Source organism: Planococcus sp. FY231025, assembly GCF_052078085.1.
In the GTDB taxonomy this organism is placed as follows: Bacteria; Bacillota; Bacilli; order Bacillales_A; family Planococcaceae; genus Planococcus.
Genome location: NZ_JBQJJG010000011.1, coordinates 1 through 47,399, shown reverse-complemented (window position 1 = coordinate 47,399; position 47,399 = coordinate 1). Strand labels below are relative to the sequence as shown.

The 47,399-nt window shown below is 50.5% G+C and carries 48 protein-coding genes, 1 pseudogene and 2 riboswitches; of the genes and pseudogenes, 29 read left to right on the top strand and 20 right to left on the bottom strand.

Annotated elements, in window-relative coordinates:
* The first annotated feature begins 151 nt into the window (after nucleotides 1-151).
* Together ACTL32_RS16405 and ACTL32_RS16400 are read left to right on the top strand one after the other, a co-directional pair.
* Nucleotides 152-2,278, top strand: coding sequence for an ATP-dependent helicase (locus ACTL32_RS16405; protein ID WP_441342475.1), 2,127 nt, complete (start codon nucleotides 152-154; stop codon nucleotides 2,276-2,278).
* A gap of 44 nt (nucleotides 2,279-2,322) precedes the next feature.
* On the top strand, nucleotides 2,323-3,591 hold the full coding sequence (locus ACTL32_RS16400) for an MDR family MFS transporter (protein ID WP_441342474.1): 1,269 nt from the start codon (nucleotides 2,323-2,325) through the stop codon (nucleotides 3,589-3,591).
* A gap of 17 nt (nucleotides 3,592-3,608) precedes the next feature.
* Here the strand turns inward: ACTL32_RS16400 and ACTL32_RS16395 are convergent, their stop codons facing one another.
* Nucleotides 3,609-3,920 (bottom strand): DUF3243 domain-containing protein, encoded by a 312-nt coding sequence (locus ACTL32_RS16395; RefSeq protein ID WP_204891183.1) that lies wholly within the window; start codon nucleotides 3,918-3,920, stop codon nucleotides 3,609-3,611.
* Between the two features lie 159 nt (nucleotides 3,921-4,079).
* Here ACTL32_RS16395 and ACTL32_RS16390 point away from each other — a divergent pair, with 159 nt between their 5' ends.
* Entirely contained in the window at nucleotides 4,080-4,952 is an 873-nt protein-coding gene (locus ACTL32_RS16390) for a VLRF1 family aeRF1-type release factor (protein ID WP_441342473.1), read from the top strand.
* 36 nt (nucleotides 4,953-4,988) lie between these two features.
* Here the strand turns inward: ACTL32_RS16390 and ACTL32_RS16385 are convergent, their stop codons facing one another.
* Nucleotides 4,989-5,669, bottom strand: coding sequence for a hypothetical protein (locus tag ACTL32_RS16385; RefSeq protein WP_441342472.1), 681 nt, complete (start codon nucleotides 5,667-5,669; stop codon nucleotides 4,989-4,991).
* A gap of 105 nt (nucleotides 5,670-5,774) precedes the next feature.
* On the opposite strand from ACTL32_RS16385, the gene ACTL32_RS16380 reads away from it, so the two are divergent.
* Nucleotides 5,775-6,155: a VOC family protein gene (locus ACTL32_RS16380; RefSeq protein ID WP_441342470.1), complete on the top strand. Its 381-nt coding sequence runs from the start codon at nucleotides 5,775-5,777 to the stop codon at nucleotides 6,153-6,155.
* A gap of 797 nt (nucleotides 6,156-6,952) precedes the next feature.
* On the opposite strand, the gene hmpA (ACTL32_RS16375) is transcribed toward ACTL32_RS16380, so the two are convergent.
* On the bottom strand, nucleotides 6,953-8,134 hold the full coding sequence (gene hmpA / locus ACTL32_RS16375; RefSeq protein ID WP_441342469.1) for an NO-inducible flavohemoprotein: 1,182 nt from the start codon (nucleotides 8,132-8,134) through the stop codon (nucleotides 6,953-6,955).
* A 234-nt stretch (nucleotides 8,135-8,368) separates the two neighbouring features.
* Nucleotides 8,369-9,543, bottom strand: a pseudogene (gene hmpA / locus ACTL32_RS16370) (NO-inducible flavohemoprotein).
* Nucleotides 9,544-9,644: 101 nt separating this feature from the next.
* Here hmpA (ACTL32_RS16370) and ACTL32_RS16365 point away from each other — a divergent pair.
* On the top strand, nucleotides 9,645-10,079 hold the full coding sequence (locus ACTL32_RS16365) for an RrF2 family transcriptional regulator (protein WP_441342468.1): 435 nt from the start codon (nucleotides 9,645-9,647) through the stop codon (nucleotides 10,077-10,079).
* 32 nt (nucleotides 10,080-10,111) lie between these two features.
* On the opposite strand, the gene ACTL32_RS16360 is transcribed toward ACTL32_RS16365, so the two are convergent.
* From ACTL32_RS16360 to ACTL32_RS16350, 3 genes are all read right to left on the bottom strand, one after another.
* A complete protein-coding gene (locus ACTL32_RS16360; RefSeq protein WP_204893548.1) occupies nucleotides 10,112-10,534 on the bottom strand; it encodes a pyridoxamine 5'-phosphate oxidase family protein in 423 nt (140 codons plus the stop codon).
* A gap of 89 nt (nucleotides 10,535-10,623) precedes the next feature.
* The gene (locus ACTL32_RS16355; protein ID WP_441342467.1) at nucleotides 10,624-11,517 is read right to left on the bottom strand and encodes an EamA family transporter; all 894 of its coding nucleotides are present in this window, start codon (nucleotides 11,515-11,517) and stop codon (nucleotides 10,624-10,626) included.
* 96 nt (nucleotides 11,518-11,613) lie between these two features.
* Nucleotides 11,614-11,841: a hypothetical protein gene (locus ACTL32_RS16350; RefSeq protein WP_441342466.1), complete on the bottom strand. Its 228-nt coding sequence runs from the start codon at nucleotides 11,839-11,841 to the stop codon at nucleotides 11,614-11,616.
* A gap of 178 nt (nucleotides 11,842-12,019) precedes the next feature.
* On the opposite strand from ACTL32_RS16350, the gene ACTL32_RS16345 reads away from it, so the two are divergent.
* Nucleotides 12,020-13,039, top strand: coding sequence for an STAS domain-containing protein (locus ACTL32_RS16345; protein WP_441342465.1), 1,020 nt, complete (start codon nucleotides 12,020-12,022; stop codon nucleotides 13,037-13,039).
* Between the two features lie 471 nt (nucleotides 13,040-13,510).
* Here ACTL32_RS16345 and pepT read toward each other — a convergent pair whose 3' ends face one another.
* From pepT to ACTL32_RS16315, 6 genes are all read right to left on the bottom strand, one after another.
* Nucleotides 13,511-14,734: a peptidase T gene (pepT, locus tag ACTL32_RS16340; RefSeq protein ID WP_441342464.1), complete on the bottom strand. Its 1,224-nt coding sequence runs from the start codon at nucleotides 14,732-14,734 to the stop codon at nucleotides 13,511-13,513.
* A gap of 243 nt (nucleotides 14,735-14,977) precedes the next feature.
* Entirely contained in the window at nucleotides 14,978-16,177 is a 1,200-nt protein-coding gene (locus ACTL32_RS16335) for a M20 family metallopeptidase (protein ID WP_441342463.1), read from the bottom strand.
* Between the two features lie 19 nt (nucleotides 16,178-16,196).
* The gene (locus ACTL32_RS16330) at nucleotides 16,197-17,039 is read right to left on the bottom strand and encodes a MetQ/NlpA family ABC transporter substrate-binding protein (protein ID WP_204893542.1); all 843 of its coding nucleotides are present in this window, start codon (nucleotides 17,037-17,039) and stop codon (nucleotides 16,197-16,199) included.
* Nucleotides 17,040-17,086: 47 nt separating this feature from the next.
* Nucleotides 17,087-17,737, bottom strand: a complete 651-nt coding sequence (locus tag ACTL32_RS16325) for a methionine ABC transporter permease (protein WP_441342462.1) — start codon at nucleotides 17,735-17,737, stop codon at nucleotides 17,087-17,089.
* Complete coding sequence (locus ACTL32_RS16320) at nucleotides 17,727-18,758, bottom strand: methionine ABC transporter ATP-binding protein (protein WP_441342461.1); 1,032 nt, start codon at nucleotides 18,756-18,758, stop codon at nucleotides 17,727-17,729. Before ACTL32_RS16320 ends, ACTL32_RS16325 begins: the two co-directional genes overlap by 11 nt.
* A gap of 135 nt (nucleotides 18,759-18,893) precedes the next feature.
* Nucleotides 18,894-19,007: riboswitch (SAM riboswitch) on the bottom strand.
* Between the two features lie 79 nt (nucleotides 19,008-19,086).
* Nucleotides 19,087-19,728 (bottom strand): glycerol-3-phosphate acyltransferase, encoded by a 642-nt coding sequence (locus ACTL32_RS16315; protein ID WP_441342460.1) that lies wholly within the window; start codon nucleotides 19,726-19,728, stop codon nucleotides 19,087-19,089.
* Nucleotides 19,729-19,862: 134 nt separating this feature from the next.
* Nucleotides 19,863-19,981: riboswitch (SAM riboswitch) on the top strand.
* Nucleotides 19,982-20,085: 104 nt separating this feature from the next.
* On the opposite strand from ACTL32_RS16315, the gene ACTL32_RS16310 reads away from it, so the two are divergent.
* The 15 genes from ACTL32_RS16310 (at nucleotide 20,086) to ACTL32_RS16240 (ending at nucleotide 34,080) form a co-directional block, all read left to right on the top strand.
* Nucleotides 20,086-21,375, top strand: coding sequence for an O-acetylhomoserine aminocarboxypropyltransferase/cysteine synthase family protein (locus ACTL32_RS16310; RefSeq protein WP_441342459.1), 1,290 nt, complete (start codon nucleotides 20,086-20,088; stop codon nucleotides 21,373-21,375).
* Nucleotides 21,376-21,390: 15 nt separating this feature from the next.
* The gene (gene metX / locus ACTL32_RS16305) at nucleotides 21,391-22,404 is read left to right on the top strand and encodes a homoserine O-acetyltransferase MetX (RefSeq protein WP_441342458.1); all 1,014 of its coding nucleotides are present in this window, start codon (nucleotides 21,391-21,393) and stop codon (nucleotides 22,402-22,404) included.
* A gap of 459 nt (nucleotides 22,405-22,863) precedes the next feature.
* Nucleotides 22,864-23,655: a Flp pilus assembly protein CpaB gene (cpaB, locus tag ACTL32_RS16300; protein WP_441342457.1), complete on the top strand. Its 792-nt coding sequence runs from the start codon at nucleotides 22,864-22,866 to the stop codon at nucleotides 23,653-23,655.
* Nucleotides 23,656-23,669: 14 nt separating this feature from the next.
* On the top strand, nucleotides 23,670-24,809 hold the full coding sequence (locus ACTL32_RS16295) for an AAA family ATPase (protein WP_441342456.1): 1,140 nt from the start codon (nucleotides 23,670-23,672) through the stop codon (nucleotides 24,807-24,809).
* A gap of 25 nt (nucleotides 24,810-24,834) precedes the next feature.
* Nucleotides 24,835-26,199, top strand: a complete 1,365-nt coding sequence (locus ACTL32_RS16290) for a CpaF family protein (RefSeq protein WP_441342455.1) — start codon at nucleotides 24,835-24,837, stop codon at nucleotides 26,197-26,199.
* Complete coding sequence (locus ACTL32_RS16285; RefSeq protein ID WP_441342454.1) at nucleotides 26,190-27,119, top strand: type II secretion system F family protein; 930 nt, start codon at nucleotides 26,190-26,192, stop codon at nucleotides 27,117-27,119. Before ACTL32_RS16290 ends, ACTL32_RS16285 begins: the two co-directional genes overlap by 10 nt.
* 9 nt (nucleotides 27,120-27,128) lie before the next feature.
* Nucleotides 27,129-28,067, top strand: coding sequence for a type II secretion system F family protein (locus ACTL32_RS16280; RefSeq protein WP_441342453.1), 939 nt, complete (start codon nucleotides 27,129-27,131; stop codon nucleotides 28,065-28,067).
* 18 nt (nucleotides 28,068-28,085) lie between these two features.
* The gene (locus ACTL32_RS16275) at nucleotides 28,086-28,307 is read left to right on the top strand and encodes a hypothetical protein (RefSeq protein WP_377340169.1); all 222 of its coding nucleotides are present in this window, start codon (nucleotides 28,086-28,088) and stop codon (nucleotides 28,305-28,307) included.
* Between the two features lie 42 nt (nucleotides 28,308-28,349).
* Nucleotides 28,350-29,759, top strand: a complete 1,410-nt coding sequence (locus tag ACTL32_RS16270) for a VWA domain-containing protein (RefSeq protein WP_441342452.1) — start codon at nucleotides 28,350-28,352, stop codon at nucleotides 29,757-29,759.
* Nucleotides 29,760-29,848: 89 nt separating this feature from the next.
* The gene (locus ACTL32_RS16265; protein ID WP_204893530.1) at nucleotides 29,849-30,232 is read left to right on the top strand and encodes a TadE/TadG family type IV pilus assembly protein; all 384 of its coding nucleotides are present in this window, start codon (nucleotides 29,849-29,851) and stop codon (nucleotides 30,230-30,232) included.
* Nucleotides 30,229-30,987: a pilus assembly protein TadG-related protein gene (locus ACTL32_RS16260; protein WP_441342451.1), complete on the top strand. Its 759-nt coding sequence runs from the start codon at nucleotides 30,229-30,231 to the stop codon at nucleotides 30,985-30,987. Before ACTL32_RS16265 ends, ACTL32_RS16260 begins: the two co-directional genes overlap by 4 nt.
* A 9-nt stretch (nucleotides 30,988-30,996) precedes the next feature.
* On the top strand, nucleotides 30,997-31,185 hold the full coding sequence (locus ACTL32_RS16255) for a hypothetical protein (RefSeq protein WP_441342450.1): 189 nt from the start codon (nucleotides 30,997-30,999) through the stop codon (nucleotides 31,183-31,185).
* An 18-nt stretch (nucleotides 31,186-31,203) separates the two neighbouring features.
* Nucleotides 31,204-31,926, top strand: coding sequence for a hypothetical protein (locus ACTL32_RS16250; protein ID WP_441342449.1), 723 nt, complete (start codon nucleotides 31,204-31,206; stop codon nucleotides 31,924-31,926).
* A 22-nt stretch (nucleotides 31,927-31,948) separates the two neighbouring features.
* Nucleotides 31,949-33,253 (top strand): hypothetical protein, encoded by a 1,305-nt coding sequence (locus ACTL32_RS16245; protein ID WP_441342448.1) that lies wholly within the window; start codon nucleotides 31,949-31,951, stop codon nucleotides 33,251-33,253.
* A gap of 41 nt (nucleotides 33,254-33,294) precedes the next feature.
* Nucleotides 33,295-34,080 (top strand): hypothetical protein, encoded by a 786-nt coding sequence (locus ACTL32_RS16240; protein WP_441342446.1) that lies wholly within the window; start codon nucleotides 33,295-33,297, stop codon nucleotides 34,078-34,080.
* Nucleotides 34,081-34,134: 54 nt separating this feature from the next.
* Here ACTL32_RS16240 and ACTL32_RS16235 read toward each other — a convergent pair whose 3' ends face one another.
* Nucleotides 34,135-34,365, bottom strand: coding sequence for a helix-turn-helix domain-containing protein (locus ACTL32_RS16235; protein ID WP_441342445.1), 231 nt, complete (start codon nucleotides 34,363-34,365; stop codon nucleotides 34,135-34,137).
* A 109-nt stretch (nucleotides 34,366-34,474) separates the two neighbouring features.
* On the opposite strand from ACTL32_RS16235, the gene ACTL32_RS16230 reads away from it, so the two are divergent.
* The 3 genes from ACTL32_RS16230 to ACTL32_RS16220 all read left to right on the top strand — a co-directional run bounded on the left by ACTL32_RS16230 (nucleotide 34,475) and on the right by ACTL32_RS16220 (nucleotide 38,560).
* On the top strand, nucleotides 34,475-35,341 hold the full coding sequence (locus ACTL32_RS16230) for an EamA family transporter (RefSeq protein WP_441342444.1): 867 nt from the start codon (nucleotides 34,475-34,477) through the stop codon (nucleotides 35,339-35,341).
* 249 nt (nucleotides 35,342-35,590) lie between these two features.
* Nucleotides 35,591-36,283 (top strand): response regulator transcription factor, encoded by a 693-nt coding sequence (locus ACTL32_RS16225; RefSeq protein WP_204893522.1) that lies wholly within the window; start codon nucleotides 35,591-35,593, stop codon nucleotides 36,281-36,283.
* A gap of 138 nt (nucleotides 36,284-36,421) precedes the next feature.
* Nucleotides 36,422-38,560, top strand: a complete 2,139-nt coding sequence (locus ACTL32_RS16220) for a sensor histidine kinase (RefSeq protein WP_441342443.1) — start codon at nucleotides 36,422-36,424, stop codon at nucleotides 38,558-38,560.
* A gap of 267 nt (nucleotides 38,561-38,827) precedes the next feature.
* Here ACTL32_RS16220 and ACTL32_RS16215 read toward each other — a convergent pair whose 3' ends face one another.
* From ACTL32_RS16215 to ACTL32_RS16190, 6 genes are all read right to left on the bottom strand, one after another.
* A complete protein-coding gene (locus tag ACTL32_RS16215) occupies nucleotides 38,828-39,202 on the bottom strand; it encodes a VOC family protein (RefSeq protein WP_441342442.1) in 375 nt (124 codons plus the stop codon).
* A 139-nt stretch (nucleotides 39,203-39,341) separates the two neighbouring features.
* Nucleotides 39,342-39,977, bottom strand: coding sequence for a response regulator (locus ACTL32_RS16210; RefSeq protein WP_441342441.1), 636 nt, complete (start codon nucleotides 39,975-39,977; stop codon nucleotides 39,342-39,344).
* Nucleotides 39,952-40,998, bottom strand: a complete 1,047-nt coding sequence (locus ACTL32_RS16205) for a sensor histidine kinase (RefSeq protein ID WP_441342440.1) — start codon at nucleotides 40,996-40,998, stop codon at nucleotides 39,952-39,954. Before ACTL32_RS16205 ends, ACTL32_RS16210 begins: the two co-directional genes overlap by 26 nt.
* The gene (liaF, locus tag ACTL32_RS16200) at nucleotides 40,995-41,687 is read right to left on the bottom strand and encodes a cell wall-active antibiotics response protein LiaF (RefSeq protein WP_204893517.1); all 693 of its coding nucleotides are present in this window, start codon (nucleotides 41,685-41,687) and stop codon (nucleotides 40,995-40,997) included. Before liaF ends, ACTL32_RS16205 begins: the two co-directional genes overlap by 4 nt.
* Nucleotides 41,688-41,752: 65 nt before the next feature.
* Nucleotides 41,753-42,391 (bottom strand): PspA/IM30 family protein, encoded by a 639-nt coding sequence (locus ACTL32_RS16195; RefSeq protein ID WP_441342439.1) that lies wholly within the window; start codon nucleotides 42,389-42,391, stop codon nucleotides 41,753-41,755.
* A gap of 15 nt (nucleotides 42,392-42,406) precedes the next feature.
* Nucleotides 42,407-42,748 (bottom strand): lmo0954 family membrane protein, encoded by a 342-nt coding sequence (locus ACTL32_RS16190; protein WP_441342438.1) that lies wholly within the window; start codon nucleotides 42,746-42,748, stop codon nucleotides 42,407-42,409.
* 174 nt (nucleotides 42,749-42,922) lie between these two features.
* Here ACTL32_RS16190 and ACTL32_RS16185 point away from each other — a divergent pair, with 174 nt between their 5' ends.
* The 5 genes from ACTL32_RS16185 (at nucleotide 42,923) to trhO (ending at nucleotide 47,217) form a co-directional block, all read left to right on the top strand.
* The gene (locus ACTL32_RS16185; protein WP_441342437.1) at nucleotides 42,923-44,008 is read left to right on the top strand and encodes a metallophosphoesterase; all 1,086 of its coding nucleotides are present in this window, start codon (nucleotides 42,923-42,925) and stop codon (nucleotides 44,006-44,008) included.
* 13 nt (nucleotides 44,009-44,021) lie between these two features.
* Nucleotides 44,022-44,639 carry a DedA family protein gene (locus tag ACTL32_RS16180; protein ID WP_441342436.1) on the top strand — a complete coding sequence of 206 codons (618 nt, stop codon included), beginning with the start codon at nucleotides 44,022-44,024 and terminating at the stop codon, nucleotides 44,637-44,639.
* 83 nt (nucleotides 44,640-44,722) lie between these two features.
* A complete protein-coding gene (locus ACTL32_RS16175; RefSeq protein ID WP_441342435.1) occupies nucleotides 44,723-45,673 on the top strand; it encodes a 2-hydroxyacid dehydrogenase in 951 nt (316 codons plus the stop codon).
* Between the two features lie 18 nt (nucleotides 45,674-45,691).
* On the top strand, nucleotides 45,692-46,102 hold the full coding sequence (locus ACTL32_RS16170; RefSeq protein WP_441342434.1) for a VOC family protein: 411 nt from the start codon (nucleotides 45,692-45,694) through the stop codon (nucleotides 46,100-46,102).
* Between the two features lie 152 nt (nucleotides 46,103-46,254).
* Nucleotides 46,255-47,217: an oxygen-dependent tRNA uridine(34) hydroxylase TrhO gene (trhO, locus tag ACTL32_RS16165; RefSeq protein ID WP_441342433.1), complete on the top strand. Its 963-nt coding sequence runs from the start codon at nucleotides 46,255-46,257 to the stop codon at nucleotides 47,215-47,217.
* Nucleotides 47,218-47,399 lie beyond the last annotated feature (182 nt).

Here is a 47,399-nt window from a genome sequence, read left to right as displayed (position 1 = left end):
TCCGTCTTATGCCCGTCGAATCTACCGGGGCGCTTGCGCTTTTCTAAGTGTCCAGTCTCCAGCGCCCAGATTCTCGGGGGCATAAGCCGGCGAATCCTTCGCATTTCTGTGGTAAAATAAAAGGACTGAAAATGCGAAGGAGCCGTGTCGTATGAGCAATTTTTTTGAGCGGAAACAAAAACAGCTTGGGGTCGAGCTGAATAAAATACAGCGCAAAGCAGTCGAGCGCACTGAAGGACCCCTTCTCCTGCTGGCTTGTCCGGGATCGGGCAAAACGACAACGATGATCATGCGCATCGGCTATTTGATCGAAGAGAAGAAAGTTGATCCGCGCCGCATCAAGGCAATCACGTTCAGCAAGGCCTCAGCCCTGGATATGCAGGAGCGCTACAAGCGTTTTTTTCCGAAACTTGCACCAGTTGATTTCTCTACCATCCACAGCTTGGCTTTTCAGATTACGCGTGAATATTTCGCGGATTCCCGGTACGTCATGATCGAAGGCAGCGAAAGCCACGGGCTTCATAAAAAGCGCCTGCTCCGTGAAATGTTTGAAACCGAAGTCGGCGAGCCGATCACCGATGACCAGCTGGATGAATTGACATCATTCATAAGCTTCATCAAAAACAAAATGGCGCCGAGGGAAGGATGGCATAAGCTGGCCGCTCCTTTTGACGGAGCAGTTGAAATCGCGAAAACCTATGAAGCATTCAAAGAGAACTATGACGTCAGGTTAGTGGATTTCGACGATATGCTGTCATTGGCAAACGAAGCATTGGAGAAAAACCCGGAGTTGCTTGCCAAATACCAGCAGCGATGGGATTACGTGATGACCGATGAAAGCCAGGATACCTCCATGGTCCAGCATGCCATCGTCGAGAAGCTGGTGGCGCGCCACAACAACCTCTGTGTCGTTGCGGACGATGACCAGTCCATCTACACGTGGCGTGCGGCGGAACCGACCTATCTCTTGAAATTCAAGACGGTTTATCCCGATGCTTATGTCATGAAGATGGAACGCAATTACCGCTCGACGAAAAATATCGTTGACGCCGCCAACATCTTCATCAAAGCGAATAAAAAACGCCATGACAAAAATATGTTCACCAAGGAGCCGGCAGGAAGCCCGATTGTCATCAAGCGATTGGTTTCAGAAGACGCACAGCTCCAATACGTCATGAAGGAATTGAAAAAACTGGACAATTTCGGGGAAGTGGCGATTTTGTACCGCAATAATTCTTCTTCGACGCTGCTGATGAGCGAATTGGACCGCCTGGGCATTCCTTTTTACATGAAAGACGGCGACAACCGCTTTTTCCAGCATTGGATTGTCGAAGATATGCTGAACTTTATGCGCTTCAGCTTGAAGCCGGAGCGGGTAGATATCTATGCGAAAATTGCATCGAAGACCAATGCTTATTGGTCCGGCAGCCAATTGAAAAGTTTAAGCCGAATGAAGCCGACAGAAAAAAATGCGTTTGATGAAATCAATCTCAACGTGACCTTGAAAGATTACCAGATCAAAATTCTCGGAGAACAGAAAAAATGGTTCAGTGCATTGAACAATATGAAGCCGCTGAAAGTGATCCGCACGATCCGGGCGGACTTAGGGTACGATCAGATGCTTGCCAGCCGTGCGGAGAAGTTTGGCATGCGCCTGCAATACCTGGAACAGATTCTTATAACGCTTGAACAGATTGCGGCACCGCTTGATAATATGGTGGCATTTGCAAAACGGCTCAAGGAGCTCGAACAAGTCACGCAAAATGCCAAAGCTGAAAAAACGGACGACATGCTGACCTTGTCGACATTCCACAGTTCGAAAGGGCTTGAATTTGACCGTGTTTACATGATCGATTTAGTGGAAGGCGTCATTCCGACAGAAGAAGACACAGAGCAGCCAGACTTGCTTGAAGAAGCCCGCCGGCTGTTCTATGTCGGCATGACACGGGCGAAAAAGCACTTGGAGCTCATCAGCTTTGACAGCGGTTCCCGTTTTGTCGATGAAGTCCGGGATATCATCCTGCCGGCTGGAACCCAGCCGAAACCGAAGCGGGCAGCAGTACAGACACCGATCAAAGTGAAAGTGCCGGACAATCCGAATGCGGTCCAGGCGGACGATGAACTGGTGGAAGGCGCGAAAGTCCGCCACCGAGTGTTCGGAGCCGGAGAGATCATCGAACGGGACCATGAGCGCATTGTCATCCAATTTGTAAAAGAGCGAAAAGAGCTGATGATCGACATATGCCTCAGCTATAAATTGCTGGAAGTGATCGGATAGCCGGCAAAAGGAATGGGAAGTTTACAGAACGCGGGGAAATGGACATGAGAATTAGAGATTGGAATAGAAATTTAAAAGTTCGCCTGATCGGCGAATTTTTCATGAACACAAGTTACTGGATGGTCTTTCCGTTCCTGGCAATTTACTTTGCTGAGGAGTTCGGAAAAAGCACGGCCGGATTGCTGCTGGTCGTGTCGCAAGTATTCTCGGTAGCGGCGAACTTAGTCGGCGGCTATTGTGCTGACAGGTTCGGGCGGCGGACAATGCTCGTCTTTGCATCGTTCGGCCAGGGCCTGGCGTTCTTGCTGTTCGCTTACGCAAATTCGCCGTGGCTTGAGTCGCCGATGCTCGGCTTTATCGCCTTCACAATTGCCGGGATGGGCGGGTCGCTGTACTGGCCGGCAAGCCAGGCGATGATTGCCGACGTCATTCCGGAAAAATACCGGAGCGATGTTTTTGCCATTTTCTATACGACATTGAATATTGCTGTTGTAGTCGGACCGCTTTTCGGAGCCGTACTGTTTTTCTCCTATCGGTTCGAGCTGCTGCTCATTGTAGCCGTCATCTCGATGGTGCTCGGATTGGTGCTGCGGCTTTACACCAATGAAACCTTGCCGGAGAGCGTAAAAGAGAAATGGGAAGCGGAAGTTTCCACCGGTTTCGCCGGTGCGGTCGCCAAACAGGTTAAGGAATACGGCGTGATATTCAAGGATAAGCTATTCCTGCTGTTTGTTATCGCAGGGATATTGGGGGCGCAAACCTTCATGCAGCTGGATCTTTTGATTCCCGTCTATTTGAAAGAAACGATTGACGTGCAGACCGTGGCTTCTGTTTTCGGAAATGAATGGAATGTGACAGGGGAGACGTCTTTTGGGGTGCTGTTATCAGAGAACGGTTTGCTGGTAGCATTGTTCACTGTCATCATTACCAGATGGATGACGAGATTTCGTGAAAAATGGGTCTTTTTCATGTCAGCGATGCTGTATGGCGTTTCCATGCTGCTCTTTCCGATTACCGACTGGTTCTGGATGTTCGTTTTAGCCATGGCGGTTTTCACTTTTGCTGAATTGATGGTCGTTGGTGTCCAGCAGAGTTTCATTTCAAAATTGGCTCCCGAGGAAATGCGTGGCCAGTATTTTGCTGCAGCCAGCATGCGCTACACGATCGGCCGGATGATTGCACCGATGTCAATCCCGATGACGGCATGGTTCGGGTTTGGATGGACGTTCACAATACTCGCAATTCTCGCGGCAGTGAGCGGCTTGATCTATTATTGGATGTTTGAGCTGTTTGAAAAAACGCCTTCCCATTAAGGGAAGGCGTTTTTGGTTTATGAATCTTTTCGGACCATTTTTAGAAGCATGTGAGCCAGCATGTGCTGTTCTTCTTTGTCGCCGACTTTCCATAATTCCTGCAGCACATATTCCTCGCGGTTTTTCGGATCTTCGTTTTTCGCCAGGTAGCCTGCAACTTTTTCTGTGATCTGAGCCAAACGTTCTTCGCTCAAGCCCATTTTTTCGCCGATTTCGACTTTGGAACCTAGATAGCTTTTGAATTTCTCGAAATTCGCCAGAATATCCTCTTTTTTCTCGTCATCAAAATTCTTCAGTTTATCTTCTACTTTTTTGTCTACGTTTTCCACTTTTAACACTCTCCTTTATTTTTCATTGCATTCTTTGTTTACCTCACTCACCGAGTTTTAAACGTCTGAATTCTTAAAAAAGAAGGATTGCACAGTTTAACGTAGAAGTCTTAAGGGAACGGATACACTAGCATGGATTTTAAGGAGGATGAGAATTTTATGATACTATACGATGAGATCCAGAAGTTAAAAGCATTTCGATGTGAAGACCGCTGTGTACTAAGCGTATATCTGAATACCAATCCTGCAGATTCAGAAGCCCAGAACGGGGCTTGGAAAATCCACTTAAAGAACGGCTTGAAGCGGCTGGATGAATACCTCACTGCTTCGAAAAACGAAAAAGAGCTCAATGCTTACCGGGAATTGAAGAAGAAGGTTGAGCGCGAAATTATCGACCATCAAAGTGAATTGCAAAAAGGGGTCGTCATATTTGCTTCCCCAACTGAGAACCTCTGGTGGGTCAGATATGTACAGATATCCGTAAAGAACAACTTCTATTGGGAAGAAACACCGCAATTGGACCAGTTGCGGTATATGTATAAAGCTTATCCATACGCCGGCATTGTGATGCCGAGCCTGAAAGGGATCCGTGTGCTGGATACATCGATGGGCATCATTAATGAGGAGCTTTTCTATGAATTCGATGCTGGCCTGGAGGTTTGGACGGAACAAAAAGGCGTGCGCAACTCTGGGCGTGTGCAAGGCCGGACATCCGGCCCTGGAGCAGGTTCCGTTGGCGGCGGCGGTGCTGGGGGGAACAGTCCGGTAATCGGCGGCACGTTCGGCGGCAGCCCGACAGATGAGCTGGATCACCGGTTGAAAGAGAATCTGGAGCGTTTCTATAAGAGCATGGGCGGCAAAATTGAGAAATTGAAAAAAGAGCGCAAATGGGAAGAAGTTCATGTAGTCGGAGATGCGGAGCATGCCAAATCGTTCTGCAAGTCGCTGCAGGATAAACCGAAGAATTGCGTATACAAGAACTTGATCAATAATGATCCAGGAAAAATCCTCCATGAAGTGTTTGAAGTTTAAATTGAGAAAGCTCCGGCGCGAATCGCGCCGGAGCTTTTAATTTGGATTGGGGCAGAATGTACAGGTAGCGAAGCCTGGCAGTTCCTTGTACAGGCAGCAGGTTTTGCGGAGCGGGCCGGAAACTGCGTGGGACAAAGAAGCATCTCCGAGCAGTTTGTGGAGATAAGAAGTCCTTGCCGGCTGCCAGTTTGCCGGATCCAGAAGCCATTCCATGTCTTCAGCAGCTCTGCGGGGATTGCTGCGCTCCAGGTTGGCATAAAACCACAGGAGTGAGCCCAGCACATTCTCCCACAAGGTGATGGGCGAAATTTTAACTTGTTTCCGGAATTCCTGAATCAGGTTTTCTGTTTGGTCGATGAGGACGAAGTGCATGGCTGCAAAACGCTCATGGGGTTGGAACTGCGTGAAAGTACGGGATTCAACATGAGTTTGAAGCAAATTAAAGCCGTAATTATGTACCCGTTCAAATCTCAGCTCTTGCCAAGAGCAGGCGAAATAAGCGTTCTGACGCATAATCAAATCAAACTGGGCAGAGACGAAAAGGGCATACTGCCGGAAGAAATACGAAACTGCGACGCCGGGATTGCCGGTGCCGGCCCAGTCTTTGAGCTCTTCGATCATTTTATTCATTTTAAGGGTCAGCGGTTGTTCAGGGGGCCGGTCGACTGCAACGGACTGGGAAGCGAGTGCATATTTCAATTGCTGTGGAAACGTCATTGGGGTCACTCCTTTTCTAATATGCTACGGGAACGGAAAAGGATTTGCAAAGCGCAATAGAGAACAAATACAAAGAGGGAAAATTTAGCAGCAGGGGGAAACGAAATGGGATTTAGAATCGAAAAATTAGATCATGTGCAAGTAGCCGCGCCGAAAGGGTGCGAAGAAGAGGCGCGCCGCTTTTACGGAGAGGTTCTCGGATTGGCGGAAGTGGAGAAGCCGGAGCCACTGAGAGGCAGAGGGGGCGTATGGTTCGAATTCGGCAATTCCCAGCTTCATATCGGGGTGGAGGAACCGTTCGCGGCTGCCCGGAAAGCGCATCCGGCATTTGTCGTCAAAGGATTTGACGAGCTTCAAGAAGCGCTTGGAGCGCGCGGCATTGAAGTGAAGAACGATACCAGCATCCTGGGCAGTTCCCGCTTTTTCGTCTCGGATCCGTTCGGCAATCGGCTGGAGTTTTTGAAGGAAGGGTTCTCTGGAAGGTGAGGCAACTCCTATAGAACGGGTATGGATTTGCTGCAAGTAAATCCCGAATACTGCAAGTAAAACGGCGTTTACTGCAAGTAACCGGCTAGATACTGCAAGTAAACTTAAAATGCCGCAAGTAAATGAAAAACAGAAAAGGCTGTCGAGAAGCCTTCTTTAGACAAGTTAATAAAAAATGAATTTTTCACCTCGCTTCGGCCGCTTTGGGAAGGGCAAAGACGATTGCTCCTGCGCAAGCTCGTCGCAAAAGAGGTGCCCAAAAACTTTTGTGCACCTCTTTGGCTTTCGCCATGAGCCGGAAAAAGACACCCGTCTCATAGCTTCGCCTAGCCCATTGACGCGCCGGCGCTGGTTTCGTTCTAAAAAAGCTGATAACTCTATCCGTTTTAACAGTGCTATCTGAGATATGGAGCAAAACAGAGGAGAAAACCGTACTGCTCCTGTCCCTGCATCGCTGCGCTAGCTTCGGGACATGAAAAAACTTTGCAGCGCTAAGCGCTTCGTCGCAAAGTACCGGCCAAATGCTGTTTGGCCGGTACTTGCCTGCGGGAAAGCGAGACAGCCGAGACCCCGCAGGGAGCGAAGCGACTGAGGAGGCTTGGCGCTCGCCCGCGGCAAAGAGATGGCTCTAAGGAAGTTAGAGCCATCTCTTTGCGACGAGCGCATAGCACGCAGGAGCACAGGGGTTTTACGAAGCTGTTTTGCGGAATATCGATTAAGAGACAAGTATTTTATAGCTTTTTCAACAAGCTAAAAAGGCTGTCTGCATTTTTTAGCGGACAGCCTTTCTAATTCAATTAAACAGTTTGAAGAGCGACAGCTGGGCCGAAGAATTCGAAATGAATCTGTTCTTCTGTCATGCCGAGTGCGCGTAATTCCTGGATCATCGCTTCCATGAACGGCACCGGTCCGCAGACATAGACGTCGCCGGTCACATCGACCATTTCCTGGAGCACTTCACGGGTAATATAGCCGTTTGGCTGATCGGAATACAAAGTTTTATAAGCTGCATTTTCCATCGACGCTGTGTACTTCTGGATATCCTGGTCGAAAGCGTGGAACAATTCATTCCGCGCTGCGTGCAAGAAAGCAGTCGGGCGTTGAGGAGTAAGGGTTGCAACCGTTTCGAACATGCTCATCATCGGTGTGATGCCGACGCCGCCGCTGACAAATGCCACCGGTGAAGTCTTAACAGCATCAAGAACGAATTCGCCTGCTGGTGCACTCACTTCGATCTTGTCGCCTTCATTGACTTCTTCGTGAAGGTAGACGGATACACGCCCGTTCGGATCGTTGTCGGCTTCCCGTTTCACCGAGATGCGGAACTCGTCGGCTTTTGCAGCCTGTGACAAGCTGTACTGGCGGTTGAACAAGTATTTCTCTCCTGGAATGGACAAGCGCACGGAGATGTACTGGCCAGGCTGGTAAGTTGGAACATTGGATCCGTCAGCCGGTTTCAAATAGAACGAAGTGATGTTTTGGCTTTCTTTGACTTTGCGGGCAACCACAAAATCCTTGAAGAATTTCCAGCCGTTTTCCTGGTTTTCCGCTTGTTCGTACATGTTGTTTTCTACACCGATAAACGCATCGGCAATGACGCCGTAAGCTTCGGCCCAAGCGTTGATGATCTCATCCGTCGCTGAATCGCCGAGAACTTCTTTGATCGCTCTCAAAAGAAACTCACCGACAATCGGGTAATGTTCGGCTTTGACGCCAAGGCTTACGTGTTTATTGGCAATCTGGACAACTGCCGGCAAGATGGCTTCCAGGTTATCGATATGGACTGCCGCTGCATAGACCGTATTAGCAAGTGCTGCCTGCTGGCGCCCTTTTTTCTGGTTTGCATGATTAAAGATATTTAAAAGTTCAGGATGCGCTTCAAACATATTCTTGTAAAAGACAGTAGTGATGGCCGTTCCGTGTTCTGCTAAAACGGGTACAGTGGATTTGATAATTGATCTTGTTTCTTGTGATAACATAGTCAATCTCTCCTTTTATTTTCTATAGTTCGACTATAAACCCGTTGAAGTTTTAAAGATATATATAAAATACTTCTTTAATATTTTGTACACATTTGTCTTCACAGAAAAGTCACATAAAAAAGACCCAGGCGCTGTAAGCCTGGGTCTGGCAAGGGAATCGGGCAAAGATAAGATGGAGTAAAACACATCCGGCTTTGCCATAAAAGTTTTATCGCGAGTGAAAAGGATTCATCAATTGTTCGGGATTTCCATTGCGGGACCGAAGAATTCATAATGGATCTGGCTGTTGTCCATGCCGATATTGCGCAGTTCGCGTATGGCGACCATGAAAGGCACAGGGCCGCAGACATAGGCTTCTCCTTGCGGATCAACGTATTGTTCCAGCATGTCCCGGGTGATAAATCCGTTCTCTTCATCGGAATAGACGGTTTTGTATGAAGCGTTCTCCATTTTTTCAACAAGGCTGAGGACATCTTCATCGAAAGCATGCTGGCCGCGGTTCCGTGCTCCGGGAAGGAACGCAGTCGGACGCTCCGGTGTAGAAGTAGCCACAGTTTCGAACATGCTCATCATTGGCGTAATGCCGCCGCCGCTGAGAAAGGCGACAGGGGATGTTTTAGAAGCATCCAAGACAAATACGCCGGCAGGCGCACTCACTTCGAGGCGTTCACCTTCTTTCACCTTTTCATGCAGGTAGATTGAAACGACGCCGTTCGGGTCATTGTCCGCTTCCCGCTAGACCGAAATCCGGAATTCATCCGGTCTGGATGCTAGGAAAGGCTGTACTGGCGGATAAACGTATAAGAGTCGCCCGGAATGTAAAAGCGGACGGAAATATAGTGGCCGGGAATATAGGTCGGCACATTGGCCCCGTCTGCCGGTTTCAAGTAAAAAGAAGTGATGACGTCGCTTTCTTTCACTTTGCGGGCGATGACAAAGTCCTTGAAGTAATTCCAGCCGTTCTCCTGGTTTGCGGTGCTCTGGTACATGCTCTTTTCAACCCTGATGAACGCATCTGCAATGACGCCGTAAGCGTCGGACCAGGCTTGGATGATTTCATCCGTCGCCGCATCGCCCAGCACTTCTTTCATTGCCAGCAGCAGGTGAGCGCCGACAATCGGATAATGCTCGGGCTTTACGCCCAAACTGACGTGCTTATGTGCAATTTGGACAACAGCGGGCATGATTTCTTCCAAGTTATCAATGTGGACGGCGGCCGCGTAGACGGTTTTCGCCAATGCCGTCTGCTGGCGGCCCTGGGCTTGGTTGGCATGGTTGAAAATGTTCAGCAGTTCGGGATGTTCCTCGAACATGCGGCTGTAAAAACGGATAATGATTACGACGCCATGCTCTTCAAGGACGGGGGCAGTGGATTTGATGATGGTCCGTGTTTCTTCTGACAACATCTGGATCCTCTTCTTTTCAGCTGGTTGCGGGCGCTTCAGCGCCAATTCCTTTTATGCAATTCCATTACCCGGTATAATGAAGGGACAGGAAGGTGAAAAAAGTGAGATTGACCATGTATACCGACTATTCGCTGCGTGTATTGCTGTACTTGGGAGCCAAACAAGACGGAAAGCTGTCCACGATTCAGGAGATTTCCGATTCCTATAACATTTCCAAAAACCATTTGATGAAAGTGACCTTCGAGCTCGGTAAGGCAGGGTTCATCCATACCGTGCGCGGCCGCGGCGGCGGCATCCGCCTCGCCGATCTGCCGCAGAACATCAACGTCGGGACCGTTGTCCGCCGCATGGAGGACGATTTCCATCTCGTCGAGTGCTTTGACCAGGAACATAACCGCTGTCCGATTGCCCCAGTTTGCGGGCTGCGCGGCGTGTTGGGCAAGGCGCTCCATGCCTACCTGGCTGTGCTGGACGAATATACATTGGAGGACCTGCTGTTCAACCGGGAAGGCCTTCGCGAAATATTGAATACGTAAAAACGGCCCGATTCCTCGAGCCGTTTTTTCTTTTACAGTTCAATCGACTGTGGCTCTTCGCCTTTTTTATTGATCAAGCGCACCCGATCCGGTTTGATAGCAAGAATGACCAGGTTCGGATCGTCCGGACCAGTGAACCAGCCTTTCAGACGGTCGTTCCATACTTTATCGATCATGCCTTGTTCCTCATGGACGCCCATCCGGCCTTCGATTTCCAGGAACGCATCCCCAACGCCTTCTCCTTCGTAGCCAAGGAGAATATGGGCATTCGGATTGTTTTGGAGCTCATCGACTTTTTGCGTCTTTTTGCTCGTAGGCGTATATAAAGTGAATTCATCGTTGAAAAACGTCATATAGCGGGAGTGCGGCTTGTTGTCCTTGATAGTCGACAATACTCCCACCAGGCTGTTATCTAAAATGTTCAATGCTTGCTGCTTCAATTCAGATTGATTCATTTTTTCCACTCCTTTAAAAGTTGTATTAGTCCTGTTATTCCTTTTTCGCCCTATGCTAAACATAAAAAAGCCCGCGAAGCGCGGGCTGGTCAAACAGTTTTAACAGCTTTCGGGGTGCGGTCGAACGCGCTTGGCAAGACCATGCCGAACAAAATGACGCCGATTCCGACGATTTGAAGCGGCGTCAGCGCTTCACCCAGAATCAGGACTGACGCGAGTATGGCGACCGGCAATTCCATGGCGCTCAATATGGAAGCGAGCCCTGAACCGGTATGGGGCACCGCGATTGAGAAGAAATAGATCGGCAGGACGATTCCGAATATGCCGAGCAGCAGTCCATAAATCCATAAGCCTTCGGAGAATAATTGGCCATTCCAGACGATTTCAGGCGTCTGGACCAGACCGACGGCGATGGCGGCAAAAAGAGAAACATAAAAGAGCCGGGTTGAGGTATCCATCCCTTCAACTTTCTTGCCATTGACGAACATGAAGGCGGAGAAGCAGAATGCCGCTCCGATTCCCCAAGCCCAACCTTGCCATGCGATGCTGCTCAGATCGGCGTCGATGACTCCGGCGGCAAGCAAGGTCCCGCCGAACAATAGAATCAGAGAAATTCCTTCCGTGCGTTTAAGCCATCTGCGGCGGACGATGCAATCAAGGAACATGCCGATCCAAGTGAATTGGAACAGCAAGACGACCGCTAAGGAAGCGGGGAGGTATTCAAGCGATTGGCCGTAGACTGTTCCGGTCGCTGCCGTAAAACAACCGGACAGCACCAAGGTTTTCCAGCCGTGCAGGCGGGGGATTTTCCGTTGGGTGATGATGAGCAAGAGGGCAGCGAGTGCAAACCCTACAAAATATTGGCTGGTGACCGCTTCGGCTGCAGTGAATCCGTTTCCCATCGCCACTTTGATGATGGTGGAGAGAATTCCGTAACTGCTTGCCGCTACGACGACCATGACCGGGTAGATCCAATTTTTCATTTTCGAGCAACTCCTATTCCAAGGAGAATCATATCATAAAAAAACAGCATGGCGGCCGCCATGCTGTTCTTCAGAAAAATGGATGTATTCTGCCCATTAATCGGGATAGATTTCTTCGCTGCCGGAACTATCCTTTGTGGCGCGCTTGTTTTCTTCGTCTTTCATGTTCTGCTTCTGATCCTCTAACGGAATGGCATCGACTGTCTGTTCCTCTTTGAACATTTCGTGCATCGTCTTGTCGTCTGTCTTTATCTGTTCAGGATTGTCCATCGGGACTCCTGTCCGTTTTTCGCGTTCTTCATCCAACCGTTTTTTGTCCGGCATAGTGAGCACCTCTTTCTGTTGATGTGTTATTTATTTATTCCTCTATTGGCCGGATTTAAACATGAATAAGAGATTTCCGTTGCACATATATGTGATTTGGAGGGAAGGGAAGCGCTGAAATGGAAGCAGTGCCGAACTTTATGATAAAATAGAACCAATGGACGAGAGGAGTTTTACAATGCAAACAAAACCTTCAGTGAACGTAGGAGGCTTAAGCTTCGAATGGGAAATGGAAAAAGGCAGGTTCCTGTTTGAAGGGGAGGATGCCGTCCTGTTCTGGACAGGCACTGCGATGAAAATGTTTTTTGACACAATAGAAGAAATATCAGGGCAAGATGCAGCGAATGTGGTGATGGAATCGACAGGTTTCCGTCAGGGGCTGGTAGTCGGGCAATACTTTTCCGGCATGAAGAACGTCAGCATCAGTGAAGCATCAGGACTGATTACCAATACATATGCATCAGCTGGATGGGGCCTTGCCCGCATCGTGGAAATGGATGAAGAAGCGATGACGCTGAAAGTCCATTTGAAAGACAGCTGGGAGCATAAGATCAATGTGGCGCAGGGCAAGAAGACCGGCGGCTGTTTCCTGCCGGCGCATTATGCGGGAATATTCACCGAGCTTTTCGGACGCAACATCTGGTTCAAGGTGGTACACCATCAAATCGAAGGCTTCGAAGAGTCGGTCATCGAATATTTCCCGTCAGAAGAAAACATTCAAGAAAACATTCACCGGCTGGCTCGCACCAAGGAAGCGGAGCAGATCAGCCGGCTTGAACAGCTGGTCGAAGGGAAAACTGCGGAACTGAATGAACTGATCCGCGAAATCTCATCACCGATTATTCCTGTCCTGAATGACATCGTGGTCGTGCCGCTTCTTGGAACATACGATGAAGCCCGTGCAGAAGAACTGCTCGTGAAAACCTTGCAGAACCTGCCGAAATACAAAGCGACCTATCTCATCCTGGACCTGACCGGATTGAACGCGAAATTCACCCATCATGCGGCAAGCCTGATTGACAAGCTTGGCTCTACTGCATCCCTCATCGGCAGCAAGACAGTCCTTGTCGGCATTTCCCCGCAGATGAGCATGGTCATTTCGGAGACCGGCCTGAACCTCTCAAAGTTCGAATGCTTCCAGACGCTGCAGCACGGCATCCATTATGCACTCGCGCAAAATGGGCGGACAATCGTCTAGGCAAAAAAATAAAGCGCCCGCGGGCACTCTTAGAGCTTGTAGACAGAAGAATAATTTTTCAATTAGATGAATAAAACTAATGGAAGCTGTGTTGAATCCTCCACTTCAGGCGGACGCTTTCCGCGGGCTCGCGCCGAACTAACTCGGACTGGCGTCCGAGTGGATTTCGGCACTTCGCTATCCCGCAGGAGACGCCGCCTTCCGTTGCGGATCCTGAAGCCAGCGGCTTGTTCCCAGCAGGATTAGTATTCTTATCTCATCTATTAGATACAGGTGAAGCTCCCGACCGGTCTGGCCACGAGACTCCTGTGGGAGCAGCGAAGCGACTCGAGCTGAAGGCCCCGCAGGAACGCAGTGACGAGGAGACTGAAGCCGAGCCCATGGAAAGCGAAGTGGCCAGCCCGGTCGGGCTTATGCCTCTCTATTCATTCAAATTAGAATTTGTCTACAGTTTAAAGCGCCTGCGGGCGCTTATTTTTGTTCCATCGATTTGACGATTTCTACAATGACTTGTGTGGCTTTTTCCATGTTTTCGACGGAGATGAATTCGTATTTGCCGTGATAGTTTTCGCCGCCGGTAAAGATGTTCGGCGTCGGCAATCCCATATACGATAATTGCGAACCGTCCGTACCGCCGCGCACGGGCACAATATTCGGCTGGATGCCGAGTGTTTTCATCGCCGTTTCAGCAGCATCGACGATTTCCATGACCGGTTCGATCTTTTCGCGCATATTGTAATATTGGTCTTCAAGCTCCAGTTGAACGGCATCCTCTCCGTACTGTGCCTGAAGTTTGGCGGCAGTATCGCGCATCAGCTGCTTTTTCGACTCGAAAGCGTCTTTGTCGAAATCGCGGATGATGTACGAAAGCACCGCTCCTTCAACATCGCCTTTGAAACTATTGAGGTGAATAAACCCTTCATAGCCTTCGGTCCGTTCAGGCACTTCATTTTTCGGCATCTCTTCCTGGAAGCGGATGGCTACAGTCTGGGCATTGACCATTTTGTCTTTTGCAGATCCGGGATGGACGCTTGTCCCTTGGACCGTCAGTTTGCCGCTCGCCGCGTTGAAGCTTTCATACTGCAGTTCGCCGAGCGGGCCGCCGTCCATCGTGTAAGCAAAGTCGGCACCGAAGCGCTCTACATCGAATTTATGCGGGCCGCGGCCGATTTCCTCATCCGGCGTAAATGCTACACGGATCTTGCCATGCTTGATTTCGGGATGCTGCATCAGGTATTCCATAGCGGTCATGATTTCGGCGATGCCGGCTTTATTGTCAGCGCCGAGCAATGTCGTGCCGTCAGTCGTAATCAGAGTGTGGCCGACGTAATTTTTCAGATCCGGGAAATCAACGGTTTTCATGGAAACCAATTCGTTCAATTCAATGTCATTGCCGTCATAATTGTCGATGCGCTGCGGGTTGACGTTTTTGCCGGTGAAATCTGTAGCAGTATCAACGTGGGCAAGGAAGCCGACAACCGGGACTTGCTTATCGGTATTGGCAGGCAGTGTGCCGAAAAGGTATCCGTGGGCATCCATGCCGACGTCTTCAAGCCCGATGGCATTCATTTCTTTTTCAAGTTCCTTCAAAAGATCCCATTGTCCGGGCGTAGAAGGGGTTTCAGTGCTTTCAGAATCGGATTGTGTATCGATTTTTGCATAGCGCACCAAGCGCTCGATCAATGTTTCAATCATGTATGGACCTCCTGGAATATGTATTCGTTTCATTTTAGCACGAAAAGCGGGAATTTTGGCAATTCGACAGCGCCAAGTTGGGGCAGGAGACGATGGAGAAAGAAATACGCTCAATGAAGGTTAAAATACGCACAGCGAAAGTTAAAATATGCTCAGCAAAAGTTAAAATATGCACAACGAACCCGGAAATACGATTCCACACAAAAAAGGCAGCCACAATTGGCTGCCTTTCATTCGTTTAGATTAGATTTTCGCAGCCAGCGACTGTGCGTGGGCCGCTTTCACTTCTTCGAGCAAAGCCGCTTCAGTCAACAGCCGGTAGCCGGTGTTCGCAAGCGCTTTTGCGCCGCGGATCAAGGCTTCATTGCCGCGTTCGGATTTTGCGGATTCCCGGAACTCGGCGGTATGGCCTACCAGATCGTCCGGCCCGATTTTGATGTATGGATGGGCGGTCGGGACCACGTAGCTGATGTTGCCTGCGTCCGTCGAGCCGATTCCGGTGTTGCGCGAATCCGCCACTTCCTCGCCGACGGCTTCGAGTTCGCTGCGGACGATGGCATCCAGAGCCGGCGTGACCACCAGGTCCTGCACTTCGTTCTGGAAGCGGACGATTTTCACGGTCGTGCCGGTCGCCAGTGCAGCGCCTTCCGCGATGTTGCGGATTTTAGCGGAAGTGTCGGACGCTTTTTTCCACGAATCGCCGCGGATATAGAAACGTGCCGATGCATATTCCGGGATGATGTTCGGTGCATCGCCACCGTGGGTAATGATGCCATGAACTCGGGCATCGGAAGGCAATTGCTGGCGGAGAGCATTGATGCTGTTGAAAAGCTGAAGCACCGCATCAAGCGCGTTGATGCCTTCTTCAGGCGATCCTGCCGCATGCGCCGGCTTGCCGTAGAAATGGAATTCCAGCGGATCCACTGCCAGTGAGGGAGTTGTGACGGCGGAGCGGCCGGAAGGGTGGATCATCAATGCGGCATCGATGCCTTCGAGCAGGCCATGCTTGACGAAACTTCCTTTCGCGCTGCCGTTCGGTCCGCCTTCTTCAGCGGGCGTACCGAGCACGATTACCCGTCCGCCGGTCGTGGAGAACGTTTCAGACAGGGCAATCGCAGCAGCGACGCTGGTCGTGCCGATGATATTGTGGCCGCAAGCATGGCCAAGTCCCGGCAGCGCATCGTATTCGGCAAGATAAGCGATTGTCGGACCCGGCAGCGAACTTTCCTTGCTGGCATAAAACGCTGTTTCGTGTCCGGCGACGCCGGTCTCAACGGCGAATCCCGCGTCTTCAAGCAATTCGACGAGTGTGGCGCTGGCAAAAACCTCTTCGTTGCCGATTTCCGGCTTGGCATGGATGGCCTGGCTTGTTGCGATATACTCGCTTCGTTTGGCGTCGATGGACTGTGAAATGGTCAAGGCTGCTTCTTTGATTGATGTCATTGAAATTCCTCCTTGCGGTTTATTGGTAGTCGACCAGCTCCTCGACAGGAACGAATGTCGGAATCTGGGCGCCTTTCGTATGCTCAACGATAAAGTCGGCTGTGTCTTCCTGCTGGTAAAGTTCTACGATTTTCTGGTAATCCGGATCGTCGGCATTTTCAGCGCTGGCGGCGATCAGGTTGATATAAGGTTTTGCCGTATCGCTTTCACGGGCAATCGGATCTTCCGTCGGATTTAGGCCGGCGTCGACCGCAATGCCGTTATTGATGATGGATGCTGCAACGTCCGGCATTGCACGCGGCGTCTGGCCGGAAATCATCGGCACAAGTTCAATGTTTTTCGGGTTTTCAATGATATCTTCCGCAGTGCCCGTCAATCCTGCATCGTCGGACAATTTGATCAAACCGGCTTCCTGGAGAAGAAGCAATCCGCGGCCCATGTTTGTCGCTTCGTTCGGCAGCGCGATTTGTGCACCGTCCGGAAGTTCTTCGATGGATTCGTATTTCTCGGAGTAGAGGCCCATTGGTGCAATGACCGTTGAGCCGATCGGAACGATGTCGATATTGTGCTCGGCGACAAACTCATCAAAATAGGAGATGGTCTGGAAAGCGTTCAAATCGAGTTCGCCTTCAGCAAGTGCGATATTCGGTGCTACATAATCCGAGAAAGTGACGATTTCAAGGTCGATGCCTTCTTTTTCGGCTTTGTCCGCGATGTAATCCCAGATGGTTGTATCCGAGCCGCTGATTCCAAGCGTGATTTTGCGGTTGCCGTCAGCGCCTTCGCTGTCGTCTCCGCCTCCGCAGGCGGCTAAGACCAAAGCCAGGATGGCCAGCAATAAAAGAGATGAAAGTTTTTTCATGATGTATTCCTCCAATAGATTAGTTTGATTGAATTTGCAGTACGGATTTATCTTCTGCGTACCCGCCGGGACAGCAAGTTGCCGCCCGACTGGACGCCTTGTACAAGGACGACCAGGATGGCTACGGTAATGACCATGACAAGCGTGTCAAACCGCTGATAGCCGTAAGTGATGGCCAAGTCGCCGAGTCCGCCGCCTCCGATGGCGCCTGCCATGGCAGAAGCGCCAATCAGCCCGACGATCGCGATCGTCAGGGCCAGAACCAGTGAGCTCAGCGCTTCAGGAATCAGAAAGCGGAAAATGATCTGGAACGGCGATGCCCCCATGGCTTGGGCAGCTTCGATAACACCATGGTCGACTTCAAGCAGCGAGTTTTCGATCAGCCGGGCGATATAAGGGCCGGCATAGAAGACGAGCGGCACGATGGCAGCGGCCGTCCCGATGGATGTGCCGACAATCAGCCGGGTGATCGGGATGATGGCGACCATCAAAATGATGAAAGGCACGGACCGGAAAATATTGATGATGATATTCAGTACTTTTGAAACCGGTTCGTTCGCCAATAAATGGCCTTTTCGGGTAACGACCAGCAGAATGCCGAGCGGGAAGCCGATGACCAGCGAGAACAGGAAGGATGCGCCCGTCATGTAGATGGTTTCCCAAAGGGCTTCCAGGATTTGTTCGTTATCAACTAGCATAATTCCGCACCTCCTCGACTTTGACATTGCTGCTGCGTATGGATGTTAAGGCCTGCTGGATTTCAGCGGCAGGGCCGGTAAATTCGACAATGAGATTGCCGTATGGTTCGCCCTGCAGTTCGGTGATATTGCCAAACAAAACATTCAGGTCCAGGTTGAAGTCCCTGGATATCCGCGACATGAGCGGCTGTCCGACAGAAGCGCCGGTGAACTGGATCCGGTAGATGGTGTGCTTGCGGTCCGGGTCCTGGATCTGCTTCAGCAGCGATTCCGGCAGTTCGTCGTTCATGACGGAACGGACAAACCGCTGGGTCGTCGTGTGCTGCGGATTGGTGAACACTTCGAACACCGTTCCCCGTTCGATGACTTTGCCTGCTTCAAGCACTGCCACTTTGTCGCAGATTTCACGGATGACGCCCATTTCATGAGTGATCAGCAGGATCGTGATGTTGTATTCGCGATTGATGCGGCGCAGCAGTTCCAGGATGGATTGGGTGGTCTGCGGATCCAGCGCCGAAGTGGCTTCATCGCATAATAGAACCGATGGATTGGTGGCAAGCGCCCGGGCGATGCCAATGCGCTGTTTCTGGCCGCCGGAAAGCTGGTCGGGATATTTCTCTGCCTGATCGCCCAGACCGACAAAATCCAGCAGGTCCTTCACCTGTTCCTTGATCTTGTTTTTCGGCGTTTTGGCAAGGATGAGCGGCATGGCGACATTGTGGAAAACGGTTTTGGAATTCAGCAAGTTGAAGTGCTGGAAGATCATTCCGATGTCTTTCCGCGTCTGGCGGATGTCTTTTGCGGACAAGGTTGAGATGTCTTTTCCGTCAATCAGCACGCGGCCGCTGCTTGGCCGCTCCAGCAGGTTGACTGTCCGGATCAGCGAGCTTTTGCCGGCGCCGCTGAAGCCGATGACGCCGTATATTTCACCAGTTTCAACAGTCAGGTCGATGCCGTTCAGCGCGTGGATCGACTGTTTGCCGGACTGGTAGGTTTTTGTTACCTCCTCGAATTGAATCATAGTGTAAGCCTCCTCAAGCTGTTCCAGTAATGCAAATCTTTTCGCAGAGGGCTTTTTATCCGAAATTGAACGAAAAAAAGCCCCCTTTTTTCTTATCCACAAGAAAAAAGAAGGCTTCGGCATGAAACCATCTCATTCTCATCTTCCAAACGCAAAAATGCGTTTGCAGGAGTTAGCACAGTTTTCGCATGATGCGAATCCGCTGCCGAAACGTCATAGGGCCTGTCCCTCGGTTTCTCTGGATAAGAAAGTGATGTACGTATTTGATTTGTAAGGACTACTTTATGGGGGATTGTTGAAAAAGTCAACCTTTTCTTTTAAAAAAATTTCAGGAAGATCCTTCAGCCTTTTTCCGGAATACGGAAGAAACCTTATTTTCAGTGCCGTTTGCGATGCGGGAAATGTTTTCCGTGTGCTTGAATACAGCCATCGCGAACAGCGCAGCCGCAATGAACAAAGGCAGTCCGCCTTCAGCGGGCCACCAGGCAATGGCGAAGAACGTGGCATACAGGACCAAGACGCCCGCGACCAGGTAATTGGTGGCGAGTGCTGCTCCGACAAGAAGCAGCAGGCCGGCCAAGCCAAGCTTCCAGTCGAGCGCCACCATGACGCCGATGACGGCCGCTGTTCCTTTTCCGCCGTTGAACCTCATATAGAAAGGGAAGTTGTGTCCAATGACGACGCCGGCACCGACGACGAACAGCAGGGCCCAGACGGTTTCTTCTGAAAGTGAAGAAGCATTCAGCGCCCAGCGGAACACCCACACGGCAGCTGCGCCTTTGAGAATATCCAGGAAAGCGACCAGCGCTCCGTATTTCCAGCCGAGCACGATGGCTGCATTTGAAGCGCCTGAATTTTTGACGCCTTCTTTTTTGATGTTGACGCCTGTCAATAGCTGCGCGACCAGTGAACCATGCATGCAGCCGACAATATAACCGATGATGAGAGCAATAACTATCCATGAAAACATCTTTTCCACTCCTTCTCTTATAGATTTAACGTTTGAAAAGAGCGCAGGTTTCAAAATTTTTAGAATTATCCGCTTGACAAATCCCACATCCATTTTATATACTTCAGGACATGATGGAAAACTAAATCTGAATACTCTTATCAAGAGAGGCGGAGGGAATAGGCCCTGTGATGCCCGGCAACCGACAAGCAGCTCAGCTTGGAAAGGTGCTAAATCCTACAGATCCGGAAAGACGGGATCTGGCAGATGAGAGGAGGCATACCCGTATGTGACGGCCCTCTTCTTAACCGAAGAGGGCTTTTTCTGTTCCCTCCTCAACCCGCGGTTTCCATCAAAAAAACCTTAGGAGGAATAGAAATGACAAATTTTAAACCAGAAACGCTTTTATTGCACGGCGGACAGCAGCCGGACCCAGTGACCGGAGCGAGAGGGGTCGCCATCCATAAAACGACTTCCTATGTGTTTAAGAATACGGAACATGCCCAGAACTTGTTCGGCTTGAAAGAAGCAGGAAATATCTATTCGCGCATCATGAACCCTACGGTGGATGTATTTGAACAGCGTGTGGCTCTTCTTGAAGGCGGGTCGGCAGCTGTCGCCCTGTCTTCCGGCATGGCGGCCATCGCATTCTCCGTAATGAACTTGGCGGAAGCCGGCGACGAAATCGTGGCAGACAGCAATTTGTACGGAGGCACAGTCAGCTTGTTCGCCAATACCTTGCCGAGATACGGCATCACGGTGAAATTTGTCGACGGCACGGACCCGGAAAACTTCCGGGGCGCCATCACAGACAAGACAAAAGCGATTTTCGGGGAGATCATCGGCAATCCAAGCCTGAACGTCTTTGATGTTGAAAAAGTGGCGGAGATTGCCCATGAAAACGGCCTGCCATTATTGATCGACAATACATTCGCTTCGCCGTACGGCAGCAACCCGATCGAGTTCGGGGCGGACGTCGTTATTCATTCGGCAACGAAATGGATTGGCGGGCACGGGACGACCATCGGCGGAGTGGTCGTCGACAGCGGTAAATTCGACTACGACAATCCGCGATTCCCCAACTACACGGAACCGGATGAAAGCTATCACGGCATCCGCTATGGAATCGATGCGGCAGGAGCGGCATTTGCGACCAAACTCCGCGTCCAGCTGCTGCGTGATTTCGGACCATCGCTCAGCGCGGAAAGTGCACATGCCTTTTTGCAGGGGCTCGAGACGCTGCATCTGCGGATTCCGCGCCACAACAGCAATGCCCGCATCATCGCCCAATACCTGAAGGATCATCCGCAAGTGGAGTGGGTCAACTATATCGGCTTTGAAGATCATCCGTCGCACCAATTGGCCCAAAAATATTTGAAGGACGGCTATGGTTCGATTGTCAATTTCGGCGTGAAGGGCGGCCGTGAAGCAGGCCGGAAAGTGATTGACAGTGTCGCTTTATGGTCCCACGTGGCGAATGTCGGTGATGCGAAATCGCTGATTATCCACCCGGCTTCGACGACCCACCAGCAATTGACGGCTCAAGAACTGAAAGCTTCAGGGGTGACGGAAGAATTGATCCGCTTGTCGATCGGCCTGGAGAATCCGGAAGACCTGATCGCCGACCTCGAACAGGCCATCAAAGCGGCCGTTCTGGAAAACGCATAAGAGGAGGTGAATGAGATGGCTTACGTATCCATTGGTTCGCTGGCGCTGGAATCGGCGGAAATCTTGGAAGGTGTCGAACTCGCATATGAACGCTGCGGCAAGGAAGGGGCTCCGGTCGCTCTCCTATGCCACGCTTTGACAGGCGACCAGTTCTCGATCGGCACTCCGGAGAATCCGGGGTGGTGGGCAGGGTTGGCCGGGCCGGGCAAAGCCGTGGATACAGAGAAATTTCAAGTCATCACCTTCAATGTGCTCGGAGGATGCAACGGATCGACCGGTCCATTGTCCGTCAACCCGAAAACAGGCGAGCCCTACCGCGCGGATTTTCCGGAAATCACTATCCGCGACATGGTCCGGGCAGAGCATGCGGCTTTGCAGAAGCTGGGCATCGACCGGCTCGCGGCTGTCATCGGCGGTTCGCTCGGAGGCATGAAAGCGCTGGAATGGGGGAGGCTATATCCCAGTTTCGTCTCAGCGGTGTTTCCGCTGGCAGTGACGCCAGCCTACAGCGATTACGGCATTGCGTTCAACTGGATCGGCATCCACGCAATTGTTAACGATGCGGAATTCAAAAACGGGAATTATAGGGATTCTTCTCTCATTAAAGGTTTTGAAACGGCTCGAATGGCGGGGATGGTGACGTACAGGAGCGGCGGGCTCTTCAATGACCGGTTCAGCCGCGGCCATAACGGCAAAGGATTCGATGTCGAGTCCTATTTGTCCTATCAGGGCAGAAAGCTGGCCGGGCGCTTTGATGCTAATAGCTACGTCACATTGCTGAAGGCGATGAATACCCATGACGTGGAAGAAAGCCGACTGGAAGTGGCGGTGCACTCCTTGTCATTTACACATGATTTACTATATCCCGGACCCTGGATGAGTGAATGGATCGATAAGCAGCCCAAAGCAAGCTGGGCTCTCATTGAAACAGCATTCGGCCATGACGGTTTCCTGGTCGAATTTGAAAAATGGGATGGCCACATCCGGGAAAAAATGAATAACATTCTCGATTTGCAGCCTGTGCGATAGCATAGGCTTTTTTTATTGGTTCCAGAACTTTAAAGCAGGAAAATATCTCTAGTTAAATCATCTTAAAATCAAGATAATAAAAAAGAAAAAATAGTTAAAAATAATTATAAAGGAATATGTTTACATTTTTGAAAATGGGGAACCATAGATTTGTATCAGAATGGTAGGACTAAATATCTGTATTAACGGAGTAATAGAATGAAAAAAGGAGAGTAATAACGTTTTGGGTAAAATGACCTAAAGTTCTTTTTACCCATTAAACGACATTTGTCTATTTGGAGTATTTTGACAAACTTTAGGAGAAAGTGGTAAGGATATAAAGTAAGGAAGAGTTTATTCATGTTTAAAGGAAGTCGGTGCTGAAGCCAGCAAAGCTTCCGGAAAAAGGGATGGACCATGTTGTTTTTCCACGATAGTTTTCAAGGGATTTGAAGAAGAAAAAACCGGGAGAGTGCCGCAATGATCGAATCGAAGAGAAAAGCCATTATTTTTTTCCTGCTTGCTGCAATCTTGGCAGGAACCGCCGGATTTTTGACGCTGCAAAAAGTGAAAGAACTGAACAATGATTTAGGCACGATGGTGGATGTTTACGCTGCCGGACAGGATATCTCCTCGCGGAGCGTCATAACACCGAAAGATGTCACGATAGAAAAGATTCCGAAGAAATTCGTGACAGATGAACACATTACAAGCACTACCGATCTCGAGAACAAAGTATCGGTCATTCCTTTGTCATCCGGCGATCTGATCACCAAAAATATGCTGAAGCAGGCATCTGCCGTGATGGAAGAAAACAACAGGCTGATCACACTGATGGCTTCGGAACGCGTCTTTTTCGACGAACAGCTGGAAGCACTCGACCGGGTGGATATTATCGTCTCTCTGCGCGACAAGGACATCAACAAGACGGAAATTTTCATGAAAGACGTAAAAGTGGCCCGCGTAGCCAATGAAGCCAAGAAGTTTGCCGGCGTGCAAGTCGAAATTGCGTTGGATCAGGCGCCTCTACTCATACATATGCAGAATTATGCAGACAGTGTACGAATCATCAAAGCGAATGTCGGCAACGGGGAAGCCGGGGAAGCACCAGCAGAAGCCGCAGCTGAACCGCCGGCCGAAAAAGCCCCGGCCGCTGCAACACCGGCGCCGCCGGCAGAAGAAAAACCGGCAGAAGAGAAGGCGGCTGAAACTAAACCGGCAGAAAAAAAGCCGGCCGCTGCAGAACCGAAAACTGCGAAGCCGAAAAGCTGAAGGAGGAATATGGGATGAAACAATCCAAACTATTGATTGTCGGACAGAAAAACGAAATGTATTCCTTGCTGATGCAGCAGTTTGAAGGTGAATTCGATTACGCTTCGCTGGATCCAATCCATCTGCGGTCCGAGCTGAAAAATATGGATCCTGCACTTGTCCTGCTGCTCCATAATCCGGGGAAGGACCTGGAAACGCTCGCTTACTTGCAGCAGGAGCTCGACAACGTACCAATCGTGTTTGTCCATGAGAGCCATGATTTCCAGTTGTTCCGCGATTTGGTCCGGGCAGGGGCGATCGATTATTACGTCATCCCGGAGGACTTGAATGGCCTCGACAACCAGATCTCCATCCTGCTCGCCCGTCTTCAGATCGCTCCTGAAAAAGAGAAGCAATTGAGCTTCAAACGGGGCAGCGGCCAGGTCTTTGCTTTTTACAGCGGAAAAGGCGGAAGCGGCAAAACCTTATTGAGCACTTCATTCGCCCAGACGCTGAAGTTTGAATCGACCGCCCAGGTTCTCTACATTGACCTGAACCTGCAGTACGGCGGCGGCGAATCCTATCTCGGCGTAGAGACCGCGCGCAATATTTTGGATTTGGAACCGGTCATCAAAGAAATGACGGAACAGCATCTGCGGAACGTCACCGAGAAAGAGCCGCTTTCGAAAATGGAGCTGTTGATCAGCCCGTGCGATGCAGAATTGGCGGAATACATAACAGAGGATTTTGTCACCCGTCTTCTCCGTGTCTGCCGGCGCGCCTACGACTTCATCGTCGTCGACTTGCCGGTCAATATGGATGAGCGGACATATACCGCGCTTGTGGAAGCGGACCGAATCTATTATACGACTTTGCTCGATACGCCATCGATCCGGGTCTTCAAGCATACGGAAGAATTGTTCCAGAAGCTCGGAATCCCGACAGCAGACCGCCTTGAACTCGTATTGAATGAAGTCGGCAGGGAAAACGAATTAAGCAAAAAAGATTTCGAACGGTTTATCGAATATCCGGTGGCTGCTGAAATCAGGCGCGACATCAAAGGGGTCCAGACCGCGATCAATAAAGGCGAGACGCTCCGGAAGATGCCGAAAGAAAAGAAATTGACGCCGGCTGCAAAAGATATGCGCAAATGGGTTGTCTCGATGTTAAAATAACCGTTTTTAGAGAGGTAGGATAGCGATGTCGCTCTTTCAAAGAAAAAGAACCGAAACCGCTGCAGCGGTCAGCGACCATGTTTCTGTGCAGACTTCCCAAGTCCTGACCCCATATCTGGAAGAATTGCTTGAGCATTACAAGGCACGCCTTTTGGCGGAAACCAATCTGGAGCCGCTTATCGCTGCTGAAGAAGCCGAGCGGCGCTTATCGATCGAGCGGCTTATCAGCCAGTTCATGCTGGAAGAGAAAGTCGTCATTTCCAAAACAGATCGCGAGACATTATTGACGCGGCTGATTGATGAAACAGTCGGGTTCGGCCCGATTGAACAATTGTTGAAAGACCCGACCATCACGGAAATTTTGGTGAACGGACCAAAGGAAATCCATGTGGAACGGAACGGCCGGCTCGAAGCTTCGTACATCACGTTCAAAAACGAAGAACATGTGCGGCATATCGTCGACCGGGTGATTGCGCCGCTGGGCAGGCGGATCGATGAAAGCTCGCCGATGGTCGATGCCCGGCTTCCCGACGGCAGCCGGGTCAATGCGGTCATTCCGCCGATCAGCCTGAACGGCACACTCCTGTCGATCCGGAAATTCCGCAAAGAGCCGTTTGAAATGGAGGACCTCTTGCGGATGTCTTCGCTGGATGGTCCGATGGCGCAGTTTATCCAGGCGCTGGTCAAGGCGAAGCTGAACATCCTGATCTCGGGCGGAACCGGGAGCGGGAAAACGACCCTGCTCAATGCAGTAGCCAAAGCGATTCCGGTCAGTGAACGGGTCATCACCATCGAAGACTCGGCGGAATTGCGGCTCAACCGGGGCAGCGTCATCGGCATGGAGGCGCGCCCGGCGAACGTCGAAGGCAACGGTGAGGTCAGCATCCGGCAGTTGGTGAGGAACTCGCTACGGATGCGGCCCGACCGCATCATCGTCGGGGAAGTCCGGGGAGCTGAAGCGTTCGATATGCTGCAGGCGATGAATACCGGGCATGAAGGGTCGCTGACGACGGTGCACTCGAATTCACCGGTTGATGCGATCAGCCGTGTGGAAGGGATGGTCATCATGGCAGGAATGGATCTGCCAAGTGAAATCATCCGTGAATACATTGTCGGCGCACTCGATTTTATTATCCAGGCCGACCGCCTGGGCGATGGCCAGCGGAAAATCGTCAATATCTCGGAAGTCTATGTGGATGAGGACAAAGGCGTCAAAATACGCGATGTCTTCATTTTCAAGCGGACCGGAACCGGGAAGAACGGCGAAGTGCTAGGCTATTTCACGCCGACCGGCTATGTGCCGCAGTGCATGGAGCATTTGCGGATGTTCGGCATCGAGCTTGATGAGTCGATGTTCAATGTCAGCCGGGAGGTGGCGCAATGGACTTAAGCATCGGGATTCTGTACGGAGCAGCTGTACTGTCGCTGCTGTTTGCCGCTTATCTATTCCTCGACTACCGGAGCAGCAAGCAGGAATGGAAGAAAAAGCTGAAGACCTGGTATCCGGAAGAAAAGCGCAAAAGCGCCATCAGTGTCTGGGGCGACCGCTTCGACGAATCGGAAGCTTCGAGCGGGCTCGCCAGAAAATTGAAGAGCGCGAACGTCAATCTTCTGGCTTCCGAGTATATCGGCATGCATGCGCTTGGCGTATTGATGTTCTATGTCGTTTTCAACATGATCTTCAATATGGCGCCGCTGCCGAGCATCATCCTGACAGCGGGCATTCTGGCAGGCAGCCATTTTCTCTTGTTCTATATTCGCAAAAACAAATACGAAGAGCGCTTAAACAGCCAATTGAGCGAGGTATGCCGCTTGTTGGCGAATGCTGCAAGGTCCGGCATGACCATCACGCAGGGAATCGATCTGGTGGCCAGGGAAGTCAACGAACCGGCAAGGGATGAGTTCAAGCGCCTGTCGAATGAATTGAAACTCGGCGTGCCTTTTGAAACAGCACTGCGCACCGTGCAGAAACGGAATGAATCCCGGGACTTCCAGTTGTTCATTGCAACGCTTTTGATCCAGAAGCGGACCGGCGGCAACTTGGCGACAACGCTTGAGACGATGTCCAATACGCTCGAAGACCGCAAGATCCTGCACCAGACCATCCAGACCATGACATCTGAGCAGCGTTACATTTCCCTGATTGTCCCGGCAATGCCGATATTCATCCTGCTCTTCATGAACAACATCATTGAAGGCTTTACTGATCCGCTGACGACGCCGATCGGCATCATCATGATGATCGCATTCGGGCTTGGCATCATCTTATCGTTTTTCCTGATACGGCAAATTACAAATATAAAAGTGTAGGTGAAGGATATGGATGCGCTCATTATTTTTACAGTTATCGTCTTTTGGTTCATGGTGGTGCTGGGAATCCGGAACTGGTCGGTGTATGTGCAAGAGAAACGCGGAGTGCTGGTCCATGTCTCCGAGCTGACCAGCATGGACGCTTTCGATAAAAAGAAGAAAAAGCGGAAACAGAAAGCGAATCTGTTCCAGCGGCTGACGGGGTATGCGGATGAATTTGCAGACCTCGGCCAGCGCATCAATTTTTTCAGCGAGAACATTGAAGTGGCGGATTGGCTGAAAAAGTCAGGAAATCCCTACAACCTCACATTGGCCCGCTTCCAAGGGCTGAAAATCCTTTTGTTCATCATCGGTTTTTTCGCGGCGATGCTGGCTTTTATCATCGGCTTCCCGCTTTCTAAATACGGCTTGGTGTTCCTGCCGCTGATCGGCTATTTCACTCCGATCTACATCGTCAGGCGCCAAGCCAAAATGAGGCAGGAGAAACTGAGCCGGGATCTTCCGGATTTCCTCGATACGATCAGCACCAGTATCCAGGCGGGGGTCAGCATGGATCAGGCATTAAGGGAGGTGATTCGCTTTTTCGACGGTCCGCTCCGGGAGGAATTTATGCGCTTTATGCAAGAAATAGACTTGGGCGTGCAGCGTGAAACGGCTTATCGAAACTTGCTGGAACGAAACGACAACGAGGAATTCCAGCAGCTCATCAAATCCCTCCTGCAGGGCATGAAGCTCGGTGTCCCGATTGCCACGACATTCAAGATCCAGGCAGAGGACATGCGCCAGCTGCGGCAGGAACGCGTCAAGGAACTGGCGGCCAAGGCCTCCCCGAAAGTGACGCTCGTCACGACATTCGTTGTGGCACCGGTCTCGATCATGATGATTGCAGGACTGATGCTTTTGAACATGATTTATGGAGAAAACAGCATATTCAACATTTTGGACTAAAACTTAGGAGGAATTGACATGAAAGAAAAATTAAACGACCTTAGCTTGCAGATGGTGTCTTCAGTACAAACGAAAGTAGCGAATGAAAGAGGATCACAAACATTGGAATGGATCGGCATTGCAGCGGTCATCGTTATTGTCGTGGGGGTTGTTTCCCAAGCGTTCGCAGGGGGCGGGTTTGGCGATACACTGGTTTCAAAATTTGAAGGATTCATCAGCAAAATCGGAGGAGGGGCTTAATCCCTCCTGTTTTATTATTGCCAGCTTAGAAAGGAGCATCCGATGAAGCAAACAAGATACTTGCTGGTGGCCTTGCTTGCCGCTCTTCTGGCAGGCTGCCAGGAACAAGCGCAGCCAGAAAAGCCACAAGCGGAAGCCAGTGGACAACAAGAGCCAAAAGCACAAGAGGATTCTCAAGAAGCACCAAAAGAAAATGGAGAAGACGTATCAGCGGTTCTTGAAGAAAAAGAAATGCTGACTCTCCCGGCAGACGAAAAAGATTTGATCGCTCAGCCTTCAGGCAAAATCAATGATATCTATGTCGTAAACGCAGAAGAGCGTCAGCAAGTCGAAGAAGCGTTCTTGAAAGAATTCGGAGAAGTTCCAACATTGCCGGAAGATGCCTCTGAAGAAGAACTGGATTTGTATTTCAATTATATTTATTCGCTCGTTGCCTATGACTTCCAGGATCCTCAGGACGTCCTGGATCAAATGGAATTTGCATTGTCCGGAACACCGGAAGCAGATCCGCGCTTTGCTTTTAAAGAAAATTACAATGTTGAAATTATCCTTGATTCAAGCGGTTCGATGGCCAATCTTATCGAAGGGGAGACCCGGATGGATTTGGCGAAAGGAGCCATCCGTGAGTTCATGACCCAAGTTCCGGAAGAAGCGAATGTTTCGCTGCGGGTTTATGGGCATGAAGGCGACGGTACGGAAGCTCAAAAAGCCGCTTCGTGCGAAAAAATCGATGAAGTATACAAACGCGGAGCATTTGATGAGGCGAAATTCAATCAGGCATTGGATGCTTTTGAACCGGCAGGATGGACGCCGGTAGCCGGAGCATTGGAATCGGCAAAAGAAAGTTTTGCCGGGCTTGATGCAAAAACCAATACAAACCTGGTATACCTGGTCAGCGACGGCATCGAAACGTGCGGCGGAGACCCGGTAGCTGTAGCAAAAACATTTTCCGAAAGCGATGTATCGCCGATCATCAATGTCATCGGCTTTAATGCAGACAGTGAAACACAGCAACAGCTAAAAAAAGTAGCGGCTGCTGCAAACGGCATTTTCTCGAATGTCACTAGCGGCACGGAATTGACAGAGGAATTCGAAGGGTCCAAGGAAGTGCTGGCGCGATGGGAGGCCTGGAAAGTGGATTCGGAAGTGGATGTGCTTGCAGCCAGTAATGCCAGTTGGCTGGCCATCTCAAAATTTGAAAATCGCTGGCATGCAAGTACGGACCAGCAGCATTTAGGACTGATCCGCGTTTTCGGATTGTTACAGGAGAAAGGATACCTGACTTTCAACCAAGTCGACGCTTTGACTGCAAGAGCAGCAGAAATTGAGCAGCTGGCAAAAGAGTCAAGGGAAACACTGGTTACTGAACTGAACCGGGTAAAAGAGCAAGGGCTTGAAAAGATGCGCGCCGAAATCGATAAAAAGTATCCGGATGACGCAGACCAACAGTAAAAAGGGGACTCCCCTTTTTCCGGCTTATTTATGCATCCCCCTGCAAAATAAGCCGGAAAAGCGGGAGTCTGTCAGCAAAGGTGGAGGCCATGAAAAAATTAATGAACGAACGAGGCTCAGCGACAATTGAATTTTTAGGGGTTGTGCCATTGATTTTCACGGTCATGATGATTGCCTGGCAGTTCATCGCCGGCTTCCATGGCTTGATGATTGCAGAATCTGCCGCAAGCGAGGCAGCCAAAGTCTATTCGGTGACGGCGGACGCGGGAGAAGCGACTGCTGCAGCGCAGAAAATTGTGGACGCCGGAGGCACTTACATCAGCTTTGCCGGCGCCCCGATATCGGGCACCAACGAATTTACAGCAGCCGTCAACGTCAACATCGACTTCGTCTTTCTGCCGGCCAGCATGTTCGGCGGGGGCAAACCGTCATTTTCCTATAGCGCTGATACATCGGGCAAGGTGATCAAATGAGCAGGATCCGTAACCGCCTTGAAAATGAACAAGGGAACGTGGCGCTGTTCGTGTTGGGGTTGATCAGCATTATGATCATCCTGTTTTTGCTCATTCTGAACCTGGCAGGTGCACTGGTTGTGAAGGAGCAGGCCATGTCCACGTCGCAGCAAGCCGCGCTCGCGGCTACGGCGACGCTTTATGAAGAGCTTCCCGGTTTCATCCTTTCCTATGAAAAAGACTTGAAAGAGTTCCTGGAAGAAGAGGAAGCGGCAAAAGATGCGGAAGAGCCGGCTGAACCCGAAGTGCCGGAGGATGGGGAAGCGCCGGAAAAGGAAAAAGAGGAAAAAACGCTGGATGAATTGATCCAGGAAGAAACCGAAAAACTTTCCGGGGAGATGGCGGATTACACCCTCAACGAAATCCGTAACGAAGCCATTGACCGCATCTTGGCCAAAGAATTGGACAAAGGCCTCGGCAACGGTCTCCTGAAAAAGAAAATGAGTGAAGAACTGGAGTTTGCATGGATCAAATCGATGAAAGAAAGTGCACGGAATACCATTTTGGCCAACGGCGGGGAGCTTGAAGGAGCGGTCATGACCGTGTTCGACGATGGGCAGATCGTGGTGGAGTCCTCGCATGAAGCAGGGGCAATCGCCTATAACGGCTTTTTCGCCGGCATTCAGAAAAACCTTTACAAGTCTTCCAAAGGACCCGAAGTGAAATTTGTGCAGAAAATCCCCGGATGGGAAGGGAGAACGTATTCCCTGGAATAGAGGACTCTAATGAACAAGCAGAAAAAATGGCAACGAATTTATTTGGTTTTGATGATTTTCTTTTATGGCATCTTTGTGCCCGTCACAGTATTCGAATGGCTCTTCAGCAATGGTGCTTTTCCATTCACCGCCATTGCAGTGGGGCTGGCATTGCCCTTTATGAGGAAGAATCATTTAGCCCAGCTTCAAAAACAATAAAAGGATGGAGGTTTTAAGATGGAACGGCCAATCCGGTCAGCGTTAACTTTTTTCGGCCATAAATACGAGCGCATCCTGCTGCTTGTGCTTTTCATTCAGCTGCCTGTCATCTTGATCCAATTTTTTGCAGCCAATTATATTCTGGCGGTTACCCCGACATTCGGCACCCTTTTCAGCATTGCCGATATTTACAACGCGTTTATCGTCTTTTCATTCTTTCTCTTTGCGCTCGTGCCGTTCGTCCATTTTTGGCACAGCGAAGAAATGGGCGTAGAGAATCCGCTGCGCCAGACATTTTTGCATTTTTCTTTAAAAGCTTTTCATTTCTTTTTGTTTTCGGTTGCCGCAGCGGCAGCGGTCACAATCGGGTTGATGCTTTTTATCCTCCCGGGAGTGATTCTGCTAGGAATTTTCTCGCTAGCCCCTATTTTAGCAATTATGGACAAAGAGTCTGTCTGGACATCAGTCCGGGAAAGCATTCGGATTTTTAAAGTCCATCACTGGAAAATCGTGTTGCTGATAGCTGCCTTCGGATTCGCAGAAATCATCGGCTCCTATATTTTACAGACCATTGTGATGGACATCACGACTTCCTTCCTGGCAATCGCTATTTGCCATATTTTCTTGAATACAATCTTCCTTCCATTGTTTTACTTGATTCTTGCGGCGTACACAGCGAAATGGAGAGAAGACATGAGCTTGTTTGCAATCGGGAACAAAGAAACCGGATTTTCAGAGTGAAACATAAAGAGGGAGGTGCATCATGGAGAAATTAATGAAACGAAGTGTAGTGATTGCGGTTATTTTATTGACTGTCGCTCAATCTTTCTTCTATTCAGTTGCAGCAGCTTCTGTTCAACCGTGGAGCGGCAATTCGTGGACGGGTGATACGTGGAGCGGCGACACTTGGGAAGGCACGCCATGGCAAGGCAATACGTGGACGGGCGATACATGGCAAGGCGACTCGTGGCAAGGTGACAGAACGTCGGGCGACGGCACAAGCGGCGACGGAACGTCAGGCGACGGCACAAGCGGCGATGGAACTTCGGGCGACGGCACGAACGGAGATGGAACGTCGGGCGACGGCACGAACGGAGACGGAACGTCAGGCGATGGCACGAGCGGAGACAGAACTTCGGGCGACGGCACGAACGGAGACGGAACTTCGGGCGACGGCACGAGCGGAGACGGAACGTCAGGCGACGGCACGAGCGGAGACGGAACTTCGGGCGACGGCACGAGTGGCGTCGGAACTTCGGGTGACGGCACAGGTGGAGACGGAACGTCAGGAGACGGAACCTCAGGCGACGGCACGAGCAGCGATGCGACCTCGGGGGACGGCACAAATTCTGACGGGCCCGATGGCTATGAAGTGTTCAATTATATCGCCAAAGATGTCATTCTTGGACAAGTGGATCTAGCAGGGAATTCATTGACGGCAACGAGCGGAGAGATGGGCAGAGGGTCTGCATTTTTCTTGTCCGGCTTGTTATTGAACGGTTTGAAACTGGGGATCGACAGCCCTATTTTAGATGGAATATCTGATGCAAATGATGCACTAGGCAATGGCTTCACTGCTGCACAGTCGATCAGCACCATTCAGAATGCGCGGAATGCCTCGAACGCTTCAGCTGTCGGTGGTGCGATGAGCGGAGCAACAGCTGCTGGACCGGCGGCCATGGGAGCTTTAGGGAAATTGAATGTAGTCGCTGCAGTCGGCGGAACAGTGCTCGGCGGAATTGACACGTATATGAAAACATTTGGCGATGGCGGCGTCACGGATACATTCAATGATGCGAATGCCAGCGGCGCAGACAAAACAGTCGCAGTTGCGGATGCGACGGCCAGCCTTGGAGCTACAATGATGAGCGCTGGCGTCGTAACAGCGGCCTTTCCTGGTGCCCAAGCCATCGGGGCCGGAATCGTTGTAGCGGGGGCCGCTTTATGGGGTGCTTCGAAGCTTACCGGATACGTGGCGAAAAACTGGGAAGGCATCAAGAGCACTGCTTCAAAAGCGAGTGACGCGATTGCCAAAGGATGGAATTCGTTTACCGGTTTGTTTGGCTAATGTTATGATGAGAAAAGACGGTTAAAAGGAGAGATTCATCGATGAATGACCAGACTACGCAACTGCTCCTGAAAAAAGTGAAAAAACATAAAAAATGGACCGAAGGCGTTTTTGTAAATCCGGTCTATTGGACGGTGAATGAGAAGCCTTACTACATGGCGGGATTCACAAAAAACAATGCATCTGTAGCCACCGCTTATTTGACGCCGGGTGAAGAGAACCGGGAAGAAGCGCTTGAAGCCCAGCGCCATCTGGCTCTTTTCGGTGATCTGAGCAGCAACATCTTCAACATCGGCATGGATTACCTGAAAATCAGCGCGGCTTATTTTACAGAGCCCCTGAGCATCCCGGCTTCTGGGGCCGATGCTTCTGCGCTGAAAGGAAGGGATGCATTTGCCGAACTCTGGCAAATACAGCAAAAGCTTTCTTCGATGGTCAAAGACTACAAGAACTATTACGACAATGACGTATTGGTCCGCAAGGAAATCACCCAGGCAGATGTGGAAAGAACGTTGGAAACTGCAAATCTGCTGACATTGTATCAATTCCTCAACCTGCAGACCCTGCTGGAAAAGAATTCAGAGATCCAGGCGTTTGCTTCATTTTTGACAACTACTGAAGGCTGGGAGCGGATGGGGAAAGAATCGCAGAAATTTGTCCAGGGAATCACCGGCAATGTCGAGAAAATGCGCAAGAGCCTGAAAGGGCTGAACGTAATCCCAGGCAATGATTTTGAAGAAATGAAAAAGCTTAACTACGATAAGATGGTCGAAGATAATAAGAAAATTATTGAAGGCCAGCGGCAGTATATCCGCTATCCGAAATAATCCGTTCAAAAAAGCATCCCGGCAATCAATGCCGGGATGCTTTGCTGCATATTGTCAATCTTCGTCTTTGATATCCACATCATCTGGAATCGGAGTCATCTGCCATTCTTCCAAGGCTTGTTTTGCAAGTTCCAATTGCTGGAAGTGCGTTTCGAATTGAGAGGTGTTGACCAAGTACTGGTCACCGTCATGGACTGCGCGGATGCGGCCTTCTAAAACATACCGGGTGACCTGTTCTTCAGGCATCGACAGAAAAGCGGCAGTTTCCGGGACTGTCATATACATGGGATCATCTCCTCTTTTTTCTTTTATTATAATGGAAGAGAGAAGGTATCTCAAACCATTCAATTGATGGTAAGCTAATGGCTGGAATATTGGAATAGAGGTGTTTTTTGTGAAGTTTTGGCCCTATATCTGGGTGTTGGCAGCAGCGGTTCTTTGGGGGACTACAGGGACTGCGCAAAGTTTTATAGACGGCGAAGCGCATCCGCTGACAATCGGGGCGCTACGGTTGAGCGTCGGCGGATTTGCGCTTCTTGCATTTGTTTTATTGACCAAGGGATTGCGGTGGCGTGAAATCCCTTGGCAGGCCGCGCTCGCTTCTGCCGTTTTGATGGCGCTGTTTCAGCCGCTGTTCTTTTCTGCTGTCCAATTGACAGGAGTCGCGATTGGCACCGTCGCTACGATCGGAAGCGCGCCGGTATTTTCGGGGATTCTGGAATGGACGCTGTTAAAGCGCCGGCCGGATAGAATCTGGGTGTCCGCAACGGTTTCAGCGATTGCCGGATGCTTCTTGCTGTTTTTGGGCAATGGATCCGCATCGGCCGATCCCGCCGGCATCCTGCTGGCGCTTGGGGCAGGTGTCTCTTTTGCAGGCTATGCAATCACCAGCAAAAAGGTGCTTGAAAAGATGGACGCCATTCCGGCGGTCGCAGTCATCTTTTCGCTGAGCGCGTTGTGCCTCCTGCCGTTCTTGCTGTTTTATGACATCTCCTACATAACGGATTTCGGCAATTTAGGCGTTATCGTCTATTTGGGGCTTGGCGCAACCAGCCTGTCTTATATTTTGTTTTCAGCCGGTTTGAAAAAAATTCCGTCGTCGTCAGCAGTTACCTTGTCGCTCGGGGAGCCGATGACGGCCGCGCTGCTTGGTGTCTTCATCGTCGGAGAAAGCCTAAGCGGATCCGCCTGGTTTGGCGTCCTGCTGCTCCTCGGAGGCATCGTCATATTGACAATGGGCAAGAGAAAAGCAGCCGTATAAGGAAGTGCCCGTAGAATCTACCAGGCCGCCTGCGCTTTTCTTATTGCCCAGACTCCGGCGGCCAGATTCTCGGGGTCATAAGCCGTTCCGGCTGTGCGGCAAAAAGCGCCGCTTCGCCGGTCCGTCTTATGCCCGTCGAATCTATCAGGGCCGCCTGCTCTTTTCTTAAGAATTTCTTCATATTTTTCCTAAGGTCTGCTTAAGAAGTTTCGTTTACAATAAATTACAGAGATGAAAGAGGTGTTGACGATGGGGAAATTTACGGTGCTGGTGACTGATGATGATCAGGATATCCGAGATGGCATAGAAATCTATTTGAAGAATGAAGGCTACAATGTGTTGAAAGCCGCTAACGGAGTTGAAGCGATCGAGTTGTTGGAAACGAGCGACGTCCACGTCATCATCCTCGACATCATGATGCCGAAGATGGACGGGATTGCAGCCACGTTCAAGATCCGCGAACAGCGCAATATCCCGATCATCATGTTGAGCGCCAAGGCGGAAGATTCTGACAAGATCCATGGACTGTCCGTAGGGGCAGACGATTATGTGACGAAACCGTTCCACCCGATGGAATTGGTCGCCCGGGTGAAGTCCCAACTGAGACGATACGTCAGTCTTGGGACATATGAAGACAAAACCCAGCGCATTGAGATCGATGGGCTGGTGCTCGATACAGAAGCGAAAGATGTCTCGCTTCACGGGGAACCGATCAAGCTGACTCCGATTGAATTCAAAGTGACGGAATTGCTGATGGCGAATGCCGGGCGGGTGTTCTCCATCCAGGACATTTATGAGCGGGTCTGGAACGAACCGGCGTACAATGCCGAAAACATTGTCGCTGTCCATATCCGGAAGATACGGGAAAAAATCGAAGCGGATCCGAAAAATCCGCGGTACTTAAAGGTGGTGTGGGGCGTTGGCTACAAAATGGAAAAATGATTTGTGGTCAATTGCCGCAGTCATCTTAGCACTGTTTTCGCTATTATATTGTTTTGCTTTTGTTGTGGAGATATTGAAAGATGCCTCCGCAGCTGATCTGCTGGCTTCGCTCCGGCTCATTCCGAAAGGGGGCGCATGATGATGAAAAAATGGCTATGGCTTTTGGTCAGTTCGCTAGTTCTGCTCGCCACCTTTATCATTATGGAGCTTGGGCCGACGCATTTCGGGAAGTCCTATACGGAATCTGAGGAATTCAAAATCTCTTATCTATACTATACAGATCGGCTACTTGCCCTTGGTTTGGCGCCGCCGGAAGAAGAGGCCGAAATTCTTATAACTGCAGAAGAAATCGAGGAATACCGGAACCGCTATGGTTCGTTGGCGGATCAAGTCGACAATATCCAAATGCAATACGCGGACCAAATTGAACAAGCCAAGGCTTCTGGAAACAGCAGCGTCGAGGAGATTTTGGTAAAAGAGCGGGACCGCAAAATCGAAGCGATCCAAAGCAACTTCGCCGATGATGACGTGGTGCGCGAAAAAATCACAGAAGAACGTCTCCAGGAACTGGCGGAGTTGAAGCGCAGCAAGGAAGGCGAAAGGCCTTATTTCCAAGCCGACAACAGCTATTACGTCTATCGGCTGAAAAATCTCAAGACAGGTGAAACTTTTACACAAGGGGAACTTTCTGAAAACCCGTTTTTTGAAATGAACTACACTTCCCGGCAGCCGCTGGCCGATACCGAGATGGACTACGGCAGAGGGGACGCAGAAGGCTTTTTGACCTCAGGAGAGTATGAAGGCACGATCCAGATCGACCACGGACTCTTGGCCGCATCGAACGCCGGGATGGAACTGAATAAATTCACGTTGTCAAAATCGGTATTGTACCTTTCCTTTGCCGTAGTTGCTGCAGGGCTGGTGATTTTGTTTACGGTTCTAAAATTCCGCTTGGAATGGTTCACATTCAGCAGCCTCTATGAAAAATGGAAGCGTTGGTCTATCGAGGTTCGCCTAATTGCCTTCCTCCTATCCATTTTCTATGCACTGTATGCACCTTATTCGGCGATTTATGCTTTGCATTCTTCCTGGAACGACAGTTATGCCATCAATATCGTAAATTCCATATTGGAATTCGGACTCGCATTGATGGCGATTGCACTGGCGCTCCTGCAGGGAATCTATTTGTTTGCCTATTACAAAAAACCGGGCCTTCTCCGGAATGAATTCCAGAACAGCCTCATCCATCGGAATTTGCTGGTGATGAGGCAGGCATTTCTCAATAAAACGATCGGCGTCCAGATGCTGATCCTGCTGATCGTCATCTTTTTCTGGGGATTCGGCACACTGCTGACAGTCGTCGTTCCGGGAATGGTGCTTCTCTGGATCCCGGCGACGTTGCTGATCGGCATCCCGGTCCTGGTCATGATGATGAAACGCTTCGGCTATTTGAATGTATTGATGCAGGAAACGGAAGCGATGGCGATGGGGCAACTGAACCAGCCAGTGCCCGTGTCCGGGAATTCGCCGCTTGCGAATCATGCCCGCCAGCTGAACCGGCTGAAAGAAGGCGTTCGGGTGTCGATGACGGAACAGGCGAAAAGCGAACGCTTGAAAACAGAACTTATCACGAATGTCAGCCACGATCTGCGGACGCCGTTGACTTCGATCATTACGTATACCGACCTGCTGAAAGCACCGGACTTGTCGGATGAGGACCGTTTGTCGTATGCAGCAATCCTTGACCGGAAATCCCAGCGCCTGAAAACGCTGATCGAGGATTTGTTCGAAGTGTCGAAAATGGCCAGCGGCAACATGGAGCTTCAGCGGTCGAAACTGGATGTAGCCCAGCTGCTCCAGCAAGCGCTGGCGGAACATGCAGAAGACATCTGCCAATCGGGCCTCGATTTCCGGGTATCGCTGCCGGAACGGCCGATCCAAGTTTATGCCGACGGCCAGAAATGGTGGCGCGTGCTTGATAACCTCATTTTGAATGCCATCAAATATGCACTGCCGGGCACGCGGGTATATGTTACGCTCGAGGAAATGGAAGGGCAGGCACAATTCATTATCAAAAATATCACTCGCTACGAACTCGGAGAAAATCCGGATGAATTGTTTGAGCGCTTCAAACGGGGAGATGCTTCCCGCCAGACGGAAGGCTCGGGCTTAGGTCTGGCGATTGCCCAATCGATTGTCGAGCTCCATGGCGGCACGATGAAAATCGAAGTAGACGGGGATTTGTTCAAAGTGACGGTCACCATCAACAGCCTGTGAGAATCAGGACGAACAAATGAATCGGAAATTTTCATACCGCTTCGGGCATGGCTTTCGCGATGAGCCGAGAAGGACACTCGTCTCATCGCTTCGTCCAGCCCGTGGCCACGCCGGCGCTGGATAAGCTCTCTATAAGAAAACTGTTTATGATTGAAACCTGGCTAAGCGAAGCTGTTTTGCAAAATATCGGTTTTTCAATTATAAAGAAAGAGAATTTATATCTTTCTCAACAAAAAAGGGCTCCCGCGGGCCCTTTTTTTGTTGGCTTTATTTCTCCATGACGGCAAAGTAATTGTCTTCATTGTCCGCGAAGTTGAATACTTTGTTCGAAGCCATTTCGACAATTTCTCCGACTGTGACGTTTTTGGAAGCAAACTCCTTGTGCAGCTTTTCGGCATCTTCAGTGAAGAACATCAAGGAAGGCGTATCCAAATTCACTCCGGGCGACATGTTGGCGACGGTTTCCCTGTCGTGCAGAATGATGCTTGTTTCAGCGTTTTCCGATGGCTCAATTTCAATCCATCTCATACCTTCAGTTTTTTCATCCGCTACTACAGTGAATCCCAGCTTCTTTGTCCAGAATTCCACTGCCTCGTCTTGGTTGTTGACGTATAGCATCACTTGTCCGATCTTACTGATCATGTCTCCAGCTCCCTTGCTTTGTTATGGGCTTGCGCTTATTCCATTTTAATTCACATTTCAGAAAACTGGAACAACCCACTCATTTATTCTATTAAAAAAGCCGTCCAGCGAATGCAGACGGCTTTTTTTGCAGATTAAATCATTGCGGCGGTGAGATGAGGCGGTGTTGAAACGCATAGATGGCTGCTTGGGTGCGGTCATGGACGTCCAACTTGGAAAGCAGGTTGCTGACGTGAGTCTTCACGGTCTTCAGGGCGATGAACAGTTCGTCTGCAATTTCCTGGTTGGTTTTTCCCGACGCAATCAACAGCAGGATCTCCATTTCCCGTTCCGTCAATTCTTCGTGCGGGACGCGGTCGTGGCGCATCTGCTTCATCATTTTTGTCATCACTTCCGGCTCGAGGACCGGTGTGCCGTTCATCGTTTCCCGGATGGAGTCGGCAATACGCGAAGCTTTGGACGTTTTCAGAATATAGCTGACGGCTCCGGCTTTCAAAGCCGGATACACTTTATCGTCATCGAGGAAGCTGGTGACGATCATGATTTTTGCTTCCGGCCATTTATGGATGATCGCTTCGGTCGCTTCAGCGCCGTTCATTACCGGCATGACCATGTCCATCAGGACGACATCCGGACGGAGGTCAAGGGCCATCCGGACAGCTTCAGCGCCGTTCACGGCCTCACCGGCCACTTCCATGTCCGGCTGTGATTGGAGATAGGCAGATACGCCGATGCGGACCATTTCATGGTCATCGGCCAATAAGATTCGGATCATCAGAAACCTTCCTTTCGATCGGTACTTTCACTTCAACGATAGTGCCTTCCGACGGCACCGACACGATCTTGCTGACGGCCCCGATTTCAATTGCACGTTCTTCAATATGTTTCAAGCCGTAGGAAGTGGATTTCGATTGTTCGCTTTCAAATCCGATTCCGTTGTCCTGCACCCGTAAAATGGCGAACCCGTCGCGTTCCACAAACAGAATATGGACTTCGGTCGCCTTGGAATGCCGCAGTGTATTCGACAGCGTTTCCTGGGCGATGCGGAACAGGTGGTCTTCCGCCCCTTTAGGAAGCGGCACTTCTTCAAGTTTGCTGTCGATGGCAAAATAGACTTTCTCCTTCAGTTCGGAAATCAGTTCCGCCAGGCCTTGGCATAGGCTTTTGTTGTGGAGGGCGGCAGGGCGCAGATGCAAAAGCAATGCCCGCATTTCCAGCTGTGCCTGCTGAACCATTTTCTCGGTCTGCAAAAGCGCCGGTGAAGCGGCTTCGCGTTCGGTCATCGACGACAGCAGCATAGAGGCGGCAAACAATTGCTGGGACACAGAGTCGTGCAGTTCCCGGGCGAGGCGCTGGCGCTCCATGACCAGTCGTTCCTGGATGATTTTGTCCTGGTTTTCGGCACGTTCGTTCGAAATGCGCGCGAGGCTTTTGCGCTGGGATTCCATCAATTTCTGCAGCTTCAGGATCGATGAAGATAAATTGCGCGGCAGCGCCTTCATCTTGGCAGCTTCGATGGCCGCCTGGTCTTCGTTGCGAAGGAGCGCTTGGAAAATTTCATCGATGTCCTGGACCTTTGAACGGGACAGCGATTCCGACCACCAGGCGATGCCTGCTGACAAAGCGAGCATAAGAACCAGCAGCCAGATCCCAAAGGGGAGGCCGGCGACAAAATCTTCCCATAACACATCCCAGGTTGCGAGAGTTGGAAGCCCTAGCAGCACAATCAGAATGCTGAAGACGATCAACGCGAACAGCCCCATGAAGAAAAGGCCGCGCGGGAGAATCTGCCTCATCGGCGGATCACCTCGACATCGCCCATCCACGTGGTGATTGTGATGATCATTTCGGTCCGGCCGTCTGAAGGATAGCCATTGTCGGTATGCACAGCTCCGTTCCAAACACGCTGTTTGGTGCTGGTGAAAAACCGGGCATCCCCTAAGAGGGTATTGTAATAAATGCGGACCGGAACTTCGTAAGGCAGTATGATCTTCACTTTGCCGAAGCCCTGGCGTATGGATACGAATGACGTTTTTTTGGGAAGGACGGTCTGGGTCGCATCAATCAACAAATCGCCTGCAAATCCCTGGACATGGATATCCTTCCATTCGTATGCTTCAATCGGCGTACTTTGCGCCGCGAAAAAGCGGTTCTGAATGAGCCCTTTGTCGACTGTTCCGCCGAGGGGCAAATCCTGCTGCCAGTCTTCGCCTTTCCAGAGGCGAACCAGCAGGTACATGGCGATGGAAAAGATGATCAAGCGCAGGCTCCACATCGACAGCACCGAAATGCCGATCAGGATCACGCTGGTCCAGACATATATTTTCCGGGTTTGAGGAGCTTTGTTCATTGCGTAATACAAAATTCCAATGCCAAGAAGAACCAAAAATACACTGCCGTTCCGGAAAAAGGCAACTTCTACAAAGACGAGCAATAAAGCGCTCCAGAAAATCAGCGCCTGCCGGTTGGTTGTCAGTTCTTTCATCGTGTTTTTGCCTCCTTCTTTGCAGCGGAAAAGCGAGAAGAAGGGATTCTTCTTCTCACTCTATTTTAACCAATTTCGATTTGCTTTGCGCTGTTTTTTTCCAGCGCTTCCAAGCGGCGTTCCATTGTTGTCCGTTCGTGCTCTTCTTCGACTTTCGCTCCCAGGTTCTTGATGTAGGAAGCCATGTCATCAAAAGAGCCGAGGCGTTCTGCTGCGAGTTGAGGGCTCAGGACCTTATCCATCTGATGATGGGCGCGCGTGGCATTTTCTTTCCCCATCAATTGCAGCTGGCGCACTTTCATGTCTTTCACTTTGTGTTTCATTTCCTCGAAGCGCTGTTCCAGGCTGTTGATCTCATGGAGATTTTCAGCAATCGCCGCTTTCAGTTCATCGGCGCGGCGGGAGTAGGAAGCTACTTCCATTTCAGCAAAGGACGTTAATTCGCTTTCTCCTGCAGATTGCGCAAGTTCGTATTGGGCCCGGCGTTTTTCCAGCATGTTGCTTGTTTCTGAAAGTTCCTTTTGGAGCTTTGTGTTGAGCTGGGTCTGGCGTTCCACCCATTTGCCGGTTGCCTCCGTTTGGCGTTCAGCTTCTGTGATGTAGCGGTTCAGTGCGGCAATCGGATTTTTCTCCTCTTTTTTTGAAACCACAGCGTCCAAATCAGTTGCGACAGCGAATTTAAAGCGTTCCCATAGTGTTGTCATTTTGTTTCCTCCTCCTTATTTGTTGAGCTTGTTCCACTGGTTCTCGAAATTTACGAAAGGATCTTTTGTTTCGGTAAAAGCAGCCGGGCGGTCATTCCATTTCTGGTAAATCATCCATAGCCCTGCAGCTGCCGCAACGCCGATCAAAGCGGGTACATTCGAAATGGCCGAGATGGCGCCGATGGCAGCAACGATTCCCCACCAGATCTTTCCTGCGGTTGCGGTGCTGCGCAAATAATAATGCACCCCGGCGTACAGGATCAGCGCCGAAATTGCCAATGCAGCAATCGCGCCCAGGTTCGACAAGACGATGATGCCCGCGATGGCGCCGAGTGTGATCATCCAAAACTTATTCATATTTGTTCCTCCTCTCAATTTGTACCTTCATCTTATCAAGCGCCGCGTTTTTCCAACACGGACCCTGACTGCATCTTTCTCTAAGCCTTGAGGCGTAGTTGGAATCGGGAGAGGTGGTTTGCCGGTGAAAATGATATAATACCTGTTATATGGAATTGAGAAAGGGACAACTCTATGAAAAAAATTGCTGCCATTGCCGGCGGGATCAGCATCTACCTGGCGCTGGCCATTTATTTGGGCTGGAATGTCCGCATTTGGCTCGTTTCGTGGCTGCCGGATATGAATGCCTGGCTTTTTTGGGGAGCATGGATGGTTATTGCCTTCAGTTTCTTTATCGGCCGCTTCGGACATCGATGGCTGGCATTCAGCATCATCGGCTCTTATTGGTTCGCGTTCTTCCAATACGGGCTCCTTCTCTTCCCGCTGGCGAATGTACTGAGCCTGCTGGTCGACTGGCCGCAGGAGGCCTTGCTCATCGGCAATGGCACAGCTGCCCTGATGGCCGCAATCTTCTTGGCCGGCTCTTACCTGGCGTATAGCCCGGTCGTCAGGGAAGTGGAGATCATGGTGGGGCATGGGCCGGCGGAACCTCTGCATATCGTCGTAGGCTCCGATTTCCATCTCGGCGTCTTGTCGGGTAAGCGCCACTTGAAGCGTTTTGTCGACAAGGCCAATGGTTTGAATCCGGATGTGGCGCTTTTGGCAGGCGATCTGGTTGATGATGATCCGATCTGGTATGCGCGGTACGGCATGCAGGAGGAAATGGAGCGGCTGAACGCGCCGCTCGGCGTCTACGGAGTCCTGGGGAACCACGAATATTACGGTAGGAAAATCCCGCTGCTCGTCCGTTTGATGGAAAGTTCGGGAGTCCGGATTCTTAGGGATGAAACTATTTTGGTTGCCAATCGTTTCTATATTACAGGACGCGAAGACCGCACGAATGGAAAGCGGCATGGCCTCGACCTTTTGGCTCCTGAAAAGACGCTGCCATGGATCGTCATGGACCATACGCCGTCGGATCTGAAAAAGCCGGTCCAGCTCGGAGCGGATTTCCATGTTTCCGGACATACCCATAGAGGGCAGATGTGGCCGAACAGCCTCATCACCCGAAAGGTGTTCGAGCTGGATTATGGCTACAGGAAAATCGGCAAAACCCATTTCCTTGTAAGTTCCGGTTTCGGGTTCTGGGGACCGCCGATCCGGATCGGCAGCCGGTCTGAATTATGGTCGATTAAAATGAAATTCGAAAAAGTAATGTAAAGGGAGATTATGCATGGAACAATGGATTACAGACATCATGTCTGACTACGGATATTTTGGAATATTTTTACTGATTATGTTAGAGAACGTCTTCCCGCCAATTCCGTCAGAAGTTATTTTGACGGTCGGGGGTTTTATGACAACCACTACGACCATGACCATACCGGGCGTCATATTAGCATCGACAGCCGGATCGCTTTCTGGTGCTGTCGTCTTGTACGGCATCGGATTGCTGCTGGATGTTGAACGGCTGGAGAAAATCGTCGACAAATACGGACGCCTGCTGCGCGTGAAAAAAGCGGATATCCACCGGGCTGACGCCTGGTTCGACCGGTTCGGCATCTGGACCGTCTTTTTCGGCCGGCTCATTCCGCTGGTCCGGAGCCTGATTTCAATTCCTGCCGGAATGTCGAACATGAAATTTTGGCTGTTCCTGACGTTCACCACTCTCGGGACGCTGCTTTGGAACACGGTCCTTGTCTACGTCGGTGAAGCGGTGGGGGACAACCGTGAAGCGATTCTGGAACAATTGGATGTTTATTCGAACATTGTCTACGCCTTGATCGTCCTAGTCGGGCTCCTGGCAGTTTGGTATTATATGAAGAAAATCAGGACCCGCCCGATGGATTGAACAGAACTGGAAACTGCTGGCATTTGCCGGCAGTTTTTTTAGTTGTTATAATTGTTTGATAATAAAATCTGAGGGAGGTTATTATGAAACCAATTATTTTTATTACCCAAAAATTACCAGAAAAAGCGGTCAGCGGACTGCAGGAATCATTCGAAGTCCGGATGTGGGAAGATGAAGAGATGCCGGCCCCGCGCGAGGAGCTCCTCCGCCAGGCCAAAGAGGTGCATGCTTTATGGACAATGCTTTCCGATAAGATTGACAAGGAAGTGTTCGAAAATGCACCGAACCTGAAAATCGTCTCCAATCTTGCAGTAGGCTTCAATAATATCGATCTGCATACGGCGCATGAACATCATGTTATGGTGACCAATACACCGGAAGTGCTGACAGAAAGCACGGCTGATTTGACGTTCGCGCTTCTTCTCGCAACGGCAAGGCGCATCGTGGAAGCCGAGAAATCGGTCCGCTCGGGCGATTGGAAGTCATGGACGCCGATGGGCATGGCCGGCCGCAATGTCGGCGGGGCTACACTGGGCATCATCGGCATGGGCCGCATCGGTGAAGCGGTCGCGCGGCGTGCACAGGGCTTCGGAATGGAAGTGCTGTACCATAACCGGACGCGGCGCAGTTTTGAAGATGTTAAATATGCAGCGTTGGACGAGCTTTTGGGCAAGTCCGATTTCGTGGTCCTCCTGACGCCGCTCACAGAAGAGACTAGAGGCATGATCGGTGCCAGGGAGCTTTCCTTGATGAAAGAGACGGCATGCTTGATCAATGTGGCACGGGGAGGCATTGTGGATGAAACGGCGCTTTACGAAGCTTTGAAATCAGGCGGAATCTGGGGAGCCGGCCTCGACGTGTTCGAGCAGGAACCGGTGCCGCTTGACCATCCACTTCTGACTTTGCCGAACGTTACCGTGCTGCCGCATATCGGCAGTGCCACTGTCCAGACGCGCATGGCGATGATGGAAATGAACGCCAAAGCCATCAAGGCGTGCCTTGAAGGTGGAAAAGTCGAAAACCGGCTCTGCTGAAAAAAGGAGAAGAAGCCCATGAAAGGTGCGATCACGCCTTATTTGACGTTTTACGGACAAGCGAAAGAAGCGTCCGCGTTCTACCAAGAAATTTTCGGCTTGGAACTGAAAGGAAGCCAGACATATGGGAATGCCGATTTTCCTGCACCGGAGCACGCAAAAGAGTATTTGCTGCATTGCTTGCTGCAAAGGGGCGATTTCCGCCTGATGATGGCGGATTCTGTCGAGGAAACGCCGGCACAGCCCCGCTCAGGGCTTGCCTTGGTCGTCGAATGCGAAAACGAAGAGGAAGCAACAGTAATATTCGGAAAGCTGGCACAAGGCGGCCAGGTGCTCATGGAATTGCAGGATACGTTCTGGGGCGCGAAGTACGGGAAAGTGAAAGACAAGTTCGGTTTTGTCTGGGACTTGAACGCTGAAAAAGAATAATGAAAGAACTTGGAGAAAAGGGCGGCTGCTTTGTGCAGCGGCCCTTTCCTTTGAAGAGAAGTTGAAGTTTGCCGGTTTTTATTGTAAAATGATTTAGGTTTTTAATGCATTTTTGGCAACGAGAACAAATCGAAGAATAGGGGGTATGATTCATGCAAAATCATACACACAACGTTTTACTTTATTATTTATATACAACGATCGAGGATCCGGAAACTTTTGCGACTGAACATTTGGCAGCCTGCAAGGAAATCGGCTTGAAAGGGCGTATCCTGGTTTCCCATGAAGGGATCAACGGGACTTGCTCCGGTACGATCGAACAGACGGAAGCATACATGGAAATGGTGAAAAGCGATCCGCGTTTTGCTGATATCGTCTTTAAGATTGATGCAGCGGAAGGCCATGCATTCAAGAAAATGCATGTGCGCGCGAAAAAAGAAATCGTTCACTTGGGATTGGAAGAAGATATCAATCCGCATGAATTGACTGGAACTTACCTGGAGCCTGCAGAATTCTACAAACGCATGCAGGATCAGGATACAATCGTGCTTGATGCACGCAATGATTATGAATATGACCTAGGCCATTTCCGCGGCGCTGTACGTCCGGATGTTGAAAATTTCCGTGATCTACCGGAATGGGTCCGTGAAAATAAAGAAATGTTTGAAGGCAAGAAAATCCTGACTTACTGCACAGGCGGAATCCGCTGTGAAAAATTCTCCGGCTGGCTGAAAAGAGAAGGATTTGAAGATGTGGCGCAATTGCACGGCGGCATCGCAACTTACGGAAAAGACCCGGAAGTCAAAGGACAGCTTTGGGACGGGCAAATGTATGTGTTCGATGAGCGCATTGCCGTTCCGGTCAACCAAGTGGAACATGTCGTTGTCGGGAAAGACCACTTTACAGGCGAACCATGTGAGCGCTACGTGAACTGCGCGAATCCCGAATGCAACAAGAAAATCCTTGCTTCTGAAGAAAACGAACACAAATACATGCGTTCATGTTCAGACGAATGCCGCGAACACCCGCGCAACCGCTATGCTTTCGAGCACGGATTGACTGGTGCAGACGTACAGGCACGTTTGGATGCCCTAAAAGAAACAACTGAAGTCTAAGAACATAGAAAAAGCCGTCCTTTTGGGGACGGCTTTCAGTTTGTAGACAAAAGAATAATTTTTCAATTAGCTAAATAAAACTAATGGAAGCTGTGTAGGATCCTTCACTTCAGGCGGACGCTTTCCGCGGGCTCGCGCCGAACTAACTCGGACTGGCGTCCGAGTGGATTTCGGCACTTCGC

What these genes read in the sequence shown, in the direction of transcription:
- ACTL32_RS16325 (WP_441342462.1), bottom strand. Translation starts at nt 17,737, where the DNA reads ATGCTAGTTGATAACGAACAAATCCTGGAAGCCCTTTGGGAAACCATC.
- hmpA (WP_441342469.1), bottom strand. Translation starts at nt 8,134, where the DNA reads ATGTTATCACAAGAAACAAGATCAATTATCAAATCCACTGTACCCGTT.
- ACTL32_RS16215 (WP_441342442.1), bottom strand. Translation starts at nt 39,202, where the DNA reads ATGATCAGTAAGATCGGACAAGTGATGCTATACGTCAACAACCAAGAC.
- ACTL32_RS16220 (WP_441342443.1), top strand. Translation starts at nt 36,422, where the DNA reads ATGATGAAAAAATGGCTATGGCTTTTGGTCAGTTCGCTAGTTCTGCTC.
- ACTL32_RS16405 (WP_441342475.1), top strand. Translation starts at nt 152, where the DNA reads ATGAGCAATTTTTTTGAGCGGAAACAAAAACAGCTTGGGGTCGAGCTG.
- ACTL32_RS16290 (WP_441342455.1), top strand. Translation starts at nt 24,835, where the DNA reads ATGTCGCTCTTTCAAAGAAAAAGAACCGAAACCGCTGCAGCGGTCAGC.
- ACTL32_RS16190 (WP_441342438.1), bottom strand. Translation starts at nt 42,748, where the DNA reads ATGAATAAGTTTTGGATGATCACACTCGGCGCCATCGCGGGCATCATC.
- metX (WP_441342458.1), top strand. Translation starts at nt 21,391, where the DNA reads ATGGCTTACGTATCCATTGGTTCGCTGGCGCTGGAATCGGCGGAAATC.
- ACTL32_RS16265 (WP_204893530.1), top strand. Translation starts at nt 29,849, where the DNA reads ATGAAAAAATTAATGAACGAACGAGGCTCAGCGACAATTGAATTTTTA.
- ACTL32_RS16335 (WP_441342463.1), bottom strand. Translation starts at nt 16,177, where the DNA reads ATGACATCAATCAAAGAAGCAGCCTTGACCATTTCACAGTCCATCGAC.
- ACTL32_RS16385 (WP_441342472.1), bottom strand. Translation starts at nt 5,669, where the DNA reads ATGACGTTTCCACAGCAATTGAAATATGCACTCGCTTCCCAGTCCGTT.
- ACTL32_RS16270 (WP_441342452.1), top strand. Translation starts at nt 28,350, where the DNA reads ATGAAGCAAACAAGATACTTGCTGGTGGCCTTGCTTGCCGCTCTTCTG.
- ACTL32_RS16285 (WP_441342454.1), top strand. Translation starts at nt 26,190, where the DNA reads ATGGACTTAAGCATCGGGATTCTGTACGGAGCAGCTGTACTGTCGCTG.
- ACTL32_RS16180 (WP_441342436.1), top strand. Translation starts at nt 44,022, where the DNA reads ATGGAACAATGGATTACAGACATCATGTCTGACTACGGATATTTTGGA.
- liaF (WP_204893517.1), bottom strand. Translation starts at nt 41,687, where the DNA reads ATGAAAGAACTGACAACCAACCGGCAGGCGCTGATTTTCTGGAGCGCT.
- ACTL32_RS16175 (WP_441342435.1), top strand. Translation starts at nt 44,723, where the DNA reads ATGAAACCAATTATTTTTATTACCCAAAAATTACCAGAAAAAGCGGTC.
- ACTL32_RS16240 (WP_441342446.1), top strand. Translation starts at nt 33,295, where the DNA reads ATGAATGACCAGACTACGCAACTGCTCCTGAAAAAAGTGAAAAAACAT.
- ACTL32_RS16205 (WP_441342440.1), bottom strand. Translation starts at nt 40,998, where the DNA reads ATGAGGCAGATTCTCCCGCGCGGCCTTTTCTTCATGGGGCTGTTCGCG.
- cpaB (WP_441342457.1), top strand. Translation starts at nt 22,864, where the DNA reads ATGATCGAATCGAAGAGAAAAGCCATTATTTTTTTCCTGCTTGCTGCA.
- pepT (WP_441342464.1), bottom strand. Translation starts at nt 14,734, where the DNA reads ATGATTGAAACATTGATCGAGCGCTTGGTGCGCTATGCAAAAATCGAT.
- ACTL32_RS16360 (WP_204893548.1), bottom strand. Translation starts at nt 10,534, where the DNA reads ATGAATCAATCTGAATTGAAGCAGCAAGCATTGAACATTTTAGATAAC.
- ACTL32_RS16380 (WP_441342470.1), top strand. Translation starts at nt 5,775, where the DNA reads ATGGGATTTAGAATCGAAAAATTAGATCATGTGCAAGTAGCCGCGCCG.
- ACTL32_RS16320 (WP_441342461.1), bottom strand. Translation starts at nt 18,758, where the DNA reads ATGATTCAATTCGAGGAGGTAACAAAAACCTACCAGTCCGGCAAACAG.
- ACTL32_RS16315 (WP_441342460.1), bottom strand. Translation starts at nt 19,728, where the DNA reads ATGTTTTCATGGATAGTTATTGCTCTCATCATCGGTTATATTGTCGGC.
- ACTL32_RS16250 (WP_441342449.1), top strand. Translation starts at nt 31,204, where the DNA reads ATGGAACGGCCAATCCGGTCAGCGTTAACTTTTTTCGGCCATAAATAC.
- ACTL32_RS16400 (WP_441342474.1), top strand. Translation starts at nt 2,323, where the DNA reads ATGAGAATTAGAGATTGGAATAGAAATTTAAAAGTTCGCCTGATCGGC.
- ACTL32_RS16355 (WP_441342467.1), bottom strand. Translation starts at nt 11,517, where the DNA reads ATGAAAAATTGGATCTACCCGGTCATGGTCGTCGTAGCGGCAAGCAGT.
- ACTL32_RS16255 (WP_441342450.1), top strand. Translation starts at nt 30,997, where the DNA reads ATGAACAAGCAGAAAAAATGGCAACGAATTTATTTGGTTTTGATGATT.
- ACTL32_RS16235 (WP_441342445.1), bottom strand. Translation starts at nt 34,365, where the DNA reads ATGTATATGACAGTCCCGGAAACTGCCGCTTTTCTGTCGATGCCTGAA.
- ACTL32_RS16225 (WP_204893522.1), top strand. Translation starts at nt 35,591, where the DNA reads ATGGGGAAATTTACGGTGCTGGTGACTGATGATGATCAGGATATCCGA.
- ACTL32_RS16245 (WP_441342448.1), top strand. Translation starts at nt 31,949, where the DNA reads ATGGAGAAATTAATGAAACGAAGTGTAGTGATTGCGGTTATTTTATTG.
- ACTL32_RS16330 (WP_204893542.1), bottom strand. Translation starts at nt 17,039, where the DNA reads ATGAAAAAACTTTCATCTCTTTTATTGCTGGCCATCCTGGCTTTGGTC.
- ACTL32_RS16195 (WP_441342439.1), bottom strand. Translation starts at nt 42,391, where the DNA reads ATGACAACACTATGGGAACGCTTTAAATTCGCTGTCGCAACTGATTTG.
- trhO (WP_441342433.1), top strand. Translation starts at nt 46,255, where the DNA reads ATGCAAAATCATACACACAACGTTTTACTTTATTATTTATATACAACG.
- ACTL32_RS16350 (WP_441342466.1), bottom strand. Translation starts at nt 11,841, where the DNA reads ATGCCGGACAAAAAACGGTTGGATGAAGAACGCGAAAAACGGACAGGA.
- ACTL32_RS16345 (WP_441342465.1), top strand. Translation starts at nt 12,020, where the DNA reads ATGCAAACAAAACCTTCAGTGAACGTAGGAGGCTTAAGCTTCGAATGG.
- ACTL32_RS16390 (WP_441342473.1), top strand. Translation starts at nt 4,080, where the DNA reads ATGATACTATACGATGAGATCCAGAAGTTAAAAGCATTTCGATGTGAA.
- ACTL32_RS16210 (WP_441342441.1), bottom strand. Translation starts at nt 39,977, where the DNA reads ATGATCCGAATCTTATTGGCCGATGACCATGAAATGGTCCGCATCGGC.
- ACTL32_RS16280 (WP_441342453.1), top strand. Translation starts at nt 27,129, where the DNA reads ATGGATGCGCTCATTATTTTTACAGTTATCGTCTTTTGGTTCATGGTG.
- ACTL32_RS16275 (WP_377340169.1), top strand. Translation starts at nt 28,086, where the DNA reads ATGAAAGAAAAATTAAACGACCTTAGCTTGCAGATGGTGTCTTCAGTA.
- ACTL32_RS16260 (WP_441342451.1), top strand. Translation starts at nt 30,229, where the DNA reads ATGAGCAGGATCCGTAACCGCCTTGAAAATGAACAAGGGAACGTGGCG.
- ACTL32_RS16310 (WP_441342459.1), top strand. Translation starts at nt 20,086, where the DNA reads ATGACAAATTTTAAACCAGAAACGCTTTTATTGCACGGCGGACAGCAG.
- ACTL32_RS16185 (WP_441342437.1), top strand. Translation starts at nt 42,923, where the DNA reads ATGAAAAAAATTGCTGCCATTGCCGGCGGGATCAGCATCTACCTGGCG.
- ACTL32_RS16170 (WP_441342434.1), top strand. Translation starts at nt 45,692, where the DNA reads ATGAAAGGTGCGATCACGCCTTATTTGACGTTTTACGGACAAGCGAAA.
- ACTL32_RS16295 (WP_441342456.1), top strand. Translation starts at nt 23,670, where the DNA reads ATGAAACAATCCAAACTATTGATTGTCGGACAGAAAAACGAAATGTAT.